At 70.5% G+C, this 56898-nt stretch carries 53 protein-coding genes (1 of these 53 running past the window's edge); 18 read left to right on the top strand and 35 right to left on the bottom strand.

Features of this window, described 5'->3' with window-relative positions:
* The 3 genes in view from DA085_RS10765 to DA085_RS10775 are tightly spaced (at most 9 nt apart) and all read right to left on the bottom strand, a layout consistent with a single transcriptional unit that may run on beyond the window.
* Nucleotides 1-1926 carry the start of a DNA polymerase III subunit alpha gene (locus tag DA085_RS10765; RefSeq protein WP_109472973.1) on the bottom strand. Its footprint begins 2052 nt before the window's first position, so only the first 1926 of its 3978 coding nucleotides appear in the window; its start codon is at nt 1924-1926; its stop codon lies beyond the left edge, outside the window.
* A 5-nt stretch (nt 1927-1931) separates the two neighbouring features.
* Nucleotides 1932-2411: an SAV_6107 family HEPN domain-containing protein gene (locus DA085_RS10770; RefSeq protein WP_237565449.1), complete on the bottom strand. Its 480-nt coding sequence runs from the start codon at nt 2409-2411 to the stop codon at nt 1932-1934.
* A 9-nt stretch (nt 2412-2420) separates the two neighbouring features.
* Complete coding sequence (locus DA085_RS10775) at nt 2421-2762, bottom strand: DUF6504 family protein (protein ID WP_109472974.1); 342 nt, start codon at nt 2760-2762, stop codon at nt 2421-2423.
* A gap of 192 nt (nt 2763-2954) precedes the next feature.
* On the opposite strand from DA085_RS10775, the gene DA085_RS10780 reads away from it, so the two are divergent.
* Both DA085_RS10780 and DA085_RS10785 read left to right on the top strand, forming a co-directional pair.
* The gene (locus tag DA085_RS10780) at nt 2955-4046 is read left to right on the top strand and encodes a polyprenyl synthetase family protein (RefSeq protein WP_109472975.1); all 1092 of its coding nucleotides are present in this window, start codon (nt 2955-2957) and stop codon (nt 4044-4046) included.
* A 61-nt stretch (nt 4047-4107) separates the two neighbouring features.
* The gene (locus DA085_RS10785; RefSeq protein ID WP_109472976.1) at nt 4108-4494 is read left to right on the top strand and encodes a DUF2784 domain-containing protein; all 387 of its coding nucleotides are present in this window, start codon (nt 4108-4110) and stop codon (nt 4492-4494) included.
* A 32-nt stretch (nt 4495-4526) separates the two neighbouring features.
* On the opposite strand, the gene DA085_RS10790 is transcribed toward DA085_RS10785, so the two are convergent.
* Nucleotides 4527-4922: a VOC family protein gene (locus tag DA085_RS10790; protein WP_109472977.1), complete on the bottom strand. Its 396-nt coding sequence runs from the start codon at nt 4920-4922 to the stop codon at nt 4527-4529.
* 64 nt (nt 4923-4986) lie between these two features.
* Nucleotides 4987-5367, bottom strand: coding sequence for an Rv2175c family DNA-binding protein (locus DA085_RS10795; RefSeq protein WP_237565450.1), 381 nt, complete (start codon nt 5365-5367; stop codon nt 4987-4989).
* Between the two features lie 180 nt (nt 5368-5547).
* Between DA085_RS10795 and DA085_RS10800 the strand changes: the two genes are divergently transcribed.
* A complete protein-coding gene (locus DA085_RS10800) occupies nt 5548-6705 on the top strand; it encodes a lytic transglycosylase (RefSeq protein ID WP_109472978.1) in 1158 nt (385 codons plus the stop codon).
* A 25-nt stretch (nt 6706-6730) separates the two neighbouring features.
* Here the strand turns inward: DA085_RS10800 and DA085_RS10805 are convergent, their stop codons facing one another.
* On the bottom strand, nt 6731-7357 hold the full coding sequence (locus tag DA085_RS10805; RefSeq protein ID WP_109472979.1) for a dihydrofolate reductase family protein: 627 nt from the start codon (nt 7355-7357) through the stop codon (nt 6731-6733).
* Between the two features lie 255 nt (nt 7358-7612).
* Between DA085_RS10805 and pknB the strand changes: the two genes are divergently transcribed.
* Nucleotides 7613-9568, top strand: coding sequence for a Stk1 family PASTA domain-containing Ser/Thr kinase (gene pknB, locus DA085_RS10810; protein WP_109472980.1), 1956 nt, complete (start codon nt 7613-7615; stop codon nt 9566-9568).
* A 180-nt stretch (nt 9569-9748) separates the two neighbouring features.
* Here pknB and DA085_RS10815 read toward each other — a convergent pair whose 3' ends face one another.
* Genes DA085_RS10815 through DA085_RS10825 form a run of 3 tightly spaced genes read right to left on the bottom strand, consistent with a single transcriptional unit; the run spans nt 9749 to nt 13276 of the window.
* A complete protein-coding gene (locus DA085_RS10815) occupies nt 9749-10819 on the bottom strand; it encodes a threonine aldolase family protein (protein ID WP_109472981.1) in 1071 nt (356 codons plus the stop codon).
* Nucleotides 10816-12177 (bottom strand): class II 3-deoxy-7-phosphoheptulonate synthase, encoded by a 1362-nt coding sequence (locus DA085_RS10820; protein ID WP_109473098.1) that lies wholly within the window; start codon nt 12175-12177, stop codon nt 10816-10818. The genes DA085_RS10815 and DA085_RS10820 overlap by 4 nt, the downstream gene beginning before the upstream one ends.
* 34 nt (nt 12178-12211) lie before the next feature.
* Nucleotides 12212-13276, bottom strand: coding sequence for a 1-acyl-sn-glycerol-3-phosphate acyltransferase (locus tag DA085_RS10825; protein WP_202619189.1), 1065 nt, complete (start codon nt 13274-13276; stop codon nt 12212-12214).
* Nucleotides 13277-13381: 105 nt separating this feature from the next.
* Between DA085_RS10825 and DA085_RS10830 the strand changes: the two genes are divergently transcribed.
* Both DA085_RS10830 and DA085_RS10835 read left to right on the top strand, forming a co-directional pair.
* The gene (locus DA085_RS10830) at nt 13382-14152 is read left to right on the top strand and encodes an alpha/beta hydrolase (RefSeq protein WP_109472982.1); all 771 of its coding nucleotides are present in this window, start codon (nt 13382-13384) and stop codon (nt 14150-14152) included.
* Nucleotides 14145-14951 (top strand): hypothetical protein, encoded by an 807-nt coding sequence (locus DA085_RS10835; RefSeq protein WP_154402172.1) that lies wholly within the window; start codon nt 14145-14147, stop codon nt 14949-14951. Before DA085_RS10830 ends, DA085_RS10835 begins: the two co-directional genes overlap by 8 nt.
* A gap of 620 nt (nt 14952-15571) precedes the next feature.
* On the opposite strand, the gene DA085_RS10840 is transcribed toward DA085_RS10835, so the two are convergent.
* From DA085_RS10840 to DA085_RS10860, 5 genes are read right to left on the bottom strand one after another with little or no spacing between them, the layout of a single operon-like run.
* Nucleotides 15572-16270: an endonuclease/exonuclease/phosphatase family protein gene (locus tag DA085_RS10840; RefSeq protein WP_154402173.1), complete on the bottom strand. Its 699-nt coding sequence runs from the start codon at nt 16268-16270 to the stop codon at nt 15572-15574.
* Nucleotides 16270-17292, bottom strand: a complete 1023-nt coding sequence (locus tag DA085_RS10845) for an ROK family glucokinase (protein ID WP_202619190.1) — start codon at nt 17290-17292, stop codon at nt 16270-16272. The genes DA085_RS10840 and DA085_RS10845 overlap by 1 nt, the downstream gene beginning before the upstream one ends.
* An 11-nt stretch (nt 17293-17303) precedes the next feature.
* On the bottom strand, nt 17304-18350 hold the full coding sequence (locus DA085_RS10850) for an ROK family glucokinase (protein WP_202619191.1): 1047 nt from the start codon (nt 18348-18350) through the stop codon (nt 17304-17306).
* Nucleotides 18350-19018, bottom strand: coding sequence for a hypothetical protein (locus DA085_RS20965; RefSeq protein WP_154402174.1), 669 nt, complete (start codon nt 19016-19018; stop codon nt 18350-18352). Before DA085_RS20965 ends, DA085_RS10850 begins: the two co-directional genes overlap by 1 nt.
* On the bottom strand, nt 19011-19478 hold the full coding sequence (locus DA085_RS10860; RefSeq protein ID WP_109472985.1) for an SRPBCC family protein: 468 nt from the start codon (nt 19476-19478) through the stop codon (nt 19011-19013). The genes DA085_RS20965 and DA085_RS10860 overlap by 8 nt, the downstream gene beginning before the upstream one ends.
* 70 nt (nt 19479-19548) lie before the next feature.
* Between DA085_RS10860 and DA085_RS10865 the strand changes: the two genes are divergently transcribed.
* A complete protein-coding gene (locus tag DA085_RS10865; RefSeq protein WP_237565451.1) occupies nt 19549-21336 on the top strand; it encodes an AMP-dependent synthetase/ligase in 1788 nt (595 codons plus the stop codon).
* 95 nt (nt 21337-21431) lie between these two features.
* On the opposite strand, the gene DA085_RS10870 is transcribed toward DA085_RS10865, so the two are convergent.
* The 3 genes from DA085_RS10870 to DA085_RS10880 all read right to left on the bottom strand — a co-directional run bounded on the left by DA085_RS10870 (nt 21432) and on the right by DA085_RS10880 (nt 26109).
* Nucleotides 21432-24689 (bottom strand): ExeM/NucH family extracellular endonuclease, encoded by a 3258-nt coding sequence (locus DA085_RS10870; protein ID WP_109472987.1) that lies wholly within the window; start codon nt 24687-24689, stop codon nt 21432-21434.
* A gap of 243 nt (nt 24690-24932) precedes the next feature.
* Nucleotides 24933-25754, bottom strand: a complete 822-nt coding sequence (locus DA085_RS10875; protein WP_154402175.1) for a hypothetical protein — start codon at nt 25752-25754, stop codon at nt 24933-24935.
* Between the two features lie 91 nt (nt 25755-25845).
* Entirely contained in the window at nt 25846-26109 is a 264-nt protein-coding gene (locus tag DA085_RS10880) for a hypothetical protein (RefSeq protein WP_109472989.1), read from the bottom strand.
* 245 nt (nt 26110-26354) lie between these two features.
* Between DA085_RS10880 and DA085_RS10885 the strand changes: the two genes are divergently transcribed.
* The 4 genes from DA085_RS10885 to DA085_RS10900 all read left to right on the top strand — a co-directional run bounded on the left by DA085_RS10885 (nt 26355) and on the right by DA085_RS10900 (nt 30140).
* Nucleotides 26355-28124 carry a DEDD exonuclease domain-containing protein gene (locus DA085_RS10885; protein ID WP_109472990.1) on the top strand — a complete coding sequence of 590 codons (1770 nt, stop codon included), beginning with the start codon at nt 26355-26357 and terminating at the stop codon, nt 28122-28124.
* A gap of 9 nt (nt 28125-28133) precedes the next feature.
* The gene (locus tag DA085_RS10890) at nt 28134-28412 is read left to right on the top strand and encodes an Lrp/AsnC family transcriptional regulator (protein WP_109472991.1); all 279 of its coding nucleotides are present in this window, start codon (nt 28134-28136) and stop codon (nt 28410-28412) included.
* A gap of 18 nt (nt 28413-28430) precedes the next feature.
* Nucleotides 28431-29135, top strand: coding sequence for a phosphotransferase enzyme family protein (locus DA085_RS10895; RefSeq protein ID WP_109472992.1), 705 nt, complete (start codon nt 28431-28433; stop codon nt 29133-29135).
* A 693-nt stretch (nt 29136-29828) separates the two neighbouring features.
* Nucleotides 29829-30140, top strand: a complete 312-nt coding sequence (locus DA085_RS10900; RefSeq protein ID WP_109472993.1) for a hypothetical protein — start codon at nt 29829-29831, stop codon at nt 30138-30140.
* Between the two features lie 264 nt (nt 30141-30404).
* Here the strand turns inward: DA085_RS10900 and trpD are convergent, their stop codons facing one another.
* On the bottom strand, nt 30405-31469 hold the full coding sequence (gene trpD, locus DA085_RS10905) for an anthranilate phosphoribosyltransferase (RefSeq protein ID WP_109472994.1): 1065 nt from the start codon (nt 31467-31469) through the stop codon (nt 30405-30407).
* Complete coding sequence (locus DA085_RS10910) at nt 31466-31876, bottom strand: response regulator transcription factor (protein ID WP_109472995.1); 411 nt, start codon at nt 31874-31876, stop codon at nt 31466-31468. Before DA085_RS10910 ends, trpD begins: the two co-directional genes overlap by 4 nt.
* A 191-nt stretch (nt 31877-32067) precedes the next feature.
* On the opposite strand from DA085_RS10910, the gene ctaE reads away from it, so the two are divergent.
* The 5 genes from ctaE (at nt 32068) to DA085_RS10935 (ending at nt 37014) form a co-directional block, all read left to right on the top strand.
* The gene (gene ctaE / locus DA085_RS10915; protein ID WP_109473102.1) at nt 32068-32721 is read left to right on the top strand and encodes an aa3-type cytochrome oxidase subunit III; all 654 of its coding nucleotides are present in this window, start codon (nt 32068-32070) and stop codon (nt 32719-32721) included.
* A 49-nt stretch (nt 32722-32770) separates the two neighbouring features.
* On the top strand, nt 32771-33580 hold the full coding sequence (qcrC, locus tag DA085_RS10920; RefSeq protein ID WP_109472996.1) for a cytochrome bc1 complex diheme cytochrome c subunit: 810 nt from the start codon (nt 32771-32773) through the stop codon (nt 33578-33580).
* 5 nt (nt 33581-33585) lie between these two features.
* A complete protein-coding gene (qcrA, locus tag DA085_RS10925) occupies nt 33586-34656 on the top strand; it encodes a cytochrome bc1 complex Rieske iron-sulfur subunit (protein ID WP_109472997.1) in 1071 nt (356 codons plus the stop codon).
* Nucleotides 34656-36407, top strand: coding sequence for a cytochrome bc1 complex cytochrome b subunit (gene qcrB, locus DA085_RS10930; RefSeq protein WP_109472998.1), 1752 nt, complete (start codon nt 34656-34658; stop codon nt 36405-36407). Before qcrA ends, qcrB begins: the two co-directional genes overlap by 1 nt.
* Before the next feature lie 265 nt (nt 36408-36672).
* Nucleotides 36673-37014 carry a metallopeptidase family protein gene (locus tag DA085_RS10935; protein WP_109473103.1) on the top strand — a complete coding sequence of 114 codons (342 nt, stop codon included), beginning with the start codon at nt 36673-36675 and terminating at the stop codon, nt 37012-37014.
* Nucleotides 37015-37243: 229 nt separating this feature from the next.
* Here DA085_RS10935 and DA085_RS10940 read toward each other — a convergent pair whose 3' ends face one another.
* The 4 genes from DA085_RS10940 to DA085_RS10955 all read right to left on the bottom strand — a co-directional run bounded on the left by DA085_RS10940 (nt 37244) and on the right by DA085_RS10955 (nt 42714).
* Entirely contained in the window at nt 37244-39184 is a 1941-nt protein-coding gene (locus DA085_RS10940; protein ID WP_109472999.1) for a primary-amine oxidase, read from the bottom strand.
* Nucleotides 39185-39239: 55 nt separating this feature from the next.
* Complete coding sequence (locus DA085_RS10945; RefSeq protein ID WP_109473000.1) at nt 39240-40646, bottom strand: APC family permease; 1407 nt, start codon at nt 40644-40646, stop codon at nt 39240-39242.
* 41 nt (nt 40647-40687) lie between these two features.
* Entirely contained in the window at nt 40688-41701 is a 1014-nt protein-coding gene (locus tag DA085_RS10950) for a phosphotriesterase family protein (protein WP_109473001.1), read from the bottom strand.
* Between the two features lie 158 nt (nt 41702-41859).
* Nucleotides 41860-42714, bottom strand: coding sequence for a TetR family transcriptional regulator C-terminal domain-containing protein (locus tag DA085_RS10955; RefSeq protein WP_109473002.1), 855 nt, complete (start codon nt 42712-42714; stop codon nt 41860-41862).
* Between the two features lie 507 nt (nt 42715-43221).
* Here DA085_RS10955 and DA085_RS10960 point away from each other — a divergent pair.
* Nucleotides 43222-43644 (top strand): HIT family protein, encoded by a 423-nt coding sequence (locus DA085_RS10960; protein ID WP_109473003.1) that lies wholly within the window; start codon nt 43222-43224, stop codon nt 43642-43644.
* Nucleotides 43645-43739: 95 nt separating this feature from the next.
* Here DA085_RS10960 and DA085_RS10965 read toward each other — a convergent pair whose 3' ends face one another.
* The 12 genes from DA085_RS10965 to DA085_RS11020 all read right to left on the bottom strand — a co-directional run bounded on the left by DA085_RS10965 (nt 43740) and on the right by DA085_RS11020 (nt 56242).
* Complete coding sequence (locus DA085_RS10965) at nt 43740-44141, bottom strand: cytochrome c oxidase subunit 4 (protein WP_109473004.1); 402 nt, start codon at nt 44139-44141, stop codon at nt 43740-43742.
* Nucleotides 44138-45937, bottom strand: a complete 1800-nt coding sequence (gene ctaD / locus DA085_RS10970; RefSeq protein WP_109473005.1) for an aa3-type cytochrome oxidase subunit I — start codon at nt 45935-45937, stop codon at nt 44138-44140. The genes DA085_RS10965 and ctaD overlap by 4 nt, the downstream gene beginning before the upstream one ends.
* Nucleotides 45937-46851 (bottom strand): aa3-type cytochrome oxidase subunit II, encoded by a 915-nt coding sequence (gene ctaC, locus DA085_RS10975; RefSeq protein WP_109473006.1) that lies wholly within the window; start codon nt 46849-46851, stop codon nt 45937-45939. The genes ctaD and ctaC overlap by 1 nt, the downstream gene beginning before the upstream one ends.
* A 154-nt stretch (nt 46852-47005) precedes the next feature.
* On the bottom strand, nt 47006-47683 hold the full coding sequence (aat, locus tag DA085_RS10980; RefSeq protein WP_109473007.1) for a leucyl/phenylalanyl-tRNA--protein transferase: 678 nt from the start codon (nt 47681-47683) through the stop codon (nt 47006-47008).
* Nucleotides 47684-47699: 16 nt separating this feature from the next.
* Entirely contained in the window at nt 47700-48674 is a 975-nt protein-coding gene (locus DA085_RS10985) for a carbohydrate kinase family protein (protein WP_109473008.1), read from the bottom strand.
* 133 nt (nt 48675-48807) lie between these two features.
* Nucleotides 48808-49182: a HesB/IscA family protein gene (locus DA085_RS10990; protein ID WP_109473009.1), complete on the bottom strand. Its 375-nt coding sequence runs from the start codon at nt 49180-49182 to the stop codon at nt 48808-48810.
* A gap of 139 nt (nt 49183-49321) precedes the next feature.
* Nucleotides 49322-50443 carry a glycerate kinase gene (locus DA085_RS10995; RefSeq protein WP_109473010.1) on the bottom strand — a complete coding sequence of 374 codons (1122 nt, stop codon included), beginning with the start codon at nt 50441-50443 and terminating at the stop codon, nt 49322-49324.
* Nucleotides 50444-50447: 4 nt separating this feature from the next.
* Nucleotides 50448-51587 carry a tryptophan--tRNA ligase gene (gene trpS / locus DA085_RS11000; protein ID WP_109473011.1) on the bottom strand — a complete coding sequence of 380 codons (1140 nt, stop codon included), beginning with the start codon at nt 51585-51587 and terminating at the stop codon, nt 50448-50450.
* Between the two features lie 207 nt (nt 51588-51794).
* A complete protein-coding gene (locus DA085_RS11005) occupies nt 51795-52754 on the bottom strand; it encodes a hypothetical protein (RefSeq protein ID WP_109473012.1) in 960 nt (319 codons plus the stop codon).
* Between the two features lie 83 nt (nt 52755-52837).
* A complete protein-coding gene (locus DA085_RS11010; protein WP_109473013.1) occupies nt 52838-53773 on the bottom strand; it encodes a DMT family transporter in 936 nt (311 codons plus the stop codon).
* The gene (locus tag DA085_RS11015; RefSeq protein ID WP_109473014.1) at nt 53770-54777 is read right to left on the bottom strand and encodes a glutathione S-transferase family protein; all 1008 of its coding nucleotides are present in this window, start codon (nt 54775-54777) and stop codon (nt 53770-53772) included. The genes DA085_RS11010 and DA085_RS11015 overlap by 4 nt, the downstream gene beginning before the upstream one ends.
* Nucleotides 54778-54853: 76 nt before the next feature.
* Nucleotides 54854-56242 carry a dipeptidase gene (locus DA085_RS11020; RefSeq protein ID WP_109473015.1) on the bottom strand — a complete coding sequence of 463 codons (1389 nt, stop codon included), beginning with the start codon at nt 56240-56242 and terminating at the stop codon, nt 54854-54856.
* A gap of 39 nt (nt 56243-56281) precedes the next feature.
* Between DA085_RS11020 and DA085_RS11025 the strand changes: the two genes are divergently transcribed.
* Nucleotides 56282-56872 (top strand): DUF3043 domain-containing protein, encoded by a 591-nt coding sequence (locus DA085_RS11025; protein WP_109473016.1) that lies wholly within the window; start codon nt 56282-56284, stop codon nt 56870-56872.
* Nucleotides 56873-56898 lie beyond the last annotated feature (26 nt).

A 56898-nucleotide genomic window follows, 5' to 3' on the forward strand; every position in this document is an offset into this window, starting at 1 on the left:
CTGGCTCATCGGGAACCCCAGCCAGCTGGCCTCCACCGGGGTCCGGTCCAGCAGGCCGGTGTTGGACAGGATCACCCCGCACGGGTGCAGCGCGATGTGCCGGGGCAGCCCGTCCAGGCTCTCGACCATCTCGAACAGCGTCTGCATCCGTGGCGCGTCGAAGCCGTGGCGCCGCAGCTCGGGCAGGTCACGGACGGCGGCGCGTGCGTCCCTGGCCCGGATGTGGGGAAACGCCTTGGCGATCACGTCGATCTCCCCCGGCGGCATGCCCATGGTCGCGGCGACGTCGCGGATGGCGTGCCGCACGCGATAGGTCTCCATCATCGACACACAGGTCACCCGCTCGGAGCCGAACCGCTCCAGGATCCGCTCATAGATCTCGGTGCGCCGGGCGGACTCCACGTCGATGTCGATGTCCGGCAGCTCGGCACGCAGCGGGGAGCAGAACCGCTCCATCAGCAGGTCGTGCCGGATCGGGTCGACACCGCTGATCCCGAGCAGGTAGTTGACCAGGCTGCCCGCCCCCGACCCGCGCGCGGCCACCCGCACCCCCATCTCCCGGATCAGGTCACAGACGGTGGAGACGGTCAGGAAGTAGGTCGGGTAACCCAGGCCCGCGATGACCCTCAGCTCGTCGTCGAGCCGGTCGTGCACCCGCCGCAGGTAGGCCTCCGGGTGGCCGGTGTAACGGTCGGTGACCGCCGCCCGGACCCGCTCGGTGAGGACCTGCTGGGCCTGGCCGGTGCCGCTCACCCCGACGACCTCGGGCTCGGGCAGGTGGACCTGCCCGATGCCCAGGTCGCTGCGTGGGCTCTGCACGCAGGCCCGGGCCAGCGCGTCGGTCGCGGCGAGCAGGTCGGCGGCCCGGACCGACGGACCGACGGCGTCGGCGACCCGCTCGGCCACCGCGCGCATCGCGCCGGTGCCCGCCAGGTGCCCGGCGGTGCTGACGCGGTCCAGGTGCCGCTCGTCCAGGGCGACCATGCGGCGGGCCGCGTCCAGGATGTCGACGACCCGCGCCTGCTCCGGCTCGGCATGGCGCACCGCGGCGGTGAGCACCGCGGGCAGCCCTGCCTCCAGCGCCAGCGACCACAACCGGGCGGCATGCTGCAGGCTCGCCGGGCTGTCCTCCGGGCCGCCGTGACAGACCACCTCGATCACCAGTGCCCCGGCCGGGAGCGCCTGCTGCCAGTCACGCAGCAGCTCACGGGCCAGGCCGACCCGACGACGCAGCAGGGCCCGACCGACATCGGAGTCGGGCCCGAGCAGCACCACGACGGGCGGGACCTGCTCGCCCCGGTCGCCCACGGGCGCGGCCGCGCGCGCCAGCAGCTCGCGGTGGGTCCGCGGGCTGCCTCGCTCACCGGCCAGGTGCGTCTGCGTGATCAACCGGCAGAGTCGGGACCAACCGGTCCCGGGCTCCAGCCCGGAGGCCTGGCCCCGGGCGAGCACGGTGACCCGCGGGTGCTGGTCGTCGACCAGCGCCCCGCCCTTGACCGGCTGTGCCCTGGTGGGGCGGCCCCACCCCTGACCACCCCCACCGAGCGCGTCGGCCCCGGTCCACCGGATCCCGGCCTGCTGCACCCGCGCGGACGGGGGCCGCGCCGGAAACCCGGGCTGCTCCCCCCGCCGCGTGGCGGGCTCCCCCTGCCAGGTGGCCCGGGCGCCCTGGTGACGCCCTGTCGTCCATCCGGTCCCCTGCCCGGGCGGCGGCTCGACGACGGCCAGGTCGACGCCGAGCACCGGGGAGATCTCGGCCCGGGCACACGCCTGCACGAACCGCACCGCCCCGTAGGCGCCGTCCCGGTCGGTCAGCGCGAGTGCCGGCTGCCCCAGCTCGACGGCACGCTCCACCAGCGCCTCGGGCGTCGAGGCGCCGTAACGCATCGAGAAGCTGGAGGCGACGTGCAGGTGGGTGAACTCCATGGGGCTCACCAGGGAGTGGTCGGCGCGAGCTCGCCGGGCAGCGGCTCGGCGAACGGCAGGTGCAGGGTGCGGCGGACCAGCTCCAGGAAGGTCTCACTCTGACGCACCAGGTCGTCGGCCTCCCTGGCGCTGACCCCGCCGGAGCCCCGCTCCAGCGCCAGCCGGCGCCGACCGCTCGCGGCGAAGAAGACCGCCCACTCGCCCAGCTCCGGCGCGAGCCGGGGCAGCACCTCCCACACGCTGCGCGGCCGGGACCGGCCAGCGGTGACGGTGCGCGCCGCGACCAGGGCCGCGGCTGCCCGGAGCGCAGCGAGGTGCGCCTCGGTGTAGCGCTGGGCCGCGCTCTGGCTCTGACAGGCCTGGACCAGCCCGGCGCGCGAGCGGTCGAGCAGGTCCAGCACCGTGCCCGCCGACGGCACCGGGGTCGGAGCATGGGCGGACCGGCCGCCGCTGCTGCCGACCCTGTGCGTGCTCATGGTGGTCATCGCTCCTCCTCAGTCGGCGACGCGCACCAGGCGCCACCGGTCGTCCTTGGTCAGGTCGTAGACCCCTGTCTGCATCAGCCGCCCGGCGCTGGCCTCCACCCGCCAGACCTCGCGCTCCAGCTCCGAGGTGCTCACCAGGAGCTCGGTGTCCTCCTGGCCTCCCGGCCTGCGCCACCAGGGCAGCCGTTGGGTCCAGTGGTCGAGCACGGCCCGCACCACGTGCAACCGCCCACGCCAGATGAACGCGGTCGGCGCGGAGGCGGCGTCCAACCCGGCCGGAAGCACCGGCTGCCACCCCGTCTGCTGCTCACCGACCCGCACCTCGACCGGGTCTGAGTACCGCCGGCTCATCACGCCTCCTCGGGCACCGCGCTTGTCGGACCGTGGTGGTTGACTGCTCCGCGAACCTCCCCTCAGGGCAGTTCGCGAGGCGATCACACCCCACAGATCGAAACTGTGTTCGATAGGACAAATGTACGACACCCCACCGACAGTGTGTCAACCCACGACCGGCCGCTGTGGACAACGCCGTAGGCTCATCCCGTGCCCACTCCCCACCCCATCGACACCCCGCGGCTGCGCGAGCGCGTGCAGACCGCGCTCGATGAGGACCTCGCCCACCAGCGTGAGGTCCTGGACGAGCTCGGCGAGCAGGTTGCCCACCTCGTCGACGAGGTCGCCGCGCTGCTGACCGGCGGCAAGCGGCTGCGGGCGGCCTTCCTGTACTGGGGCTACCGCGCCCTCGGCGGGACCGACTCCCCCGCGCTGATCCGCGCCGCGAGCTCGATGGAGCTGTTCCAGGCCGCCGCACTGCTGCACGACGACGTCATGGACGACTCCGACCTGCGTCGTGGCCGCCCGACCGCGCACCGGACCTTCGCCGCGAGCCACCACCAGCACGCCTGGGCCGGCGAGTCGGACCGGTTCGGGCACGCCGCCGCGATCCTGGCCGGCAACCTGTGCCTCACCTGGTGCGACAGCACCTTCTCCACCTCAGGCCTCCCACCTCACGAGATCGCTTCCGCCAGGGTCGAGTTCGACAACATGCGGACCCAGCTCATGGGCGGCCAGTACCTCGACGTCCTCGATGCCGCCCAGGGCTGGGAGGGCCTGAGCTACGACGAGCGCCTCGACCGCTGCCGGTCCGTGATCCGTTACAAGAGCGGGAAGTACAGCGTCGAGCAGCCACTCCTCATCGGTGCCCGCGCCGCGGGGGCCGGACCCGACACGCTCACCGGGCTGTCGGCATACGGCCTGGCCCTGGGCGAGGCCTTCCAGATCCGTGATGACGTCCTGGGCGTCTACGGCGACCCGCAGACCACCGGCAAGCCCGCCGGCGACGACCTGCGCGAGGGCAAGCGCACCGTGCTGGTCGCCCACGCCCTCGGTCTGGGCAGCGCGGAGGACACGGCCACCCTGCTGGGTCTGCTCGGTCGCCCCGACCTGGACGACGAGCAGGTGGCCGTCTGCCGAGACCTCCTCGAGCGGGTCGGTGCGGTCAGGGCGACGGAGGAGATGATCACCGCCGCCGCCCAGCAGGCGCTGGCGGCACTGGATCAGACGACCGGGCTCACCGACGAGGGGCGCAGCGCGCTCGTCGAGCTGGTCGCGATCAGCACGGCCCGCTCCACCTGAGCGCAGAGGGCTCGCTCACCTCGACCCCCTCGCCCTCACCTACGCTGGGGGCAGGAGCACCATGGGCTACCGGATCCTCGCCGACGCCGCGATGGTCGTGCACCTCGCCTTCCTGGTGTATGTCGTCGCCGGAGGCTTCCTCGCGTGGCGCTGGCCCCGGACGATCTGGCTGCACGTCGGCCTGGTCGCGTGGGGGGCCAGCACGATCCTGTTCGGGCTCGAGTGCCCGCTGACCCATGTGGAGGACTGGGCCAGGCGCTCCGCCGGCCAGGAGGGGCTACCCGCCGCCGGGTTCATCGACCACTACCTCACGGGCGTCGTCTATCCCGAGCGTGCCCTGGGCCTGGTGCGGACCCTGGTGGCAGCCAGCGTGGGCGCGTCCTGGACCGGTTACGCGCTGCGCCGTCGCCGGGCGCGGCAGGACGTGCAGCGTGAGGCCGGCCGGTAGTCCTGGTGCCGTCCGGGGGATGCCGCCCCGGCTCACACCTCCTGGTAGGAGATGAACTCCAGCAGGCTGCCGTCGGGGTCCCGGAAGTAGACGCTGGTGCCGGCACCCTGCGCCCCGAACCGCGGCACCGGCCCGGTCTCCACCTCGACGCCGTGCTGCCCGAGATGGGCGGCGGCCTCCTCGATCGGGCCGTCCCACGCGAGGCAGAGGTCACTGTTGCCGGGCCTCACCGGCAGGCGGGCGACGTTGGCGCCGAGGTCCACGCCCGGCCCGTGGACATTCAGCTGCGTGGCCCCGACCCGGAAGGCCAGGCGCCCGTCACTGGCCGTGACGACCTCCGCGCCCACGACGTCCCGGTAGAAGCGTGCGGAGACGTCCCAGTCCGAGACCGCGATGACGACGTGGTCGACCCCTCTCACCGGCACCATGGGCCGAGCCTACGTCCGGCCCCACCCGGGGAGCGCCCCTGAGGGCTCCTCCTCCCGGGAACAGCTACAGGGCCGTCTCCTGGGCGCGGCGGCGCACCTCGGTCTTGTTGCCCAGCCGCAGCGAGGCGATGGCACTCCCGCCCTCGAGCGAGTCGTCGCTCTCGTGCAGCCAGGCAATGATCTCCTCGTCGTCATACCCACCGTCGGCCAGCACCGTGAGGGTGCCGCGCAACGGCACCAACGGCCCCTCCTCGGTGAGGAACGAGGCGGGCACGTAGACCGCCCGGTTGGGCCCGCGGCGGACACCGATGATCTCCCGCTCCTGGAGCCAGGTCTTGACCTGCGCCAACGAGACGCCGGTCAGCTCCATGATGTCGGGCACGGCCAGCCAGCCGGTCAGGTCGTTGTCGTCGGAACCGAGAATTACATCGCTGTCGTTTACCACACATTCCAGTCTGTCACATGGAACGACACGCCGTAAATCTGGCGGGTTGCGCGAAACTCAGGTACTTTCACTCGGGTCACAGCACAACCATGCACAACACACAGCACAGCAACACCAGCCAACACAGCGACACCACAGGCCACACCCATTGCCCCCGGCCCCACCTGAAAGGCCTCAGAGATGAGCCCCGTTGCAGACATGCCTCCGGTCCTGCACGTCGAGACTCCCGTCGTCGATCTCGCCAACCGCGCCCCGCTGGGGTACCTGGCCACGTCGAAGAAGGACTGGCGCGACTACCGCGTGAAGTCCGGCGACACGCTCTACGACCTCGCGATCGAGTACAACACCACGGTCTCCGCGCTCGCCAAGCGCAACGAGATCACCGGCTACCTCCGCGCCGGAGAGGTGATCGAGGTGCCGCGCAAGGCCGAGAAGGAGAGCCGGTCGGCATCGAAGTCCAAGCCGTCGGCCACCGTCACGGTCCGGGCCGGAGACACGCTCTCGCACATCTCGGCGCGCCACGACGTCTCGGTGTCGGCCATCATCAAGGCCAACAACCTGCCGTCCGCGATGATCTACCCGGGCCAGCGGCTCACCGTCCCGGGCTCGGCGAAGGCCGCTGCCGACTCGTCCGAGCGCGGCTCGGACTCGAGCAGCCGCTCCGGCGGCACCGTCACGGTCCGGTCGGGCGACACCCTGTCGCACATCTCGGCCCGCCACGACGTCTCGCTCAGTGCCCTGCTCAACGCCAACCCGGGTGTCGACGCCCGCGGACTGCACGTCGGCCAGAAGATCAACCTGCCGGCCGCGGCAACCCGCTCCTCGGCATACCGGGACGGTGAGGGCGCCAAGAAGGGCGCCCCCAACACCTTCCTGCACTACACCTACAGCGACGAGGTGGCCGGCTCGGCCGCTGCCAACCGCGAGTACCTGGCCGACGCGCCCGTCCCCTCACGCGAGGAGATGAAGCAGCTGATCCGGGAGACCGCCAGGCGTCACGGCGTCGACGCGGACCTGATGCTCGCGCTGAGCTACATGGAGTCCGGCTGGAACCACCGGATGGTGTCCCCCGCCAACGCCATCGGCGCCATGCAGGTGATCCCCTCCACCGGCGACTGGGCCTCCTCCATGGTCGGCCGGGAGCTGAACCTGCTCGACCCGCACGACAACGTCACGGCCGGCGTGGTGGTCATGCGTGCGCTGCTGCGCTCGGCCGACAACGAGGACCAGGCGATCGGCGGCTACTACCAGGGGCTCGCGGGCGTGCAGAACAACGGCATGTACCCGGACACCAAGAACTACGTGAAGGTGATCCAGGAGCTGCGCGACCGGATGTGAGGGCCGGGCAGCGCCGCGCGGCCGGTCAGGGCTGGCCCGCGGCGCTACCGTCCCCCTCGTCCGCGCTCGTCCTGGGCGGACCCTCGAGACGCCGGTAGCGCAGGAGAACCTGTCCCGCAGGGAACGACCTGGCGGGCTCGAGCGGCTCGAAGCGGGCCGGCACGGTTCCGTCGGGGAAGAGCTTCTTGCCCGTCCCGAGCACCACCGGACACAGCCAGAGGTTCACCTGGTCCACCAGCGACTCACGGAACAGGGTCTGCAGCAGGTTGGCGCTGCCCCACGTGTGGATCTGGCGGTGCCGCTCCCGCAGGTCGCGGACGGTCGCCGCCACGTCTCGCAGCTGGGTGCTGGGCTCCCAGGTCAGCTCCGGCGTCCCCCGGGACGCGACGTACTTGGGGACCGCGTTGAAGCCCAGCGCGATCCCGTCCGACTGGCTCGGCCAGTAGCCGCGGAAGATGTCGTAGGTGACGCGTCCCAGCAGCAGCGCGTCGGACGCCTGCACGTCCGCCTCGATCTGGGCACCCGACTCCGCATCGCCGAAGGGGCGCTCCCAGCCGGCGTAGGGGAAGTCCCCGGCCTGCTCGGTCGGCCCACCGTTGGCCTGGATCACGCCGTCGAGCGTGGTGATGATGTTGACGTGCAGCTCGCCCATGGTGCGTTCTCCTGACAGCTGTCGGTGCGTCCCGGTGACGCCTTACCCGTGCCGACCTCTACCGGGCGCCGAAGTCATCGGTCCCCGCCGGCACCGAGGACCCTTCCCGCTGGATCAGGGGTCTCGACAGAAGTGTGACCCGGTCCGCTCCCACGCACCATCGACGCAGGTCAGCACCACCGTCTGACCGCCCGATCCCGGCCCGGGCGGCCCCACCTCCACGGTTTTCGTGCTGAGGCTCCGTATCCTCGAGGGGTGAGCACCGCGACCTCCGCCGTGATCGACCGTGTCCTCGACGGTCGATACCGTGTGGAGTCCCTGCTTGCCGAGGGCGGCATGGCGGCCGTCTACCGGGCCACCGATCTGCGGCTGGACCGGCGGGTGGCACTGAAGATCATGCACGCCCACCTGGCCCGGGACGAGGAGTTCGTCACCCGCTTCCGGCAGGAGGCCCGCACGGCGGCCCGGCTCTCCCACCCGCACGTGGTCTCGGTGTTCGACCAGGGCGAGGACGACGACCTCGTCTTCCTCGCGATGGAGCTGGTGGAGGGCCGCACCCTGCGCGAGGTGATCACCGGCCACGGCGCCCACAGCGTCCGGGACGCCGTCGCCTACCTCGACCCCGTGCTGCAGGCGCTCGCCGCGGCCCACGAGGCGGGGCTGGCCCACCGCGACGTCAAGCCGGAGAACGTGCTGATCCGGCCCGACGGCATGGTCAAGGTCGCCGACTTCGGCCTGGCCCGGGCGGTCACCGCCGCCACGTCCAGCCACAGCAACGAGCTGGTGTGGGGCACCGCGGCCTACCTGGCACCGGAGCAGGTGGAGCGCGGCCGCACCGACGAGCGCAGCGACATCTACTCGGCCGGCCTGCTCCTCTACGAGCTGCTCACCGGCGTCAAGGCCTTCCCCGGCGACAGCCCCGTGCAGGTGGCCTACGCCCACGTGCACGGCGAGGTGCCGCGGGCGGCGGACACCGTCGCCACCGTCCCCGCCGAGATCGACGCGTTCATCCAGTGGGCCGCGGCCACCGACCCCGAGCGCCGTCCCACGGACGGGGCGGCGGCGCTCACCGAGCTGCGCCACTCGGTCCGTCAGCTCTCCGAGAGCGAGCTCGACGCGCTGCCCGGGCAGCAGCCGGCCGACAACGACCTGACCCAGGCCTTCGACCACACCCGTCCGCTGCGCGCGACGGACACCCTCGCGGTCCCCCGGCAGGCACCGGAGCACTACGCCAGGACCAGCGGCAACAAGCCACGCAAGGTGCGCCAGACGCGCCCGCCGGCCCCCGCCAGTGCCGCCCCCCGCCGCCCCCGCCGACGGATGAAGGTCGCGGGCTGGCTCCTCGGCATACTCCTGGTCCTGATCGGGGCCACCGGCGCCGGTGCGGCGTGGTACTTCACCGAGGGTCCGGGCGTGCACTCCCCCGTGCCCACGCTGGTCGGGCTCACCGAGACCGAGGCCCGCGAGGCGCTCGACGCCGAGGAGCTGGACACGGTCGTGGAGCTGGAGTACTCCGAGACCGTGCCCGTCGAGGAGGTCATGGCCGCCTCCCACCCCGCCGGCACCTCGCTGCGCCACGGCACCGACGTCACCCTCACCGTGTCGCAGGGGCCGGAGCGGTATGCCGTGCCGCCCGTTGTGGGGAAGACGCTCGACCAGGCGACCCCCATGATCGAGGAGGCCAACCTGACCGTGGCCGAGCCGGAGCGGGTCTATGACGAGAAGATCCCCGAGGGCCAGGTCATGTCCGTCGCGCCGGAGGAGGGCGAGCAGCTCAAGCCCGGGTCCGAGGTGACCCTGACCGTCAGCCAGGGCCGCGAGCCGATCGAGATCGTGGACGTCACGGGACAGCCGGAGAGCGACGGCGTGAACGTGCTCTCCGAGGCCGGCTTCGAGGTCACCGTCGCCCCCGAGCGGGTGTTCAGCGACTCCGTCGAGGAGGGCCGCGTGGTCTCGCAGACCCCTGCCGAGGGCACGGGCTTCCGCGGCGACACGGTGACCCTGACGATCTCCAAGGGGCCCGAGCTGATCGAGGTGCCCTCGGTCATCGGCAAGCAGTGGGGCGAGGCCCAGCAGATCCTCACCGGGGCCGGGTTCGAGGTGTCCCGCAAGAACGTCCTGGGCGGCTACTTCGGCACGGTGCGCACGCAGAGCGTCAAGGCCGGCGAGATGGTGCCGCGCGGCACCGAGATCGTCCTGGAGATCGTCTGAGCATCCGGGACGGTGCCGCTCGGCCGGCTCTCCTCCCGCGGCCCAGCAACCTGACACGTGCCCCGGAACTACCCTGCGCGGCGCCGAATCGTGGGTAGTTGCCGTGCACGTGCCCCGGAACTACCCCGGCCGGCACTTCCGGGGTAAGAGTCGTGCACGTGCCGCCCCGGGCCAGCCGGGTCAGCCGCGGGCCGGCTCCCGGGAGGTCAGCAGCTCGGTGAGGACGGCGGCCGCATGGTCGGTCTGGGCGTCGTCCACGTCCAGGTGCCAGACGAACCGGACGTGCTCCGGGCCGGTCGCGTAGCCCAGCACCCCCCGCTCCCCCGCCGCCGCGATGAAGGCCGCTGCCGTCCACCCGGCGGGCGCGACGTGCAGGATCAGGATATTGGTGTGCACGGAGCCCGGGTCGACGACGTCAGGGACCGCAGCGGCCACCGCACGGGCGACCCGCTGGCACCGGTCGTGGTCCTCCGCCAGCCGCTCGAGCTGGTGCTCCAGCGCGTGCCGCCCGGCGGCCGCCAGGATGCCGACCTGCCGCATGCCGCCGCCGAACCTCTTCCGCCAGACCCGCGCCTCCTGCATACGCTCCGCCGAGCCGACGAGCAGGGAGCCCACCGGGGCACCCAGCCCCTTGCTCAGGCACACGGACACGGTGTCGGCGCACGCGGCATACTCCGCGAGCGGGACGCCGGTCGCGACGTGCGCGTTCCAGAGCCGCGCCCCGTCGAGGTGGACCGCCATCCCCCGCGCGCCCGCCCGGTCCCGCAGCTCACGCATGGCCTCGATCGGCTGGACCGTGCCGCCACCGAAGTTGTGGGTGTTCTCGACCACCACGCACGACGTGCCCACCTGGTAGGCACCGCCGTCGGTGACCGCGAGCGCCATCGCCGCCTCCACGTCCAGCAGTCCCGCCTCGGCGCGGTAGCTGCGGGCCGAGATGCCGCTCAGCACCGCCGCGGCCCCCATCTCGGCGCGCAGGACGTGGGCCAGGTCGTCGGTGACGAGCTCCTGGCCGGGGCCCACGTGCAGCCGGACACCGAGCTGGTTGGCCATCGAGCCGGTCGGGGTGAACAGCGCGTCCTCGTGCCCGAGGAGCTCGGCGACCTCCCGCTGCAGGGCCAGGACGGTGGGGTCCTCGCCGTAGACGTCGTCGCCGACGGGGGCCCCCGCCATCGCCCGGCGCATCGCCTCGGTCGGCCTGGTCAGCGTGTCCGAGCGCAGGTCGGCCGTGACGCCGGTCGCGGCGCTCACCGGCCGCCCTCGAGCATGGCCGCGACCTGGAAGGCCATCTCCAGGCTCTGCTGGTGGTTCAGCCGCGGGTCGCACAGCGTCTCGTAACGCAGCCCGAGGTCGTCCACGTCGAGGGCGCCGGAGCCGCCGACGCACTCGGTGACGTCGTTGCCGGTGAGCTCGACGTGGATGCCGCCGGGCCAGGTGCCCGCCGCGCGGTGCGCCTCGAAGAAGCCGGCGACCTCGTCGATGACGTCCTCGAACCGGCGGGTCTTGTGCCCGCTGGGTGAGGTGAAGGTGTTGCCGTGCATGGGGTCACAGACCCACGCGACCCGGTGGGCGACCTCGCCGACGCTCTCCAGGAGCGGGGGCAGCAGGTCGCGGATCCGGTCGGCGCCCATGCGGGTGATGAAGGTGAGCCGCCCGGGGATGCCGTGCGGGTCCAGCCTCTCCACGAGCCGGAGCACGTCGTCGCGGGTCGCGGTGGGCCCGAGCTTGACGCCGATCGGGTTGTGCACCCGGGAGACGAAGTCGATGTGGGCCCCGTCCAGGTCGCGGGTGCGCTCCCCGACCCAGATGAAGTGCCCGGAGGTGTTGTAGGCCAGGCCGGTGCGCGAGTCCCGGCGGGTGAGCGCGCGCTCGTAGTCGAGCACCAGCGCCTCGTGGCTGGAGTAGAGGTCGACCCGCCGCAGCTCCTCGGCCTCGGCGACGCCGGAGGCCTCCAGGAAGCGGACCGCCCGGTCGATCTCGCCGGCCATCTGCTCGTAGCGCGCCTGCGCCGGTCCGGACAGGAAGCCCTTGTTCCAGGTGTGGACGCTGCGCAGGTCGGCGTAGCCACCGGTGGTGAACGCCCGCACGAGGTTCAGGGTGGAGGCGCTGGCGTGGTAGACGCTGACCATCCGGGCCGGGTCGTGGGCGCGCGCCTCCGGGGTGAACTCGAAGCCGTTGACCATGTCGCCGCGGTAGGCCGGCAGGGTCACCCCGTCGCGGGTCTCGCTGTCGGAGGACCGGGGCTTGGCGAACTGTCCGGCGAGCCGGCCGACCTTGACCACGGGCATCCCCGCGCCGTAGGTCAGCACCACCGCCATCTGCAGGATCGTCTTGATCCGGTTGCGGATGTTGGGTCCCGTGACGCCGTCGAGGGTCTCGGCGCAGTCACCGCCCTGGAGCAGGAACGCCTCCCCGCGCGCCACCGCGCCGAGCTTGTCCCGGAGCAGGTCGCACTCGCCGGCGAAGACGAGCGGTGGGAACCCCTTCAGCGTCGCGACGGCACGACCCAGCGCCTCGGCGTCGCCCCAGGTGGGCTGCTGCCGGGCGGGGAGGTCGTCCCAGTCGAAGTGGTGCCCGATCGGGGGCGGTCCGGTCACGTCCGTGGTCACCACAACATCGTAGGAGCCCCGGCGCCCGGACCTCTCACCGGTGCTCGGGACCGGGCTCCTCCGGTATGCCGGACGCGGGCTCAGCGGTCGGGCTCGCCTCGCCCGCGGCCGCCTCGTCCTGGGGCTGGTCGGCCGCCTCGTCCTGCGGCTGGTCGGCAGGCTCGTCCTCCGGCGCCCCGGCGCTCTTGGCCTGCCGGGCCTTGAGCTGCTCGCCCACCTGCTCGATCTGGGTCCTGGCGGTCTCCAGCTGTCCCTCGATCTGGGTGCGGGCCGTTTCGACGCGCCCCTCGAGCTGGGTGCGGGCCGTCTCCACCCGCTCCTCCACCTGGTGGCGCACCTGCTCGGCGGTCACCTTGGTCTGGTCGACAGCCCGGTCCACCGCCACGCGGGCACCCTCGACGGCCGCCTTGGCGCGGGCGGCGATGCGCTCCTTGACGGTGGCCGCGTAGTCGTCGACGTACTCCTGGCCCGAGAGCTGCATCAGCTCGTACATGATCTCGTCGGTGATCGAGCGAAGCACGGTCCGGTCGTCCTGCATGCCCTCGTAGCGGGAGAAGTCCAGCGGCTTGCCGAACCGCAGACCGACCTGGCCGCGCTCGATGTTGGGGATGACCTGCCCGGTCGGCTGCGCCTTGTCGGTGTTGATCATCGCGACCGGGATGACCGGGACCCCGGCCTCCAGCGCCATCCGCGCCACCCCGGTCTTGCCCTTGTAGAGCTTGCCGTCGGGGCTGCGCGTGCCCTCCGGGTAGATGCCGAACAGCTCCCCGCGGTTGAGGACCTTCAGCCCGGAGGTGAGTGCCGACATACTGGCGTTGCCGCCGGACCGGTCGATCGGGATCTGACCCATGCTCTTGAAGAAGGTCTTGGTGAGCCAGCCCTTGACGCCGTGGCCGGTGAAGTACTCCATCTTGGCCGGGAAGGTCATCCGCCGGTCCACCATCAGGGGCAGGAAGATCGAGTCGGAGAAGCTCAGGTGGTTGCTGGCGAAGATCGCGCCGCCCTGCTCGGGGATGTGCTCCGCGCCCTCGACCCAGGGCTTGAAGAGGACCTTGACGACCGGGCCGATCAGGATGTGCTTCATCAGCCAGTAGAGCACCCGGCACCTCCTCCTCGCCTCACGATTCATGCTAGGTCAGCGCAGGGGTCGCCGCCCGCGGACTCGGCCGACCGCAGAGGCAGTGTGTCATGACAAGATCGGGCTGTGCAGATCCTCGAGGGTGCCGAGCCGTTCCACTCACCCGGAGCCGGTGAGCACGCCGGCACCGCGGTGCTGCTCCTGCACGGCATCACCTCCTCCCCGCAGATGGTGCGGCCCGTCGCCGAACAGCTCGCCGAGCAGGGGTATGCCGTGTCGGCGCCCCTCCTCCCCGGGCACGGGACGACCTGGCAGGACATGGCCCGCACGAGGTATGCCGACTGGCTGGCTGCCGTGGTCGAGTCCCTGGAGGCGCTGCGTGCCGGCCACGAGACCGTGGTCGGGTTCGGCGTGAGCATGGGCGGGGCGCTGCTCACGGATGTCGCCGCACGACGGCCCGAGCTGGTCGACGGGCTGGTGCTGGTGAACCCGGCCTTCGCGGCCACGGACTGGCGGCTGCGTGTCATCCCGCACGTCAAACGCTTCGTGCCAGCGGCCCAGGGCATCGCCGACGACATCCTGCGGCAGGGGCCCCCGCGGGAGCTGGCCTACCGCTGGACCCCGCTGCGGGCCTTCGACTCCTTCGTCGAGCAGTGGCCCCGGCTGGTCCGCGAGCTCCCGCGTGTCCGACAGCCGATCCTGCTCGTGCGCTCGCGGCACGACCGGGTGGTGCCGCCGGTCTCGGCGGAAACCTTCCTGGCCGCGGTCGGCAGCGACGACGTGACCGTCCGGTGGCTCGAGGAGTCGGCCCATGTGGCGCCGCTCGACCACGACGCCGACGAGCTGATTTCTGCCACGCTGGACTTCGTGGACAGAATGGTGCCTGATGGTGGCTGAGGGACCCGGTCGCGAGGACCGGCACGACGACGCCGACGACATCGACGCCCGGTTCGAGGAGATCGTCGCCGGGCTCCGTGCTGAGCAGGCGGCCTCGGCGAACCGACGCCGGGAGGCAATCCGCCGCGCGCAGGAACAGCGCGACCGGCGCCCGCCCAACCGCCCCCTGGAGGGCTTCGACAGCCCCAACCCGTGGCCCCCGCGACCGGCTGGGCGCGCCGGAGACGAGTCGCCCTCCGAGGAGTCGGCGCGCGGCCCGGCGCCGGGCGAGCCCCCGACTGGCGACCAGGCACCCGGCCGCTCGGAGCCCGGGCGCGGTGCTCGCCGCTCGGAGCCCGGGCGCGATGCTCCCGACGCGTCAGGGTCATCAGGTCCTGACCGGACGGGAGACATGCCCCCGGCCGCTCCACGACCCGACGAGCGGGCGCACCGGCTGCCGCCGGCACCGAGGGAGCCTGCCTACCGCTCGGAGCCGGCCTCCGGTCCCGAGCCGACGTCACCCCCGCCACCGGAGGGCGCCGCTGAGTCCTGGCGCGGTTGGGAGGAGTCGGGCGAGGAGGAGCACTTCATCCCACCGACCCCGTCCCTGCCCGCGGGCGACCTCCACCTGTGGGCCATCGTGCTCGGCCTGCTCGGCGGGCCGATCCTGCTCATCCTCAGCGAGGTGTTCCACGTGCTCCGCGGCGAGTGGTGGACGCCGTTGGGCATCTTCCTGTCGGTCGCCGGGGTCGTGCTCCTGTTCCTGCGGCTGCCGAAGAACCGCGACTACACGGACTCCTCCGGCGGCGCCCAGGTCTGACCGCACGGTGGCGGCGGTGGTGTCACACGCCTCCCGCACCGCGACATGCCCGTGTCGCACCCTCCCCGCACGCGGCGGCATGCCCCGTCGCACCCTCTCCGCACGCGGCGGCATGCCCCGTCGCACCCTCTCCGCACGCGGCGGCATGCCCGGAGTGGCTCGTGAGTGAGATTCACACCCCTAGGAGGGGGCGAGATCCACTCACGAGCAGGAATGGCCCCGCAGAACCACGAGGACAACGCCGGTGGAGACCGGGCACCAACGCCCTCAACGCCGGTAGGGACGGGACACCACCCCCCTCAATGCCGGTGGGGACGGGACACCACCCCCTCAATGCCGGTGGGGACGGGACACCACCCCCTCAATACCGGTGGGGAGGGGCACCACCGGCCCCGCGGCATGCCCCCTGTCGCACCCTCCCCGCACCGCGGGATGCCCGTGTCGCCCCCCCCCGGCACGCGGCGGCATGCCCGGAGTGGCTCGTGAGTGAGATTCACACCCCTGGGAGGGGGCGAGATCCACTCACGAGCAGGAATGGCCCCGCAGAACCACGAGGACAACGCCCGTGCGGACCGGACACCACCGCCCTCAACGCCGGTGGGGACCGGGCACCACCGCCCTCACTGCGCGGGAGAGGTCAGGACGTCCACCCACACCGGTAGGTGGTCGGTCGCGGCCGACAGCAGCTCCGGCTCCAGCACCACGTCCTCGTGGGGCAGCACGGTGAGCTCGGCGCTGGCGAAGATCGCGTCGATCCAGCTCCTGGGCTGCGCCGAAGGGAACGTCGGACGGTCGGGAGATGCCAGGGCGAGCCGCTCGCCCAGCAGCCGCCACGCCCCACCCTGGGAGCTCTCGTTGAGGTCGCCGCCGATGACGAACGGGCCGTCGGCCAGGGTCGGGTCAGCGGCGAGCTCCTCGAGCACGAGCGTCGCGTGCCGGATCCGCTCGTCCTCGAGCAGCGACAGGTGCAGTGAGACCACCGTGATGTCCTGGCCACCCGGCACCCGCACCTGGGCGGCGGTATAGCTGCGCGGGTTCGCACGCAGCGCCACGGGGAGCTTGCGGTCCACCGAGTCGGTCGCCGTGATGCGGCGGCTGGTCATCATCCCCGTGCCGGACAGCCGTCGGGTGCGGCCGGTCCACCTCAGCCCGCAGCGCCGGGCGAACATCGCGATCCGGAAGCCCGACAGCGGGTGCCGCGGCACCTCCTGCAGGAGAAGCACATCGGGATCGATGCGGCGCACCACCTCGGCCGCCGCGGCAGGGTCGTCCTTCAACCCCCGCAGGTTGTAGCTGGCCACCCGGATCCGTGCGCCCATCACTCTCCCGTCCTCACCTCTGTGGCCGCGCCATCCCCATGAGCCTCGACCCGCACCAGATCGGCGGCACCGACCATCCCGGCGGACGGCCCCAGCTCGGCGGCCACGATCGGCGCGATTGGCCGGTGCCCCCGCCCGGCCAGCCGACGCCCGAACATCTCCCGTGCCGGCGCGAGGAGCAGGTCGCCGGCCTCGCTCACGCCGCCACCGACCACGATCCGCCCCGGGTCGAGGGCCGCCGCGAGGTTCGCCAGCCCCAGGCCCAGCCACCGCCCCACGTCACCCATCAGCTCCAGCGCCGCGACGTCGCCGGCCCGCGCGGCCTGCGTCACGTGGTGCCCCTCGACCCGCGCCGGGTCGCCGTCGCAGTACGCCGCCAGCCCCGCGGCATACGGGCTGTCCTGCGCGAGCATCTCCCGGGCCTCGCGCTGCATGGCCCGCCCGGAGGAGTACTGCTCCCAGCAGCCACGGTTGCCGCACTCGCAGCGCTCACCATCGGGCACGACCTGCATGTGGCCGTACTCCCCCGCCAGTCCGTACCGCCCGCGCTCCACGCGCCCGTCCAGCACCAGGGCACCACCGATGCCGGTGCCCAGGGTGACCAGGAGCAGCCGCGACTCACCACGGCCGGCACCGAACCGGAACTCGGCCCAGGCGGCGGCCTTCGCGTCGTTGTCGAGGACGACCGGCAGGCCCAGCCGCTCGGCGAGACGGTCGCGGATCGGCTCGTCCCGCCAGGCCAGGTGGGGCGCGAAGACGACGGTGCGCCGGTCGGCGGAGACGAACCCGGCGGCGCCCAGCCCGACCCCCAGGACCGGACGGTCGGCCGCGGCGAGCATCTCGGCCACCGCGTCGACGATGACGTCCTCCACGACCGACGGCCGGGTGGTGCGCCCCGGGGTGTCGCGGCGTGCGTGGGCGAGCACGGCACCGGAGGCGTCGACCAGGCCGGCCACGACCTTGGTGCCGCCGACGTCGACGCCGATCGTGAGCTCGTCCCCGGGTGGGAGGTCGGGTGCCACGCCGTATGCCGTCAGTCGCCGGCGGGTGTGCCGGCGCCGCTGCCGCCGGTGGTCGGGTGGGCAGGCCCGCCGGTGGCCACGCCCGCGGCGGTCGGCACGCCTGCGCGGCGGGCGGCCAGGTCGGCGGCACCGATCATGCCCGCGTCGTTGCCGAGGAGCGCGGGGACGATCTCGGCCTGCCGGCGGTGCCCGCGCCCGGTGAGCTGGCGGCCGAACGCCACCCGGGCGGGCTGGAGCAGCAGGTCGCCTGCCTCGCTGACACCTCCGCCGATGACGATGAGCTCCGGGTCCAGCACGGCCACCAGGCTGGCCACGCCCTCGCCCAGCCAGCGGCCCAGGTCGGCGAAGAGCTCGATCGCCGCGGGGTCGCCCGCGGTCGCGGCCTGGGTCACCATGTGACCGGTGAGCCGCTCCGGGTCGCCCCCGCACAGGTCGCTCAGCGCGCCGGCGTGCGGACTGCCGCCGGCGACCAGCTCGCGTCCCTCACGCACGAGCGCGGTCCCGGAGGCGTAGGCCTCCAGGCAGCCCCGGTTGCCGCAGCCGCACCGGAGGCCCTCGGGCTGGACCCGCAGGTGGCCGATCTCGGCGGCGACCCCCTCCGACCCGCGCAACAGCTCACCGTCGCTGACGATCCCACCCCCGACGCCGGTGCCGACGGTCACCAGCAGCATGTCGTCCGCCTCCCGGGCACCACCGAAGCGGAACTCGCCCCAGGCTGCCGCGTTGGCGTCGTTCTCCAGGAAGATCGGTCGACCGACCGCCTCCTCCAGGCGTGCCTTGAGCGGCGCGTCGCGCCAGGCCAGGTTGGGCGCGAACAGGACGGTCCCGCCTGCCGCGTCGACGAACCCCGCACACGCCACGCCCACGGCCCCGACCGGCTCACCGCCACGCTCGCAGAGGTCGACCAGCTCGCGCACCAGGTCGGCGATGGCACCGGCGATGGCGTCCACGTCCTGGGCGGGGGTCACCCGCTCGCTGCGGTGGCGGAGTGTGCCGTCCTCGGCCACGGCGGAGCCCTTGATGCCCGTGCCTCCGACGTCGATCCCCAGGTTCATCATCAGCCGGTCGCCCTCTCCCGCGCCGGGGTGGAACCCGTTGGCGTGTCCTGCGTCCGGGGCGGACCCGCTGGCCTCTGCTGCGTCCGGGTCGGGCCGGTCCGGCGAGGATCCGCGGTGGGCCCGTGTCGCTCCTCGCACTCGTCCTCGTCCTCGTCGTCCCAGTCGATCAGGGCGTCGTCGGCGGGGGAACCTCTGTCGGGGCCGGGAACCTCGACGTCGTCGGTGCCGTCATCGGAGTGCGGTCCCTGCGCCGCGTCGCGCCGGGACTGGGCGAACAGCGAGAGACTCTCGGCCGCGGCGCTCAGCAGGTGAGCGATCGAGTCGATGGTGTCGGCACCGAGCGGACCGGCCGCCGCCTTCGCGCGGCACCACGGGCAGCCACGGCACACATGGTCCTCCCCGGCCACAGACTCCCCAGCCACAGACTCCCCAGCCACAGACTCCCCAGCCACAGACTCGCCGGGCCGCGGCTCCGCGGCGGCCCGCTCCCCCGCCTGCGACTCCTCCGGGAGCGACTCCTCCGGAACCGACTCCTCGGCCGCGGCCGCAGAGCGACGGGAGCGAGCGGCATACTCCGTGTCGTCGGGCACCGCGGACAGCCACCGCGCCGCCGCCTCGACCAGCTGCCGGGCCTCGCGCTCGACCTGCCCCCCGGTCTCCTCAGGCATGCTGCACCACGCGCTCGGACAGGGACCTCAACGCGGTGTCCACGATCATCTTCTCCGCCTTGCGCCTCATCGCTCCCAGCATCGGGATCTTCACGTCGACCTGCAGCTGGTAGACGACCTCGGTGCCCACGCCGTCCGGTGCGCCATCCATGTCGACGGCCGTCAGCTCGTAGGAACCGGTCATCGCCTTCAGGGAGCCGGCCCGCACCAGGTCCCACGACACCCTGCCCTCACCGCTCTCGGTGATCTGCCAGTCGTAGTCGAGCACGTAGGTGTCCTTGAGCAGGCCCGCCTCGAGGCTGAACTCCACCTCCTGGGCCCAGCCGCCGTCGTTCTCCGAGAGGACCTGCACCGAGGTGAAGTCGGCCCACTCGGGGTAGTTGTCGAAGTCGGAGATCACAGCGATCACCTGGTGCGGCGGTGCCGGGATCAGGATGCTGGACTCGGTGCGGTCGGCCATGAACGGCAGGGTATACCGGCGCGGCTACAGTGGGATTTCCCGTCGACACCCCCGTGTGCCAGGAGGCCCAGTGCAGGAGTATGAGGTCCCACCGTTGATCCCGCCCCGCGAGGAGGGCAACCTCTCGGACATCGTGCACGGCTGGGCGCAGCGGGACCCGCAGCGGCCCCTGTTGTCCCGGCAGGACGAGGGCGTATGGCGCGATGTCACCGCCGCGGACTTCTCCCGGGAGGTGCGGGAGCTGGCCAAGGGCTTCCTCGCCGCGGGCATCGAGGTCGGGGACCGGGTCGCGGTGATGAGCCGGACGCGCTACGAGTGGACGCTGACCGACTTCGCCCTGTGGACCGCGGGAGCCGTGCCGGTGCCCGTCTATGAGACCTCCTCAGCTGCGCAGACCGCGTGGATCCTGCAGGACTCCGGCGCCGTCGCCGTCGTGGTGGAGACCCCCCAGCACAGCCAGCTCGTCGCCGGCATCCGAGACGAGGTGCCGCAGCTGCGCGACGTGTGGCAGATCGACGCCGGCGGGCTCGACGAGCTGGTCACCGCCGGCGCCGAGGTTGCCGACGCGGACGTGGAGGCCCGCCGTAGCCAGCTGGACCGCTCCTCGCTCGCCACCGTCATCTACACCTCCGGCACGACGGGCCGACCCAAGGGTGCCGAGCTCACGCACAGCAACTTCCTGAGCCTGGGCGAGAACGCCATCGAGCGGTTGGAGCAGGTGGTGCGCAGCGATGGTGCCCGGACACTGCTGTTCCTGCCGCTGGCCCACGTCTTCGCCCGGCTGATCCAGGTCCTGGTCCTCCAGGCCGGCGCACAGCTCGGGCACTCCCCCGACGTGAAGAACCTGCTGCCGGACCTGGCGGCCTACCGGCCGACCTTCCTGCTGGCGGTCCCGCGCGTCTTCGAGAAGGTCTACAACGGCGCCGCCCAGAAGGCCACCGACGGAGGTCGCGGCGCGCTCTTCGCGCGGGCCGCGGACGTCGCCCAGCGCTGGAGCCGCGCCCAGGACACCGGAGGTCCGGGCCTGCTGCTGCGGGCCCAGCACCGGCTGTTCGACGCGTTGGTCTACCACAGGCTGCGGGAGGCCATGGGCGGCCGGGTCGTCTACGCGATCAGCGGCGGTGCCGCGCTCGGGGAGCGGCTCGGCCACTTCTACCGCGGCATCGGTCTGACGATCCTGGAGGGCTACGGCCTGACGGAGACGACCGCGCCCGTCTCGGTGAACACCCCGGAGCTCATCAAGATCGGCACGGTCGGCCGGCCGCTGCCGGGCGTGGGGGTGCGGGTCAAGGACGGTGAGGTCCTGGTGCGCGGCGTCAACGTGTTCCGTGGCTACCTCAACGATCCCGAGGCCACGGAGACCGCGCTCGACGAGGACGGCTGGTTCCGCACCGGTGATCTCGGCGAGCTCGACGAGCAGGGCTTCCTCACCATCACCGGACGTGCCAAGGAGATCCTGGTGACGGCCACGGGCAAGAACGTCTCCCCCGGTCCGCTCGAGGACCAGCTGCGCGCGACCCCGCTGATCTCCCAGGCCCTCGTGGTGGGTGAGGGCCGACCGTTCGTCGCCGCGCTCATCACCCTGGACCCCGAGGCCCTGCCCGGCTGGCTGGAGCGGCACGAGCTGGACGGCCTCCCGTTCGAGGAGCTGCGCCGCAACGACGTGCTGCTGGAGGCGGTCCAGCAGGCCGTCGACTCCGCCAACGAGTCGGTCAGCCGGGCGGAGTCCATCCGCAGGTTCGAGATCCTCGAGCACGACTTCACCGAGGAGAACGGCTACCTCACGCCGTCGATGAAGCTGAAGCGCAACCTCGTCACCCAGGACCTGGCCGACCAGATCGAGACGCTCTACTCCTGACCAGGGACGCCGCGCCGCGTTCCGCATGCAGCGCGAAGGGGCGCAGGTGGATCCACCTGCGCCCCTTCGTCCGTCAGCCCGCGAGCGGGTTCCGCTCAGCCGACCCCACCGCTGGTGCCACGGTTGTGCGGCACCTCGACCGTGACTGACGCGGTCGTGGTGTTGCCCGCCGCGTCGGTTGCCTCGTAGGTGATCGTGTAGACGGCGGTGCGCACCGCGCGCACCTGGAACTCGGTGTCGCTGACGACCTCGATGTCCGCGCCCTGCCCCTCAGCCGTCGCACCGACCAGGGTCACCGTCACCGGCTCGCCCGAGTCGTCGGTCGCCTCGACCGTCGTCTCCACATCCCGCCACCCGTTGTTCGGCGGCCAGATCTGCGGGCTGTCGACGGTGACGGTCAGCTCCGGCGGGGTGGTGTCCTCGGGCTCGTCGAACAGGTTGAGCCCGACCAGGACCGGGTCGTGGTCGCTGGAGCGGTAGGCGTCCGGGGCGTACAGCGCGTCCTGGGCGTCCTGCTTGAAGGACATGTCGTAGTCGATCAGGGACACCTCGTCGGCGTTGATCGTCCAGGGCACGGCTCCGGTCACCTTGCCGGCCAGTGTGTCGTTGGCCAGGGCGTGGTCCAGGTAGCCCAGCTGACCGTCGAACACGTAGGAGTAGGCGAGCTCACCGACGTGCTCGAGCAGCAGGTCGGTGTAGCCGCCCGCGACCAGGGCGTCGATCGGGTCCTCCTTGTCGTAGGCGTTCAGGTCACCGATGATCAGCGTGTTGTCCACACCGGTGCCGGTCGGGTCACCGGCCAGCCAGTCGACCATCGCCTCCGCGGCGTCGGTGCGGACGCCGTTGCAGTTGCCCTGACCGTTGGGGTCCTCCGGGTCACCGACGGCGTCGCAGGCCGACCCCTTGGACTTCAGGTGGTTCACCGCGACGGTGACCCCCTCACCGGTGGCGTTCTCCTGGAACGTCTGTGCCAGGGTCGGCCGGTTGAAGTCGTCCAGGAACCTCGGGTCGTCCTGCGAGGTCAGCGTCGCGAAGTCACCGACGGGGGTCACCGTCGACGGCTTGTAGATGAACGCCGTGGTGATCTCGTCCGTGCCGACGGTGCCGGTCGCGAGGTACGCGTACGTGCCCGCGCCGACCTCGGCGTTCAGCGCCTCGGTGAGCGTGGCCAGGGCGACGTCGTCGTTGTTCTCGATCTCGATCAGACCGACCACGTCGGCATCGAGCTGGGCCAGGGCGGCCACGATCTTGGCCTCCTGCCGGTCGAACTCCTCCGGCGTGTCCGCCCCGCGGCTGCCCAGGGTGGTGAAGTAGTTCAGCACGTTGAAGGAGGCGACCGTGAGGTCACCGCCGACCTCCGGCACCTCCGGACGCTGTGTCACGGGCGTGTAGTCCGCGCCCTGCGTCGGTTGGATGCGCCACAGGTCGAAGCGGTAGTCCAGCACCCCGGTCGCGTTGGTGACCAGGTCACCGCCGCGGAACAGGTTGTCCAGGGTGAACTCCTCCCCGTTGGGGTGGATTGCCGGGTCCGGGTTCTGGTTGCCGCGGCCGTCGTCGAGGGTGATCCGGTTCGCCAGGTTCTCGGCGAGCAGTGCCTCGGCCTCCGGCGAGCCCGGCTCGAACACGGCGGTCGGCTGGAACTGGCGCTCCGTGCCGAGGGCGATCTCGCCGAACCGGCCGTAGTTGAAGTACTCCAGGATGGTCAGGTCCTGGGGGAAGGTGACGCGCATGCCCTCGTAGGGCTCGGGGTCACCGAGCGGCAGGGTGAGCTCGACCGGAGCGGGCAGTTCGCCACCGGTGGCGCAGACCGCCACAGAGGCCGCGGTCACCTGGGTCATGCCGAAGTACTCGCTGACCGTGCCCGAGACACGGACACTGTCCCCGGCCGCCACGTCCGCACCGCCTGGGGCGTAGACGAAGATCCCGTCCGACGTCAGGGCGTCGCCGTCCCCGGCGTCCTGCACGTAGTAGCCGTCGAAGCCGCCGTTCTGGAAGTCGCCGACCACGGTGCCCTCGATGTCCACGGACTGGCCCTGGACCGGCGAGGCCGCGCCGGAGCCCTGCACGGCGCCGACCGCGGTCGCCGGGTCGCCGCAGGCACCGCCCGGCGGCGGCTCCTCGGTCTCGTACACCTCGTTCGGTAGCCCCGGCGTGTTCCACGCCTGACCCGGCGCCGGCGGCCCGTCGAAGCCCGGGAAGCCGGCCTTGTCGAAGTCGTTGCGCACCCAGTCGGCCGTCGTGTCGGTGTCGGTGCCGTCCGGGATGCGGGAGGCACCACCGGGGGTGAAGGCGGCACCGTCGTAGCCGTCGGTCAGGGCGGTCTCGGAGTAGATGAGGTCGCCGTCGTTGCCGTCGAGGACGGCAACCGAGTCCACCAGCTCGGCCCAGGCGGCGTTGTCGATCACACCGTCGAGGTCGGCATCCAGGACCGTGCCGGGGCCACCGGTGAAGCCGGAGACCAGCAGCAGCGTCAGCGTGCCGTTCTGGACGCGGTTGGCCGGCAGGTCGACCGACCAGAAGCCGGCCGCATCGGTTGTTCCGACACTGTCGACCGTGATGACCGAGCCGCGGGCGCTGGAGCTGCCGTCGCCCTCGACCTGGAGGATGGACAGGTCGGAGTAGTCGGTCTCGGGCGCGCCGTAGACCTCGTAGAACTCTGAGTCGGTGCCCGTGGTGTCGATGGAGAACTCGTTGAGGACCGGCCCGGCCGGCTCGACCGCCCCGCAGTCCACCGTGTGGCTCCCCAGACCGGTGATGTCGTTCTGCGGCAGGCCGGTCCACTCGGCGGCCGGGTCGAAGGCGTCGTCCGGGTTGACGTCACCGGAGCAGACGTCGGCGTTGCGGACCAGGGTCGCGTCCGCGGTGACCGTGGGCGGGGTCCCCCAGCTGCTGCCGGGGTCGGAGCCGCGCTGGCCGAGGGAGTCCACGACCGCGCCGTCCTGGCTGAGCACGACCGCGTCGTCACCGTTGAACTGCAGGTTGCCGGTCTGGTCCGGTGTGAACGCGAGCGCCCAGTCGGTGTGCGCGAGAACGTGCACCTCACCCGGGGCCACGGTGCCCTGCAGGGAGATGGTGTAGCCCACCGTCGTGCTGCCGTTCTGGTAGCCCTGGATGGCGTAGCCGCTCAGGTCCACCTCGGCTCCGGTGCCGTTGTAGATCTCGAGGGCCTTGTTGAAGCTGGAGCCCTCGATGTACTGACTGATGACGAGGCCGTCTGATGCCGCAGCAGCGGTTGTGCTGGCGTCCTCGGGAGCAGCCAGGGTCGGCAGGGCGGCAGCGCCATACAGTCCGGAGAGGACGAGCGAGGCCGCGCCGACAGCTGCTGTGCGCCGTCGTGTCACGCGTGTAGTCATGGATCGAACACCTTCGTTCTGGGCAGGGTGAACCCCGACTGTCCGGGATGTTCGCCGAGCCTAGAGCGCCCGACCGACGGTGGGGAAGAGCTTGCGGGAAGCGTTATGTGAACGACATGTGCCGGCCAGGTGAATCAGGCCGGGGGACGGCGCCCGAGCGGTGGCGGTAGGCCTCGTGCTCGACCGGCGGGTCGGCGAGCTGCTCGCCGGTGACCGGGTGGACCTAGCGTGGCACGTGGGCAGTCACAGCGTGCTCAACCAGTCGGCCCATCCGCGGAGCGCCTCGGACTCCGCCACGCCGAAGACTGCCGGGAAGGCCTCGTCGAGCGGGGTGCCGTCGGAGACCACGTCATAGAGCTCACGGAGCTGTTCCTCCGACCACGTCTCGGCGAGATAGGCGCAGGCGAGCCACGACAGGGCGTAGCCACGCCAGCTCGGGCCCCCGGACTCCTCCGGTCCCGCTCCCCCGTGCGTGGCCGCTCCCCCGTGCGTGGCCGCTCCCCCGTGCGTGGCCGCGCCCGGCTCGGGCCAGCCGGACGGCACGTCGCCGGCCCGCACACCGTCCAGCGCCGACCCTGCGATCGCGGCCGGGGCAAGCTCAGAGGTGCGGTGAGCGGTGTACTCGGCCAGTCCCTCCCCCAACCACGCAGGCACCGGACCATCGCCCTGCATGCTCAGGTGGGTCACCTCGTGGGTGAGCACCGCCTGTCGCCCCTCCGTCGTCAACCGGTCCCACGAGTCCGGGTGCACGACCACGTGCGCGTCGTCCCCAGTGCCCACCGTGACGGCCGGGGCCTGCTGACTCGCCGGTGCCCCACCGGTCAGCTCGGCGAACTCCTCGGCGGTGCCGGGCAGCACGACTTCGACGGGCCGGACCACCGACTCCTCCCCCCAGAGGGCCTCGACCCGCTCCAGCGCCGTGACGGTCATCGCCTCGTAGGCCTCGACGCGTTCCTGCGGGGCGGTCCCTCGCACCTCGGTCTGGGCCTCGGCGCAGGCGGCGAGCAGCAGGACGGCCACCACGGCAGCCCCTACCCTGCTGAGCCAACCCTGTGCCGTTCCCACGGCACCAGGCTAGAGCCGATGGGGCACCGACCCTGCCAACGTGCGTCACGGCATACCTCCCCAACTGGTGCCTGCCCCAGCGGGTGGCGGCTCAGCCGACGGCCGCCGACGGCACGGTGCTCTGCGCGCGGGCCGTGTGTGCCTCGGTGCGGCTGACCAGCCCCGCCCGCACGAACGCCTCCACGGCCTCGGTCTCCTCGAAGTCCAGCGGCATCATCGCCGGACGCTCGGGCATCGGCTCGGGCGCCCTGGTCGTCGGCTCCTCCAACCATGCCCTGGCCAGGACAGGCACGAAGCAGTCTCCGCAGTGCCGTCCGCGGACCGGGCACGACTCGCAGTCGATCGTCACGCTCATCGTTCTCACCTCCGTCTGGGTTCCAACTGATGTTCAAAAACGCTAGGGGCGGGGTCTGACACACCCTGTGGGAGCGGAGCGGCGGCGTGGTCGGCTCGTGCGTCACGGAGGGTGCGACACGCCCGGCGGCCGAAGCCCTGATCTCCCCCGGGACGGTGACCTGCATGCGACTGTTCAGTGGCCCGAACCTGTCGCCCACGGGATGTCTGCGCGGCTCTGTCGGTGGGCGGTCGTACGTTCGTTCCATGCAGATGGTGCAGGAGACATTCGACGACCTGGGGATCGCCCTGTCGGATGTCACGTTCGTGGTCGTCGACCTGGAGACCACTGGCGGCTCCCCCGCCGACTGCGGCATCACCGAGATCGGCGCCGTCAAGGTCCGCGGCGGGGAGGTGATCGGTGAGTTCCAGACCCTGGTGCGTCCGTCCACCGCGATCCCGGCCTTCATCACCGTCCTCACCGGCATCACCAACGCCATGGTGGCCGACGCGCCGCGCATCGAGTCCGCGCTGCCCGGCTTCCTCGAGTTCGCCCGCGGGTCGGTCCTGGTGGCCCACAACGCCGGCTTCGACATCGGTTTCCTCAAGGCTGCCGCCCACCAGACCGGACACGCGTGGCCCGGATTCGCGGTGCTCGACACCGTGCGCCTGGCCCGGCAGCTGGTGCACCGCGACGAGACGCCCAACCACAAGCTGTCCAGCCTGGCGACCCTGTTCGGCGCGACGACCACTCCAGACCACCGCGCCCTGCACGATGCCCGCGCCACCGTCGACGTGCTGCACGGCCTGATCGAGCGGGTGGGCAACCTGGGGGTCCACACCCTCGAGGAGCTGCAGAGCTACCACAGCCGGGTGACGCCGGCGCAGCGTCGCAAGCGGTTCCTGGCCGATGCGATGCCCTCCGCCCCGGGGGTCTATGTCTTCCGTGACCACCGCGGCGAGCCCCTCTATGTGGGCACTGCGGTCGACCTGCGGCGCCGCACCCGCACCTATTTCACGGCCTCGGAGACCCGCCGCCGGATGGCCGAGATGGTGGGGATCGCCGAGTCCATCACGCCGATCGTCTGCGCCACGCGGCTGGAGGCGCAGGTGCGCGAGCTGCGACTGATCGCCGAGCACAAGCCGCGCTACAACCGGCGTTCCCGCCACCCGGAGAAGGCGCTCTGGGTCAAGCTCACCGTGGAGCCCTTCCCCCGCCTGTCGATCGTCCGGCAGGTGCGCGCCGACGGGGCGCACTACGCCGGACCGTTCGGCTCCCGCAAGAGCGCCGAGGCGGCCGTGACGGCCGTGCACGAGGTCGTCCCGTTGCGGCAGTGCACCCAGGCCCTGTCCCTCACCTCCCGCAAGAGCGCCTGCGTCCTGTTCGACATGGGGCGCTGCGGCGGTCCGTGCATCGGCGAGCAGACCAGCGAGGAGTATGCCGACGTTGCCGGTCAGGCGGCGACCGCCCTGGTCGGGGATGGTCGGGGACTGCTCGCGGCGCTGCGCGCCAAGCTGGACTCCCTGGCCGAGCAGGAGCGGTTCGAGGACGCCACGACACTGCGCGACCGGATGCTGGCGCTCGTGCGGGCCACCGCCCGCGCCCAGCGGCTGGCGCCGCTGTCGTCGGCCCCGGAGATCGTGGCTGCCCGGCGCAGGGATGCCGGTGGCTGGGAGGTCGTCTGCGTGCGCTACGGGCGGCTCGCCGGCACGACGGTGACGCCCCGCGGCGCCGACCCGATGCCCTACATCGACGCGCTGCGAGCCACGGCCGAGGTGGTGACCGAGCCGACCGCCCCGGCCCCCGCAGCCCATCCGGAGGAGACTGAGCTGGTCCTCAAGTGGTTGGAGACGCCCGGCACCCGGCTGGTCACCCTGGAGGGCGAGTGGACCTGTCCGGTGGGCGGTGCCGGCGCGGCCCGTGCCGAGCTGGAGCCGATGTCGCGCCGCTGGAGCGAGTTCTCCGAGCCCTGGGGTGAGCCGCCCGCCGGGAAGCCGTTGGAGCGTCCACCGGGTGCGCTGCGCGTCACGCACTAGAGTGGGACCGTGATTTCCGCCATCGTGTTGATCAAGGCCGACGTGGCCCATATCCCCGAGGCCGCCCAGGCCATCGCCGAGATCGACGGGATCACTGAGGTCTACTCAGTGACCGGCAACGTCGACCTCATCGCGGTCGCGCGTGTGTCCAAGCACGAGGACTTCGCCGACGTCATCGCCGACCGGCTCAACAAGGTCGAGGGTGTGCAGGAGACCGAGACCCACATCGCCTTCCGCACCTACTCCTCCCAGGACCTCGAGGCCGCGTTCTCCATCGGCCTGGAGTAGCCGCACGCCACACGTCCCGTGTCTGAGCTCGTGCCGCTGACCGCCTGGAGCGGTCTGGAGGTCATGGGCCCGTTGTCCGGTGGACACCGCAACACCGTCCTGCTGGGTCGGCTGGGCGAGCACAGGGTCGTGATCCGACGCTCACGCCGGTCCGCGGAGTCTCTCGCGTGGGAGCTCGACCTCCTCGAGCACCTGCACACGGATGGTGTCGTGGTGCCGGAGACGGTCCCGACGGCCGACGGGCAGCGCCACCGGGACGGCTGGCACGTGCAGCTCCACATCGACGGTCGGGAGCCGGCGCCAGCGGATGATCAGGCCCTGCTCGCGGCGCTCCGCGACGTCCACGCCCGGACATCGGGGTGGCCACAGCGACCCGGCTCCCGGTCCGCGCGGGAGCTGCTCACCACGGAGGTGGGCGGGGACATTGACCTCTCCGCGGTGCCACCATCCCTGCGGGAGACTCTCCGCGCGGCCTGGGCGGTCGTTGATCCGCAGGCCCGGTGTGTCGTGCACGGTGACGCCGGCGGCGCCAACGCGCTCGTGCTTTCCGACGGTCGCTGCGCACTCCTCGACTGGGACGAGGCCCGCGTCGACGATCCCCTCTTCGACCTGGCCGCACCGAATGAGCCGCTGCACACGCGTGCCGCCCTGGCCTGGGAGATCGCCACCTGCTGGGTCGTCGAGCCCGACTACGCCAGGTCCCTGGTGTCTCGCCTGGAGTGAGCACCCGGCACGGGGACGTCCCGGACTCCTCGAACTCGGAAGGTAGCGTGACGCCGGGCCGAAGGGCCGCCCGGTCGCTAGGCACGACGCAGGAGACGTTGCGGGTGACCGCTCAGCGCCAGGCGCATCAGCCCGCTCGAGGCCACCCTCGCAGCCTGGGTGAACGGCAGACGGCGTGCCTGCCAGCGTGCCAGCCCGCCCCTCGCGCCGAGGGCGGACGCCAGGGAGAAGGCGTCGATGATGGCGTCGTTGGCGCCCCCGACCGAGGTTCGGCGTCATCGCGTGGGCGGCGTCCCCGATCACGACGTAGCGCCCACTCACGTAGCGCGCCATCGCCGGAGCGACCCAGACCCGCGTGGCGATGACGCGATCACCCCCGGCCCCCGCGAGCACCCGGGTCACTGCCGGTGCCGCTCGCGCGAACTGGTGACGCGCCTCCGTCAGTGCGACACCGGGGTCAATCGGCTCCGGGCCGAGGCTGCTCCGGTGGGCGGTGAACCAGTAGGCGCCACCATAGAGCGGCACGAGCCCGAAAAGTCCTCCGCTCCCCCAGTACTCACCCACCGAGTCCGACGCCGGCCGCTGCCCGGAGAGGCCGCGTAACGCGAGGTACGGTGTCGCCTTCCGTTCCGTGGCACCGGGACTGACGAGGCCACGCACCCGGCTCCGGACACCATCCGCACCGACCACGATGTGGCCGTCAAGCCGGCGGGGGTCGTCAACGAGCACGCGCTCGCGGCGCACGGTCGAGGGCACCGCAAGGTCGAGGGCGGCAAGCAGTTCCGGGCGAGGCACGATCGTCAGCGGCGCACGCCGCGGGGGCAGGAGCGGCCGCCCGGTCTGCAGGTCACGGACCGTGCCCTCCGCGAGGCGGACCGTATGCCGGTCCACCAGCTCTCCCGCGCCCAACCCTCGGAGTGCACGAGCGGCCGCCGGCCACAGGGTCAGCGCGCCACCGACCGGGGCTCGCTCGGGCTCGGCCTCGAGGACGGTCACGGCGAATAGAACGGGGTCGAGCACGGCGGCCAGGGTTAGACCGGCGATCCCGCCGCCGACGATCGTCACTCGGGTGCGCGAACTCATGGTTCACAGCGTGTCAGGTATGCCTTCGTCGCCTCACCGCGCCCCCGGTCACCCGAAGACAAGGGTTTCCACGCGCTCGGTGGACCGAGACGTCGCGTCTCCAAGCGCTCGGTGGGCGGAAATCTCGCCCCACGGCGCGCTCGGTCGAGTAGGGAAGGTCCGAGCCGGTCGGGGTCTGTCGCTCCCTCAGTGGGGGCTGGTTGCCGCGACCCAGCGGTCAATGACCGAGGAGGCGCTGCCGGAGTCGATCGACACGGCGGCCCGGGCGACTCCTCCGGCGATGAGGGCCTCGAACTCCTCCTGGGTCGTCGGTTCCTGGTGGGCGACGCTGGCAGCGGCTACCGCCAGGGCGGTGCCGGCGTTGAGCAGCACGGCGACGCGCGGCGCCCCCTCCTCGCCCTCGAACACGCGGCGCGCCACGCCCGCGTTGTGCTCGGCGTCGGCTCCGCGGAGCTCGGACACCGGGTGCGTCGTCAGCCCGACCATCTCGGGTGACAGGGTGAACTCGCGGACCTGCGCGCCGTGCACCCACCACACGCGAGAGCTGCCCGAGGTGGTCAGCTCGTCCAGGCCGTCGTCGCCGCGGAACACGGCGGCGTCCTTGCCGCGGCCGGCAAAGACCCCGGCCACGAGGGGCGCCATGCGGGCGTCCGCGACCCCGACCGCGGCATACCGCGGCTGGGCGGGGTTGGTCAGCGGCCCGAGGAAGTTGAACGCCGTCGCGATCCCCAGCTCCTTGCGCACCACCGCCGAGTGCCGGAACGAGGGGTGGAAGGTCAGCGCGAAGCAGAAGGTGATCCCGACCTCGTGGAAAATCCGGACGACCTCGTCCGGGGTCGCGTCGAGCCGGATCCCGAGCGCCTCGAGCACGTCGGCCGAGCCCGAGGAGGAGGAAGCGGCCCGGTTGCCGTGCTTGACGACCGGCACTCCCGCGCCGGCGGCCACGACAGAGGACATGGTGGAGATGTTCACTGTGTGGGCCCGGTCACCGCCGGTGCCGACGATGTCCAGGCTCGGGCCGTCCACCTCGAACCGGAGGGCGTGGGACAGCATCATGTCCGCCAGCCCCTGCATCTCGTCCGCGGTCTCCCCCTTGGCGCGCAGCGCGGCCAGGAACGCCGCCAGCCGCGCAGGAGAGGCCTCACCGAGCATGACCCGGTCCATCGCCCAGGCTGCTTCCTCGGTGGTCAGGTCGCCACCGGTGCAGAGCCTGGTCAGCAGGTCCGACCAGCTGGTGGTCGTCTCACTCACGGGCGGACGAGACCCGCGATGCCCTCGGCCAGCTCGGCCGGGCGCAGCGGGCGGGAGACCACGGCGTCGGCCTGTGACCACGCCGCGAGCCAGCCGTCACCGGGGCGTCCGATGAGCACCATGATCGGCGGGCAGTCGTGGATCTCGTTCTTGATCTGGCGGCACACGCCGAGGCCGCCGTAGGGCTGGGCCTCGCCGTCGAGGACGAGGACGTCGAACTCCTCCTCCTGGAGGGCCAGCATGACACCGTCCGCCGTGGCGCACTCGTGCCAGGACTCCACGGCCACACCCTCGGCCGGCCGGCGCCCCACCCCCATACGCACCGCGTCGCGCACGGCGCGGTCGTCGCTGAAGAGGAGGACGGAGATGCCTCTGACGGCGGAGCTGGCCTCGGTCTGGACGGTCATACCTGAATCGTACCCACCCGGCACGCAGCCCCGGGGAACCGGTCGCAGTGTCACCCCGGAGGCAGGTGCCGTCCGGCTCCGACGGGAGCTGCGGCATACCCGTTCCTGTCGGTTCTCGCACGCGGGCCACGCCCGAGGGGAGGGTCACTGTCCCTCGGCCCACCCGGTGAGCAATAATGGCGCGCGTGGCGATGACAACAGCAGCAACAGCAGGCGCACCAGGGCGTCCCCTGGAGGCGACCCAGGGTCCGGTGACCCGCCCGAGCCTCACCCAGGTCGGCACCATGGTGTGGTTGGGCAGCGAGATCATGTTCTTCGCGGGTCTCTTCGCGATGTACTTCACGATCCGCGCCGTCTCCACCGAGCTGTGGGACGAGAAGACCGCGATGCTCAACGTGCCGTTCGCGCTGACCAACACCCTGATCCTGGTGATCTCGTCGGTGTGGTGCCAGATCGGCGTGTTCAAGGCCGAGGAGAGCAAGGTCTCCCGCTCCGGCAGCCTGCTGGACGTCCGCGGGTGGGGCATGCGTGAGTGGTTCGTCCTCACCTACCTGTTCGGTGCCACGTTCGTCGCCGGCCAGATCTGGGAGTACGCCACGCTCATCAGCGAGGGCGTGATGATCAACTCCGACCCGTACGGCTCCGTGTTCTACATCACGACCGGCTTCCACGGCATCCACGTCGCCGGCGGCCTGCTCGCGTTCCTGCTCATCATCGGGCGGAGCTTCACCGCCAAGCGCTACACCTATGCCCAGAAGGTCGGTGCCCACGTCGTGTCCTACTACTGGCACTTCGTCGACGTCGTGTGGGTTGCCCTGTTCTTCGTCATCTACATCCTCCAATGAACCGCCGACCGTCCCGTCCCCTGACTGACCTACGACCGAGGAGCGCCGCGTGAGCAAGCTCGCCGCATACCGACGCAGCCCGATCGCCCTGATCGTCCTGCTCTTCCTGGGCCTTGCCTTCACCGGCACCGCCTACGCGGCCCTGCAGCCGACCGCCCCGTCTGACACCTACGCCGCATCGGGTGCCGCCGCCGACGACGTCGAGGAGGGCCGCAAGCTCTTCCTCGCCAACTGCGCCAGTTGCCACGGCACCAACGCCGAGGGCAAGACCGGCGTCAACACCGCTGGCCCCTCGCTCGTGGGCGTCGGCTCGGCAGCCGTCGACTTCCAGGTCGGCACCGGTCGTATGCCGATGGCCGCCCCCGGCGTGCAGGCGGCGGACAAGCCGACGGTGTTCACCGACAAGCAGATCGACCAGCTCGGCGCCTTCGTCGACTCCCTCGGCCCCGGCCCGTCGGTGCCCGACGCCCAGTACACCGACCTGGTCAACGCGGACATCGCCAACGGCGGCAAGATCTTCCGCACCAACTGCGCGATGTGCCACAACTCCTCCGCGCAGGGCGGCGCCCTGACGCGGGGCAAGTACGCCCCGAGCCTGATGAACGTCGAGCCCAAGCACATCTACGAGGCCATGCTCACCGGCCCGCAGTCGATGCCGGTCTTCAACGACGCCACGCTCCAGCCGCAGGAGAAGGAAGACGTCATCGCCTTCATCAAGAACATCGAGGAGGGCGGCAACGAGTACGGCGGCCACAGCCTCGGCTCGCTCGGCCCGGCCGGTGACGCCCTCTTCATCTGGACCATCGGTATCGGCCTGTTGATCGCGGCGGCGGTCTGGCTCGGACGAAAGGCTGCCTGAGCACGATGAGTGACGACCAGATCGCGGTGCACGACCCGCACGCGAAGCCGGCGACCTACGTCGAGGCTGACGCCGTCGACCGGTTCGAGAACCCGGGACTGCCCCCGCACCGTCCACGTCGCGCCGACGTGGACGAGCAGGCCGCCAAGCGCGCCGAGCGCCAGGTGGCCACCATGTTCACCCTCTCCATCCTGGGCACCCTCGGGTTCCTGGTCTGCTACTTCGTGGTGGACCCGGAGCTGCGCGGCTCGCTCCTGGTGATCGGTGAGATGAACCTGTACCACCTGATTCTCGGGTTGACCATGGCGGCCTCCCTGCTGTTCATCGGCCTGGGCGCGGTCCACTGGGCCAAGACCCTCATGCCCGACACCGAGGTGGTCGAGGAGCGGCACCTGCAGGCCTCCGACCAGGAGTCCCGCGACGAGGCGGCAGGCATCCTCTCCGACGGCTACCGCAGCGCCCAGCTGCACCGTCGTCCCGTCCTCCTGCTCACCGCCGGAGGTGCGCTGAGCCTGTTCGCGCTGCCGATGGCCCTCCAGGTCGCCGGTGGCCTGGGCCCGCTGCCCGGCGACACGCTGGAGTCGACCGTGTGGAAGCGCGGTATGCGGCTCATGATCGACCCCTCTGGCGCCCCGATCCGCCCGGAGCAGGTCACCCAGGGCTCGGTGATCCACGTGATGCCCGAGGGCTACGTGGGTGACACGCACGGTGAGGACGCACCCAGTGCACTGGAGATCATGGAGGCCAAGGCCACGGCCTCGGTGCTCCTGGTCAAGTTGAACCCGGAGGACATCCAGAGCCAGAAGCAGCTCGACTGGGGTGTCGACGGCATCGTCGCCTACTCCAAGATCTGCACCCACGTCGGTTGCCCGGTGGCGCTCTACGAGCGGCAGACGCATCACCTGCTCTGCCCGTGCCACCAGTCGACCTTCGACATGACCAACGACTGCGAGGTCATCTTCGGCCCCGCCAAGCGGCCGCTTCCCCAGCTGCCGATCATGGTGGAGAATGGATACCTCGTTGCGGCCGACGGCTTCGCCGAGCCGGTCGGCCCGAGCTACTGGGAGCGTGGCTGATGACGACCATCCCGCAGGGCGCTGAAGCGGTCCGGGACCGGACACCGACCGGGACCTCCAGCGACGACGCACGACCCAGCCTGCCGCCGCCCCTGGTGTGGGCCGACGACCGCCTCGGGGTCGCCAAGGGCATGGGCCTGTTCAAGAAGGTCTTCCCCGACCACTGGTCCTTCCTCCTGGGCGAGATCGCGATGTACTCGATGATCATCTGCCTGATCACGGGGACCTTCCTGACCTTCTGGTTCGTGCCGAGCATGGGCCACGTGATCTACGACGGCTCCTACGTGCCGCTGAAGGGTGTCGGGATGAGCGAGGCCTATGCCTCGACCCTGGACATCTCCTTCGACATCAAGGGTGGCCTGCTGATCCGCCAGCTGCACCACTGGGCGGCGCTGCTGTTCATCGTGGGCATCGCGCTGCACGTGGCACGCGTGTTCTTCACCGGGGCGTTCCGCAAGCCGCGCGAGCTCAACTGGGTGATCGGCACCGTCCTGTCGCTGTTGGCCATCATCGAGGGCTTCGCCGGCTACTCCCTGCCGGACGACCTGCTCTCCGGCACCGGCATCCGGGCAATGAACGGCTTCATGTCCTCCGCCCCGGTCATCGGCACCTACATGACGTTCTTCGTCTTCGGCGGCGAGTTCCCGGGCGAGGCGATCATCCCGCGCCTCTACATCGCCCACGTGCTGCTGCTGCCGGCGCTGCTGGTGGGGCTGTTCGCGGTCCACATCTTCCTGGTCTTCTGGCACAAGCACACGCAGTACCCCGGACCGGGCCGGACCAACACCAACGTGGTCGGTTTCCCGCTCATGCCGGTCTACACCGCCAAGGCCGGTGGCTTCTTCTTCATCGTGTTCGGCATCACCGCGCTGATCTCGGCCACAGTGACGATCAACGCGGTGTGGGCCTACGGTCCCTACGATCCCTCGCAGGTCACCGCCGGTTCACAGCCGGACTTCTACATGTGGTTCTCCGACGGTGCGCTGCGGCTGTTGCCGGGCTGGCTCGAGTTCGAGCTGTGGGGCTTCACCTGGAGCTTCAACATCTTCCTCGGGTCGTTGCTCCTGCTGCCGCTCGTGTGGATCATCCTGGGCGTCTACCCGTTCATCGAGAAGTGGGTCACCGGCGACAACCGGGAGCACCACCTGCTGGACCGTCCGCGCAACGCCCCGGTCCGCACGGCCATCGGCGCCGCCGCGATCTCGATCTACCTCGTACTCGCGATCGCCACGATCAACGACATCCTCGCGATCAAGCTGCACCTGTCGATCAACGACATCACGGTCGCCCTGCGGATCGCGTTCTTCCTGCTGCCGGTCATCGTCTTCATGGTCACCAAGCGGTTGTGTCTGTCCCTGCAGCGCGCCGACCGGGACCTGGTGCTCCACGGCACCGAGACCGGCCGCATCCAGCGCACCCCGGAGGGCCGCTTCTACGAGGTCCACGAGGACCTCGACGCCCACGACCGCTGGCACCTGGTGCAGCACGAGGCACAGCACCCGCTGTCGCTCACCGCTGGCCCGGACACGGACGAGTACGGCGTGGCGAAGCCGCGTGGCATGGCCTTCAAGGTGCGCCGTGCCCTGTCGGAGTTCTACTTCCGGGACCGCGTCGACCCGGTCACCCCCTCCGAGCTGGCCGCCGCCCACCACCACGGTGAGGCGGAGGCGCTGCCGGGTGGACACGCCGAGGCGATCGAGGAGGCACGGGCGGAGGAGACCCTGAGCCTCCGCTCGGACGACCGTCACTGAGACGGCTGCCCACAACGCACGGTCCTGATGGCCGTGGTGCCGGTCGGCACCACGGCCATCAGGCTCTCAGACGGTATGCCGGACGCTCGCCCGAGTGCACCGGTGACAGGGAGAGGACGAGCACGACGTGACGACCCCCGAGACGGGACCTGACTCGTCTGACGAGCACCGACGCGCCGATGGGCTCGATGAGAACCGGCACGCCGATGGGCCCGACGAGCACCGGCACGCCGATGAGGGGGCGCTCCCCCAGGATCCGGTGGAGATGAGCCGCGAGGAGTTCGAGGAGGCGGTCGGTGATGCGCTGGACCAGGTCCCTGTGCAGCTCATGGACCTTCTCGACAACGTGGTGTTCTTCGTCGAGGACGAGCCCCCGGCCGATGACCCGGATCTCCTCGGCGTGTACGACGGTGTGCCGCTGACCGAGCGGGACGACATGTTCGGTGGTGCCATGCCCGACCGCATCACGATCTTCCGGGGACCGACGCTGCGGATGTGCGAGGACCGCGAGGACGTGATCGACGAGGTCGCCGTCACCGTCGTGCACGAGATCGCCCACCACTTCGGCATCGATGACGAGAAGCTGCACGCCCTGGGCTGGGGCTGAGCGCGCACCACCCAGCCCGCCGATGCCCCGATCCCCCGCCGACACCGGCGTGCACCTCCTCGAGACGATCACTGCGCAGGTCGAGGTGCGCCTGCGGCCGTCCGCCTCCCCCTGTGCACGTGCATCGATCCTTCGCACCCGCCTCGGCTTGGTTCAGGCGTCAGCGAACACGACCTTTCTGGGCAGGCACGGTGTTGCCTCATATGGGTGGGGTCGGTGCGTGGTTCTCCTATGCGCATGCGCATGCGTGGGTGCCGCTCCGCTCCTCCGCACCGCTGCTCACGCAGTGGGTCACCTTCGCTGGTGGCACGTCAAGCGAGGGGTTGTGGTCGAAGAAGCCGAAGGGAGCGAGCAGGAAGCCCGCGCGCTCGACCGGCATGATGGGCCAGTCCTCGAGTCTCGGCACATGGGTGATGCCGAAGACGTGCCAGAGGGTGACGTCGGTCGAGTCGAGTGGCCGACCCTGAGCAGTCCAGGCGGGCAGACCCTTGCCCTCACCGCTCTGGAACGGATAGTCGCCCGCGGGGTAGCGCTCGTCGGCGTCGGTGGCCGTAACCCACACATCCGCATACATGAACCCGGCCCGCTTGCCGATGCTCGATGTCGGCTCCGCGACGGGGGTCACCGGATTCTTCGGGATCAACTTGTACGCGACGGGCCGCCCCATCTTGTTGAGCTTCTGCGGGTTGACGACCTTCCAGTACCTGGCGGAAGCGGGATTGATAAACCGCTGGCTCTCCCCCTCATCTCGCACCTGCACGATCTTCTCGACGAAGGATCCTCCGTAAGGATTCAGAGGGCCCCGCTCGGGAGCGACCGCGTCCACCTCGAAAACGCTGTTCTGCGTGCCGTCGAGGTCGAGGTCGAGTCTGGCGCAGAAGACATGCTGATGGTGCGGGGCGATTAGACCTGGCTGCACGGCGGTTCCGAAGATCGCCTCCTGTCCCGGGTGCTGGGCAAGGGTGAGCACTATGCCTGTGAATTTCACCTCGAACTCGATGCCACCGTCCTGGTAGAAGTACCAGTAATAGGCGTACTCGTAATTGTCGATGGTGTAGATCGAGGAGACGACGAAGCGACGGCCGCGGCGCACCTCAACGCTGCCGTCGGTGTCGGTGTGCTTCCACAAAATTCCGGTGTCCTCTTCGTGGACGCAGATGGCGTTGCCGATCGTACGCACCCCTCCGAGGTTGTCGACGTACCAGGCATCTATGTAGTGGATTTGGCCAAGGCAGTCGCAACCGAGGGTAAGTGAGTTGGTGTTAATGCCCATGAATATCTCGCCTGTATCGAAGGCGTTCTTGCGATAGGAGCCCGGACTGGGATCGGCGTAGGGGATCACGAGCTCTGCCATCGAGAGCCGGTGCGCGATCTTGCGTTCCAGTCCCCCGTCGTTGTATCTCACGTCGTGGATGAGCAAGCCCTCACGCGGGCAGAAGCCGACCCGCATCTGCCAGTTTTGCCAGCGGAGCAGGTGGCCCTCGGCGGTGAAGCCCGCCCCCTGCGGCTGCGTAATCTCGAGTGGCGCAACATGACGGTCGGGCTGCATGACCGAGGCGCGGTAGTCCCCCGCCTCCTGGGGCACCGGTATGCGTTCGTGCTCCTCGATCTCAAGCAGTTCGAGGGTGTCAAGGTCGATCACCGCGTACAGCCCGTGGATCGGATGGGCGTAGGGGTTACCCGTCGGCGTCTTACGCTCCCAGCACGGCGTGTAAACGACGCGGCGACCGGCGAAGCGATCAGGCAACAGGCCGCCGAACGGCCAGGCCTCGAGATGGATCTGGCTACCCTCGTCAAGGCCGCGCGCACGCAGTCCCTCCACGAATACCTGGCTGGAGCGCGCGAGGTCGAGTGCGGCGTCGACCTGGGCGACGAGCATCGGGGCGCTCGCTCCCGGAACCAAATTCCACGCGCACAGTTCATCTTGCGAGAGGTCAACCCGCGCCTCGTAGAGCTCCCGGCTGCCATGCCGCCAGAGCGCCGCGCGGGCCCGGCGATGGGGCGCGCCCGCGGCGAGTTCTTCCTTGCCAGGCTCGTCGAGCGCGACGCTGACGAAGAGATCCGAGGGAACCGACTCCTCGCAGGCGCGCACCAGTTCGACGGCACGCGCGAGTTCTGCCCCATTCAAGGGATCTAGCGGGTGGGGGGTGGCCCCGTACGTATCGGGCATTTCTCCAGGTCCTCCTTAGTTGCGTTGCGGTGCTCGGCGTCGCATCCGTCACTCCTCACGAACTCGACGACCCTTGCCCTTCCGGGGTGTCGCCGAAAATCGGCGCGAGCATGCGCAGGTGGGTCTCGCTACGCGGACGCAGGTAGAGCAACCAGTAGAGGAACGCCACCACGAGGATGACTCCGGTGATGAGCAGGTCGTTCGCCGTCTGCTGGGTCAGGATTAAGATGGCGAACAGTCCCGAGAAGATCGGGATGACCGGCCAGAGCGGCATTCTGTAGACGCGGCGGATGTCCCTGTGGCGCACGCGGCTGACGATCGCACTGGCCGAGATGAGCACGAACTCCACCGAGACGACGGTGCCGATGATGGTCGCCATCGCGTCCACGTCAAATGCGAGGATCAGGATGATTGAGCCGACGCCGACGAGCAGGGAGGCGACCCACGGCGTCTCCAGCTTCGGATGCACCGAGGCGAGCGGCTTACTAATGGCTTTCGGCCACACGTGATCCCGGCCTGAGCTGTACAGCACACGCGAGAAATACGGCACGAGGGCGACGACACCGTTCATGATCGACAGCGCGATGCCGAGGTTCACCACCGTGGCGAAGACCGGGCTTCCAAAGCCCTCCACCAGCAGGCTCCAAGGGTTCGCCGAGTTGGTGAACGCAGCGAGGTCGAGTGCGCCCATGAGGCCCGCCGCCACTGGGATCACGGCGGTGATCACGGCGACTGCCAGCGCGAGGAACACCGAGTTCGCCACTGCGCGGGGGTTGCCCTTGGTCTCCTCCGAAAACAACAGAGCGCCCTGGAAACCGTTGTAGGCGAAGGCTGCAACGGCGACACCGGCTATGAGCGTGCCGAACGACAGCGGGCCAGCCACCTGCGTTTCAGGGTCGAAGATGGTGGGCACGAACAGCACCCCGGGGCCACGCTGGGTGCTGATGAAACCGAGCGCCGCGATGAAAGTTACGACGGCGATCTCGAAGGTGAGTAGGACCCCGACGGCTCTAGCGGTGAACTTGACGCCGACAATTGAGATGATCACGCCGACTCCTATGACCACCGCGCCGACGATGCGCGCATCCAATGAGACGACGCTGCTCAAATAGCCAGCGATGCTCAGCGCGACCACGGCAGGAATGAGGAAGGCCTGCACAGGCCCTGTCAGCACGAGGGAGATGAAGCCGAGGGCCCGCCCCAGCGTGCGTGACACGATCGTGTAGTCGCCGCCGGCAATCGGGTAGGTGGAGCCGAGCTCCGCCCAGCTGAAGGCCATCGCGGCGCCGAGGAGGCCACCGATCATGAGCACCCAGAACGCGCCTGTGCCGGTGAGGTTCAGCAGAACAGGCGCGATTGCGAAGACGACCACAGCAGGGGTAATCGCGGCCACGCAGAGAGTGACGTTGCCGAGCACGCCGAGTTCTCGGCGCAACTCCTGCTTGTATTGGGTCTGAGTCATGGTTGTGCCCTTCGGTTAGAAGGTTGGAAGGGGGAGGGGGATCAGGGGCGGTCGAGCACGCGTCGCGGGTTCTCGACGAGCACGGTGTGCAGCACCTCGTCCGAGATGCCGTCCAGGCGCATGAGCGGGACGATGCGCCGAAGCAGGTGGTCGTAGCCGAAGCCGCCGTAACGCCTCATGTGGATCTTCGTGAAGACATCGCAGCCGAGCACGATCTGCTCGTGGAAACCCTCGTGCAGCAGTGGGATGAGCAGCCGCAGCCGCTCATCGTCACCCGGATCCTTGAAGTGGCCGTTGAAGTAGTAATCGGAGCCGAACGTGTCGTACGCAAGTGTGGCGCCGGTGGCGAGCATCTCGCGGTGATAGCCCTCATCGAGCTGCTCGTCGGTGTGCCCAAGCACGATGCGGTCGCGCGTCATGCCTTGTTCGGTCAGGAATTCGAACACGTCGACACCGCGCTGGCCGGCGGGATCGAGGTGCACCGACACCGTAGTGCCGGTTCGAAGCGAGGCTTGGGCGGCCGCCGCGAGGACCTTTCGCTCGCGTGGGGTCACCGGCGAGCTCGTGCCAATCTCGCCGAGGATGCCAGCGCGGATGTCGGTGCCGTCCATGCCCTTCGTGAGATCGTCGAAGAACAGCTGCGCGAGGTCGTCCTCCGAGATTCGCTCCACCCATTCGGGGTGAGAGTCGTTGATATAGCAGCCAGCACCCGAGATGATGTGCAGTCCGGTGCGCCGACTGACCTCGCGCAGTTTCTCCACCTCGCGCCCTAGGCCGATGTTCGAGAGGTCGACGATCGCCGATCCTCCCACCTCCGTCAGGAAGGCGAGCTCCTCGACCGCATCTTCGAGGTTGTCGAGGATCAGGTTGTTCGGGTTGGCGACGAGGTTCCAGCGATGGAACCCGTAGTTCTCGAGCCTGACGACCCCGTCTTCGGGGCCGGCTTCGGGGGACTCGGTGTGCCAGACGCGCGCGTCGATGAAGACATGCTCATGCATGCTCGTCGGCCCGAGCTGATCCCGCCCGATCGGGCCTAAAACCGTGTAGATCGGCATTGATCCTCACTTCGTGGATGGCGACAACGATGTCCGAAGGGCTCTCAGAACCACTCGCAACCGCTCCCACAGTAAGTGAAGGAGAAGAAAATGTCTACATGTTCATGTGGACAATATCTTTCTTTCCAACTTGGTCCCCACTCCATCGCTCCGCGGCGTCATGCTCGCAGCATCTCTATGGGAACGCCCAGTTGCAGGGAGAGATAGTCAGCGACAGAATCGAGCATCGCCTCGCGGGGAACGATGGTGGCACCGACCGCGAGCTGGTAGCCGAAGCCGTCGATCATTGCGAGTGCGGCGGCGGCCAGCAGCTCGTGAGGCGACTCGGAAGGCTTGAAGGCGCCCGCTGCGATCCCTTCCTCAATGATGGAGGCGAGCCCCGCGATCCATCGCCGCTGATACTCGTCCCATATGCCGATGAACTCCGGGTACTGACGGGCGTGGGCGAGGAGATCGAGCTCAAGGAGGTACTCGTCCCGCTGGCTCCCCTCAATCGGCAACACGCGCTTCAGGAAGGCCGCCAGGCGCTCAACAGGTGACAATCCACCCTCTAGTACCTGCTGCTCGAAGTTGACGGCGGCTCGCTGATTTGCGTGCAGCATCGCCCGCACGAGCGTCTCCTGGCGTGAATCGAAGTAGTACATGATCGACGATGGCGAGACGCCGGCCTCGAAGGCGATGTCGGAGATGCGGGTGGCGCAGAAGCCCCGCTTGCTGACGGTGCGCTCAGCCGCATCGAGCAGGCGCTGCAGCTCGGCCTCCGAACCTGACGGCTCGTGCTTATCCGAGAGCCCGTCGACGCCCCCCTCAAGAAACCGCTTGCGCCAGAGCGCGACCGTTGGAGCCGAGACACCCAGCGCTTCGGCAACATCCTTTGTTCGCCAGTTTTGCTCAAGCGCGAGCACGATGCGGGCCCTGGTCGCCAGCCGGGTCGAAGATGCAGGCGAATCGGCGATGCGACGCAGGTCGCTTCGCTCCCGATCGGAGAGCGCAATCCTCGGAGCCACCACCACTACCCCCTCTACCTTCGTGCACCGGTCATTCTGGCACAGTGGCGACTCGCCTCTCGGCGGTGTGGTGTCTCAGGATATCGGCGACGGTCCTGCATCAGGAGCCCGGCCTACAGGCAGGTCGATGTCCTACGCATTTCATGGCGCCGCCACGCTACGTTGGTGAGCAGAGCATGCCGAACCACTGTTCGGTGCCGTACTCCTCGAACCGCTCGACCTCGGTGAAGCCCAACCTCTCAGCGACACGGACGGAAAACAAACGTTGGCCACCTGCTCGGTCTGGACCATCAGTTCCTGGGGGTACGCCTCCCTGAACCAGTGGAGGGCAGCGGTACGGGCCTCCGTCGCATAGTTCCGTGCCCGCGTCGCTGGTAGGAACATGTAGCCCAGTTCTTCTTCGCCACCCCCTGGGCGAATGTGCCGGAGGCGACCGTCGTCGCGTCGATCGATGGTGACGTTGCCGAGCACGGAGGGTTCCACCACGAGCCACGTCGTTCGTAGAGTGATCCCATGCCCGAGACCGCACCCGCGACGGCCTGCCTGTTCTGTGATCTCCTGGACGGCCACGGGGAGCTCAGCGTCGCCGCCAGCGATGCGGTTGTCGTTGCATTCATGGACACATTCCCCGTTGCCCCGGGCCACGTGCTCGTTGTGCCCCGCCGACACGTTCCGTCGTTGGAGTACCTCACGGCGGAGGAAGGCACTGCCTTGTGGAGCATGACCCAGATCATGGCCAGGCGGATCAGGGCACAGCACGCGCCAGCAGTGAATCTCCATCTCTCCGATGGCGCTGAGGCCGAGCAGGACGTCCCGCATGTCCATATGCACGTGCTTCCTCGGCATGCCGGGGACGCCATCACCATCAGGTTGCCAGGTCAGAGCGCCACAAGGGATCAGCTCGACCGCGTTGCGACCTCCCTCGCCGCTGACTAGTCATCCGACCTTGAGTCGACCCGGTGCAGGACGGGCAACACGACGGCCGCCACACCCACGAGGATGCGACGGCCGTGCGTTGGTGCGGCAGCGCCTCAGACGGCGTGCTCACCCCGGAAGTACTCGAAGACCCAGCCGACCGTGGAGATGGCCAGGAACGGGGCCGCGATCAGCACCATCCACCATCCGATAGCCACCCCGAGGAAGACTGCTGCGCCGGAGAGGCCCAGCCACAGCGGCCACCAGGAGTGGGGGCTGAAGTGGCCGTAGGGACCGGCCTGGTCGGCGATCTCGCCGTCCTCGTTGTCGTCCGGACGCAGGTCGAGCTTGCGCCCCGTCTTGCCGAGGTACCACGCGATCATCGCGCACATGATGGCGGTCAGCAGCAGTCCCACGGCTCCGACGGGCTCGGTGAAGCCGGTGAAGTAGGTGTAGACGGCCGCGACGATCACGAAGAACGCCAGCAGCCAGTAGAAAAGCTTTGTCTCAACCCTCATCGGGCGTCTCCCTCCGTGTCGTGTCCTCCGTGGCCCTTGGAACCGCCCGTGACGGTCCCCTGCCGACCGGCCGAGTCAGTGTCCGGACCGCCCAGCAGCGTCTCCAGGACGCCCTTGTCCGGCTCGGCGGACTCCATGGTGGCGACGTCCGCGTGGTGCAGGTCGAACGCCGGGCGCTCGGAGCGGATGCGCGGGAGCGAGTTGAAGTTGTGCCGCGGCGGCGGGCACGAGGTGGCCCACTCCAGCGAGGCGCCCCAGCCCCACGGGTCGTCGACGGTGACCTTCTCGGTCTTGAAGCTCTTCCACACCGCATACAGGAAGGGCAGCATCGAGGCGCCCAGCAGGAAGGCCGAGACCGTGGACAGCTGGTTCATCCAGGTGAACCCGTCCTCCGGCATGTAGTCCGGGTAGCGGCGGGGCATGCCCATGGCGCCGAGCCAGTGCTGGATCAGGAAGGTGCCGTGGAAGCCGACGAACAGCATCCAGAAGTGCAGCTTGCCCAGCGCCTCGTCCAGCATGTGGCCGGTGAACTTCGGCCACCAGAAGTAGAAGCCCGCGAACATCGCGAACACCACGGTGCCGAAGACCACGTAGTGGAAGTGCGCCACGACGAAGTAGGAGTCGGTGACGTGGAAGTCGAGCACCGGGCTGGCCAGGATGACGCCGGTCAGACCACCGAACAGGAAGGTCACCAGGAAGCCGATGGACCAGAGCATCGGCGTCTCGAAGGTCAGGTGACCGCCCCACATCGTGCCGACCCAGTTGAAGAACTTCACACCTGTGGGAACCGCGATGAGCATGGTCATGATCGCGAAGAACTCCAGCAGCACCGCGCCGGTGGCGTACATGTGGTGCGCCCAGACGCTGACCGACAGGGCCGCGATCGCGACGGTGGCGAAGACCAGCGTCTTGTAGCCGAAGATCGGCTTGCGGCTGAAGGCCGGGATGATCTCTGAGATCAGGCCGAAGAACGGCAGCGCGATGATGTAGACCTCGGGGTGGCCGAAGAACCAGAACAGGTGCTGCCACAGCATGGCTCCGCCGTGCTCCGGGTCGTAGATGTGCGCACCGACGATGCGGTCCGCTGCCATGCCGAAGAACGCCGCGGCCAGGACCGGGAAGACCATCAGGACCAGGATCGAGGTGATCAGCACGGTCCAGGTGAAGATCGGCATCCGGAACATGGTCATGCCGGGAGCACGCATGCAGACGATCGTGGTGACGAAGTTGACGGCACCCAGGATGGTGCCGAAGCCGGCCAGGGCCAGACCCATCACCCACAGGTCACCACCGAGTCCGGGGCTGTGGGTGGGACCGGCCAGCGGCTGGTAGGCGAACCACCCGAACGACGCCGCGCCACCGGGGGTGATGAACCCACCGACGGTGATCAGGCCGCCGAACAGGAACAGCCAGTAGGCGAACATGTTCAGCCGCGGGAACGCGACGTCCGGTGCACCGATCTGCAGCGGCATCAGCGCGTTCGCGAAGCCCGCGAACAGCGGGGTCGCGAACAGCAGCAGCATGATCGTGCCGTGCATGGTGAACATCTGGTTGAACTGCTCGGGGTTGTCCACGACCTGCATGCCGGGGGCCCACAGCTCGGCGCGGATGATCAGCGCGAGCAGACCACCGAGCATGAAGAAGGCCACGGTCGTGACGAAGTACAGGTTGCCGATCACCTTGTGGTCGGTCGTGGTGATCCACTTGACGAGGATCCTGCCCAGGCTCTCGTTGGGCCTCCCGGGCTCCCGGGCGGGGACGATCTCGCCAGAGGGCCGCGTCGTGGTGATGGCCATCAGTTCTCCTCCTCCTCGACCGAGGCGTCATAGTCCTCGAGGAGCGCCGGCGGCAGCTTGGCCGGCTCGCCCTCGTGGAGACCGTAGAGGTTGTATTCGTTGCCGACGAGGCCGTCGCCGCCGGTGGCCTTGAGGTCCTCGATGAAGGCGTCGTACTCCTCCTGGGACACGACCTGGACCTGGAACAGCATCTCCGAGTGGTAGGCGCCGCACAGCTCGGCGCACTTGCCCTGGAAGGTGCCCTCCTCGGTGGTCACGGCCTGGAACGTGTTGACCCGGCCGGGCATCATGTCGAGCTTGGTCAGGAACTGCGGCACCCAGAAGGAGTGGATGACATCGCGCGAGGTCAGGACGAACTCGATGCGGCTGTCCACGGGCAGGACGAGGGTGGGCAGCGTCTCGGGAAGCCCCGGCTCGCCCTTGCCCAGGTCAGAGGCCTGCGTGCCGATGATGTGCGCCTCGGCCTCGACGTAGTTGAAGTCCCAGGACCACTTCTTGCCGATGGCGTTGACGGTCACGTCGGGCTCCGCGGAGGTGTCCACCATCTCGTGCTGCAGCTCGACGGTCTTGCCGAACAGCACGGCGACCATCAGGATCGGCACGATCGTGTAGAGGATCTCCAGCGGGATGTTGTAACGGATCTGCTCAGGCAGACCCTTCTCGTCCTTCTTGCGGCGGTAGGCCACGATGCACCACAGGGTCAGCCCCCACACCAGCACACCGATGGCCAGCGCGGCGATCCACGTCCAGTTCCAGAAGTTGATGACCTTCGGCCCGATCTCGGTCACCGGCTCGGGGAGGTAGCCGCGCCGGAACTCGGCGCCGCACCCGCTCAGGACCAGGACGAGGGCAGCCAGTAGACCGAGTCCGCCGATCCTTCTGCGGCGACGGGCTGGGGCAGTCTGCCGTTGCAATGCGCACCTCACTATCGAGCCATGGTTTTCCACGCCAGAGCCTACCCCCTCGTGCGCACGGCCGAGGGGCAGGGTGGACCCGGATGTCGGAGTCCGCGCGCGTTGCCCCTGAGCACGGTGGTGCGCCTGTGCCCGGGAGGGCCGTGGCCGCCTCTCAGACGGGCCGGCCACCGAAGGCGGGTGGCAGTGGCTCGCCGAGCACCTCGGCCAACAACCGGGTGTATGCCGTGCGGCTCACCTCCGTGACGCCCAGCGTCGCCAGGTGCTCGGTCCGCCACTGCACGTCGATGAGCGCCTTCGTCGGGGACACCAGCGAGACGAGGTGCACGAGCGCAGCCTTGGAGGCGTCCGTCGCCCGGTGGAACATGGACTCCCCCGCGAACAACCCACCGACCGCCACGCCGTAGAGGCCCCCGACCAGCTCACCGTCGCGCCAGGTCTCCACGGAGTGGGCCCAGCCGAGGCGGTGCAGCTCGGTGTAGGCGCGGGCGATGGCCGGCGTGATCCAGCGGCCCGGCCGGTCGGGGGCGGCACAGGCGGCCAGGACCTCCTCGAAGGCCGAGTCGACCCGGAACTCGAAACCGGCGCAGGAGCGCCGCAGCGAGCGGCTGACCCGCAGGTCCTCGGGGAACAGCACACCGCGCGGGTCGGGCGACCACCAGCCCAGGACACCACCGCCGTGCACCCCCAGGCCCATCGGGAAGATGCCGGACCGGTAGGCCGCCAGCAGCGTGCCCGGCTCGAGGTCGGCCCCGACTCCGACCAGGTCCTCCCCCGGCTGGGCCTGCCCGAGATCCAGGTTCCACTGCGTGGGGGCCGGCTCGATCGGCATACAGCTCGGGTCTCCCTCAGGCCAGGTGCGCAGCGACCTCGGCGCCGGCCTGCGCACCGTAGGCCTCGGAGAAGCGGTCGAGGAAGCCGGGCGCGTCGAAGGTGTACTCCTGGGTGCCCACCGTCTCCAGGACGTAGCTGGCCAGCGTCGACCCCAGCTGACCACAGCGCTCCGGCGACAGCTCCCACGCCAGGCCGGCGAGGAAGCCTGCGCGGAACGCGTCGCCGACACCGGTGGGGTCCACGCGCTTCACGGCCGCCGCGATCGGCACGTGCACCGGGTCCTCGCCACGGCGCAGGATCGTGGCCCCGTCCCGACCCCGCGTGATGATCCGGGTGCCGACGCGGTCCAGGATCTCCTCGGCCGACCAGCCGGTCTTCTGCTCGGTCATCGCGGCCTCGTACTCGTTGGTGAACAGGTACGTCGCCCCGTCGACCAGGGTGCGGATCGAGGCACCGTCCATGAACGCCAGCTGCTGGCTGGGGTCGGCGGCGAACGGGATGCCCCTGGTGCGGCACTCGGCAGAGTGACGCAGCATCGCCTCCGGGTCGTCGGGGCTGATCATCACCAGGTCCACGCCACCGACGGCCGTGACGATCGGCCCCAGCTCGAGGTTGCGGGCCTCGCTCATGGCCCCGGCGTAGAACGAGGCGATCTGGGCCATGTCCTCGTCGGTGGTGCAGACGAACCGGGCGGTGTGCCGCACCTCCGAGACGAGGATGTGCTCACAGTTGACACCGTGCCGCTCCAGCCAGGAGCGGTAGGCCGCGAAGTCCTCCCCGACGGCCCCGACCAGCACCGGCCGGTGCCCGAGACGGGCCATGCCGAAGCTGATGTTGGCGCCGATCCCGCCACGCCGCAGCTGCAGGTCGTCCACCAGGAACGACACCGAGATCTTGGCGAGCTGGTCGGGCACCAGGGAGTCGGCGAAGCGCCCCTGGTAGGTCATCAGGTGGTCGGTCGCGATGGACCCGCAGACGGCGATTCTCACGGCCGCAACCTATCGCGACGGCCTGTGGCCCACCCAACCCCAGCGCGGACACCGCGGCCTCCGGTCCCTGCCCGGACGCGGAACGGCCGGTCCCCCGTGTGGGGAACCGGCCGCTGTCTCGCGCTCGAGCGGATCAGCCGAAGGAGTCGCCGCAGGCGCAGGAGCTGCCGGCGTTGGGGTTGTCGATGGTGAAGCCCTGCTTCTCGATGGTGTCGGCGAAGTCGATGGTGGCGCCGTCCAGGTAGGGCGCGCTCATCCGGTCCACGACGACCGCGACGCCGTCGAAGTCGGAGCTCAGGTCACCGTCGAGGGTCCGCTCGTCGAAGTACAGCTGGTAGATGAGGCCGGAGCAGCCGCCCGGCTGGACGCCGATCCGCAGGCGCAGGTCATCGCGCCCCTCCTGGGCGAGCAGTGACTTCACCTTCTCCGCGGCCACAGCCGTCAGGACGACGCCGTGCTCCGCCGTGGTCTCGGTGCTGGTCTGGGTCTGGGTGTCCTGCACGCTCATCAGTCCGTCCTGTCCTCTCGGGAAACGCTTGTCGGGCGCAACAACCGGTCTGGCGGGGTTGTTCCCTGCTTCCAGGGTACGACCGATCGGCCGAAAGAACACCACCGCCCCGCGGGCGCCGGGTCAGGCTTCGTCCGTGTCACGGCCTGGGCGACCACGTGCGGGCGACCCTTTGGGCAAGGGCAGCAAGGTCCTCGCCCTCCCGCGGCTCGTAGGCACCGGAGACCCCCAGCGACATCCCCTCGCGGCGCCCCACCTCGATCCGCTCGGCCAGCACGATGCTCGGCGAGCCCACCTCCAGCGCCGCGTGGGCCACCTCGGCGATGACGCCGTCGTGCACCGTGCGGTAGTCGTAGGCCTCACCACCGGTGACCACCAGTGCCCCGGGCAGCACGTCGGCGAGGCCGATCTCGTCCAGCACGAAGGTGGCCCCGACGACGGGCCGGGCCCCGAGCAGGACCGCGGCGTAGCCGACGCCACCGCCGACGCCGGCGCCCTCGGTCCGCTCGGGTCGGATCGGTGTGCCGCTGAGCAGGTCGGTGCGGGACGGGAGGATCCGGTTGACCTGCTCGGTGAGGCGCCCGAGGCGCTCCTCCAGCCGCTGGGTGACCTGTGCCGGGACACCGTGCTCGGTGCCGAGGGCGGCGCTGGCGCCGTGGAACCCGGTGAGCGGCACGGGCGTGGCGTGCGCCAGCAGGAGTGTGGTCCCCCGCAACCGCTCCCGCACCGCAGGCAGCCCGGACAGGTCCTCCCCGGCGCCGAGCGCCTGCAGCAAACCCAGGCCGCCGTCGTGACTGGCGAGGTCGCCGCAGCCGAGCACGATCCGGCCGGCCCCCGCATCCAGGGCCGCCTCGATCAGCTCCCCGACCCCGCGGCTGGTGAGTCCGGACAGCTCCCGCGCGGCCCGCTCCCCCGACTCGTCCTGAGCGCGGTGGTCGCCCGGACCAAGGACCGCCTCCAGCACGTCGGCGCCCAGGTGCCGACCGGCGGCCTGTCCCGCCTCGACGTAGGCGCTGCCCTCGTGCAGCAGCAGCTGGGCGGGGACCTCCTGACCGGTCGGACCGGTCACCACCACCGGGGTCGGGTGCGCGTCGAGGGCGTGCGCCAGGACCTCGACGAAGCCGGAGCCACCGTCGGAGACCGGCGCCACGACGACCTGGTCCCCCGGCGCGGTGCGGGCCCACCCCTCGGCCAGGCTCACCGCAGCCGACAGGGGGCCGGGCGCGGCGGCATACTGCCCGGTGGCCAGGACGACACGCATGGTCTCAGTAGGTCATCTGCATGGCGGCGCGGACCTCGTCCAGCGTCGCCTCGGCGATCTCCGTGGCACGCGCGTTGCCGCGGGCCAGGACCTGCTGCAGGTAACCCTGGTCCTCGGCCAGCTCGGCCCGACGTGCCCGGATCGGGGCGAAGTGCTCGTTGACGGCCTCGGTGACGACCTTCTTGAGCGCACCGCCGCCGCCGTCGCCGATCTCGGCGGCGACGTCCTGCGGCGTGCGGCCGCTGGCCAGGGCCGCGAGCAGCACCAGGTTGGAGACCTCCGGGCGGTTCACCGGGTCGTAGGTGATGTTCCGGTCGGCATCGGTCACGGCCTTCTTCAGCACCTTGGCCGTGGTGTCGGCGTCCATCCCCAGCTCGATCGTGTTGCCCCTGGACTTGGACATCTTGGTGCCGTCGGTGCCCAGCAGGCTCGCCGCCTCCGACAGCAGCGGCTCCGGCGGCGGGAACACCGGCTGGCTGGCATCGACCCGGCCGTAGCGCTCGTCGAACCGGCGGGCGACCACCCTGGCCTGCTCCAGGTGCGGGACCTGGTCCTTGCCGACGGGGACCAGGTTGGCCTTGCAGAACAGGATGTCCGCCGCCTGGTGCACGGGGTAGGTCAGCAGCAGCCCGGACATGGGCCGGCCGCCGGTCGCCTCGAACTCCGCCTTGACCGTCGGGTTGCGGCGCAGCTCGGAGTCGGTGACCAGCGACAGGAAGGGCAGCATCAGCTGGTTCAGCGCCGGGATGCTGGAGTGCGTGAAGATCGTGGTCGCCTCAGGGTCCAGCCCCACCGCGAGGTAGTCGGCCAGCAGCGAGTAGACCCGCTCCCGGATGGGACCCACGCCGTCGCGGTCGGCGATGACCTGGTAGTCAGCGACCAGGATGAACGTCTCGACCCCCCGCTGCTGCAGCAGCACCCGGTTGCGCAGCGTGCCGAAGTAGTGGCCCAGGTGCAGGTTGCCGGTCGGGCGGTCCCCGGTGAGGACCCGGAAGCGGCTGGCGTCCTGGTCGATCTCCGCCTCGATCTGCGCCGAGCGCGCGATCGTGCGGGCCAGGGAGGCGTCGGAGGTCGAGGCGGCCAGGATGTCGCCGACGACGGCGTCCTCGTCCTGGTATGCGGTCGGGTCGGTCTCGGTGGTCATCGTTGCCTTTCCGCCGCCCCGAGGACGGGCCCGGACATGGGTCAAGGCCGCCCGCTGGACGGCCTTGGAGTGTGCAGGAGTGCGTCAGGGCCGTCGGGTCGACGGCCACCAGGAGCGCACAGGTGTCATGCCACTCACTCTACCTATTGTGGCAGCCGTCCCGTGCGTCGCCTTCGCGTCGCGGTCTCGAACGCGCCCTCTCCATCGCTAGTCCGCGGGCTCCAGCGGTTGCAGGGCGCTGTGGATCACGATCTCGTCAGGCGACAGCCAGGGCGCGACGAGTTCGTGGATCCGGTCGACCGTCGTCTCGTCCGCGAGGAGCACCTGCACGTCCAGCACGCCGGAAACGGCAGCGTAGCCGGCGGACAGCAGCCGCAGCTCCTGGAACTCTGCGCTCACGGCATCCTGCGCCGCGCGGGCGTCGGCCTCGGTGGGCACGTCCCGCTGCACGACGCAGAGCGGACCCGAATAAACCTCTCGGAACTGTCGCCGGGCCTCCTCCGCGTCCGTGGTCACGACCACGTTCATCACTCCGCCGCCCGAGCCCCACAGGGCTGCATAGCCGTCCGTGCCCTGGGCGAGCTGCTGGAGCGCATTCTCCTGCTCGACGCCGTCGGGACCGGACGTGTCGGCCACCGGGTCGGAGTCACGGACGTCGGCGGTGGGGTCCTCGCACAGCTGCGGGAAGGAGTCATCGACTGCCTCGGGCTGCGGGTAGCCCTCGGGTGGGTCGGCTCGCACCGGTCTGGTCAGGGTGATCGTCCCGTCGGGAGAGCCGGACGGGTCGTAGTGGCCGGTCACGTAGTAACCCTCGTTGGTCCAGGTGACCCCGCCGGCCGTCTCGGCCTCCACTTCGTCCCAGGAGAACTCCCCCTCGAGCACCGGCCCCCCGCACTGTGGCGGGTAGGACTCCGCGACCGCGCCGAGGCACAGCTCGACCGGTCCCGACTCCTCGGCGTGCATGAGGATGCCGAGCCCGACCACCTCAGCCTCCGGGTCGACAATGACCTGTGGCGCGGTCGGCGGGCCGACGGTGTCCTGAGGCGGACCGCCCGGGCCAGACGACCCGTCAGGCGGGCTCCCCGGAGAGGAGGGTCCGGACTCGGTGCCGCAGGCCGCCAGCACCAGTGTCAGGGTGGTCACAACCACCAGAGTCAACCGCTTCATGGCGCACCTTGCCTCGTTGCTTCCATGAGGTGGGACGCGCGGCCGACCCCGACGGTTCCGACCGCCCACCAACGGGCGGACCTCTAGTCCCGCACGGCGAGCGCGGCGGGCTGCTGCACCACCCCGGGGCGACGGGCCCGTGCCTCGTGCAGCACGAGGGCGGTCACTGCCACCACGACGATGACGATCCCGAGCCAGCGGCTCCAGGTCAGCGTGGTGTCGAGCAGGGTGACGCCGACGAGCACCGAGGTCACCGGGAACATCAGCTCGGCGAGTGTGGCGCGCGAGGCCGCAGTGCGCCGCAGGCCGACGTAGTAGAGGCCCAGCGCCAGCGCACCCGGCACCAGCGCGAGGAGCAGCAGCAACGGCACCTGTCCCACAGGCATCGTCCAGCCCGCCCCGGACACGGCCACGATCACGGCCGCAGCGGGCAGGCCGAAGCCGAAGCGCAGGGCCAGCGTGTCCCGGGGCCCGAGGTGCCCGTCGACCAGGCGCCCCAGCACGGTGCCGGCGCCCCACAGGGTCGCCGCGCCCAGTGCGAGCAGCGCCGCGGAGGCGTCCCCGATCCGGACCGACAGCGGGTCGGCGAAGGTCATCAGCCAGGCACCGCCCAGGGCCGGGACAGCGAACCACCAGAACCGGGGTCGCAGCCGCTCCCCCAGGATCACCGCGGCCAGCAGGATGGCGATCAGGGGCTGGAGCTTCTGCAGGATCTGCGGGGTGATCGGGTCGCCCAGGCGGAAGGCCGCGGTGAACAGCGTCGTGGCCAGTGCCGACGAGCCGGCGCCGATGACGACCGCGCCCACGCGCACCCGACCCGGCGCCGTCGACCACCGCCGCAGTGCGGGCAGCAGCCACGGGGACAGTACGAGCACCAGGACCACGTGCTCCCACATGACGATCGTGGCGGCATCGAGCACCTGCGCCAGCGGCTCCCGCATCAGTGCCGACGTGCCCCAGAAGCAGGCGGCGAGCGCGACCACCCAGGTCAGGTCCCGGGAGGTGCCGGCCGCGGTCATGCGCCGGTGAGGGGCGGGACGTCCTCGCCCTCGGCCACGGGGCCGGGCGGGGTGCCCTCACCGAACGGCGACCCGCCCAGCGCCTCGCGCTCGTGGGCCGTGAGCCACCCCGAGGGGTCCGGCCCCTTGGGGACGATGCCGGTCGGGTTGATGTCCAGGTGCACCTCGTAGTAGTGCGCCTTGATGTGCTCGAAGTTGACCGTGTCGCCGAAACCGGGCGTCTGGAACAGGTCGCGCGCATAGGCCCACAGCACCGGCATCTCGCTCAGCTTGGAACGGTTGCACTTGAAGTGGCCGTGGTAGACGGCGTCGAAGCGCACCAGCGTGGTGAACAGGCGGATGTCGGCCTCGGTGATCGTGTCCCCGACCAGGTAGCGCTGACCGGCCAGGCGCTCGCTCAGCCAGTCGAGGCGGGCGAACAGCCGGTCGTAGGCCTGCTCGTAGGACTCCTGCCGGCCCGCGAAACCGCACCGGTAGACACCGTTGTTGACGTCCTCGTAGACGAGCTGGGCGACCTCGTCGATCTCCGCGCGCAGCGCCTCCGGGTAGAGGTCAGGCGCCCCTTCACGGTGGAACTGTGTCCACTCGGTGGAGAAGTCGAGCGTGATCTGCGCGAAGTCGTTGGTGACGACCTGACCGGTCGTGGTGTCCACGATCGCGGGCACGGTCACGCCCGGCTTGTAGCCGTCGGGCCGGGCCTCGTAGGCGTCCTTCAGGCGCGGGATGCCCAGCACCGGGTCGACGCCGCCGGGGTCCAGGTCGAAGGTCCAGCTGTCGGCGTCGTGGGTCGGGCCGGCGACCGCCATGGACAGGACCGGCTCGAGCCCGAGCAGCCGGCGCACGATCGTCGTCCGGTGCGCCCACGGGCACGCCCGGCTCACCGCCAGGCGGTAGCGCCCCGGCTCGACCGGGAACCCGTCGCGACCGTCCGCGGTGATCCGCGTCGGGATGTAGCGGGTGTCGCGCTGGTAGGACTCCTCGACGTACTTGCCCTGGTCAGCCATCTGTCTCCTCCTGGGTATGGCGCGTGGTCGGGTGATCGCGTGTGTCCCCCACCGAGGGGGCGGGACACCGCCGGGCTCAGCCGGCGGACGGCATACGGCCCAGCTTCTCCAGCAGGAGGGCCTCGGCGAGGCAGACCCGCTCGAACTCGGCCAGGTGCAGGCTCTCGTTGGCGGCGTGGGCGCGGGTGTCCGGGTCCTCGACGCCGGTCACCAGGATCGCGGCGTCCGGGAACCGCTCGGCGAAGCTGGCGACGAACGGGATGGACCCGCCGACGCCGATGTCGACGGGCTCGGTGCCGTCCCAGGCGTCGCGGAAGGCGCTGCGTGCCGCGTCGTAGACGGGACCCTGCGCCTCGGCGGCGAACCCGGGGCCCTCGTCGTCCAGGGTCACGGTGACCTGACAGCCCCAAGGGGCGTGCTCCTCGAGGTGCTTCCTGAGCAGGTCGTAGGCGGTGCGCGGGTCCTCGGCCGGGTGGATGCGCATCGACAGCTTGGCCCGCCCGACCGGCGTGAGCAGGTTGGCCGCCTTGGCGACGCTGGGCGCATCGATGCCGATGACCGTCATCGACGGCTTGGTCCACATCCGCGACAGGAACGAGCCGGTGCCGATCGGGCTGACGCCCTCGCTGAGACCGGACTCGGCGCGCAGCTTGCCCTCCGGGTAGTCCAGGTCGGCGGCCTCCGAGGACTGCAGCCCGGCCACGGCGACGTCACCGGCCTCGTCGTGCAGCGTGGCCAGCAGCCGCGCCAGCGCGGTCAGGCCGTCGGGGACCGCGCCGCCGAACATGCCGGAGTGCACACCGTGGTCGAGGGCACGGACCTCGACGACCACCCGGACCAGGCCGCGCAGGGTCGTGGTGAGGGCGGGGACACCGATCTCCCAGTTCTGGCTGTCGGCCAGCACGATCGCGTCCGCCTGCAGGCTCTCGCCGTGCTTCTCCAGGATGGCCGGGAGGCTCTCGGAGGCGATCTCCTCCTCCCCCTCGACGAACACGGTGACGCCGACCGGCGGCCTGCCGCCGTGGGCGCGCAGGGCCGCGACGTGGGCCAGCACGCCGGCCTTGTCGTCGGCGACACCTCGGGCGTAGAGCCGCCCGTCGATCTCCGTCGGCTCGAACATCGGCGTGTTCCAGTCGGCCTCGTCGCCCGGGGGCTGCACGTCGTGGTGGGCGTAGAGGAGGACGGTCGGTGACCCCTCCGGCCCCGGCAGGTGACCGATGACCGCGGGGCGGCCGCCCTCCCGGACGATCCGGACGTCCAGGCCCTCGGCGAGGAGCAGGTCGGCCACGGCCTGCGCGGATTCGTCCACGTGGCGCTGGTCGAAGGAGTCCAGCGACACCGACGGGATGCGGGTCAGGGCCTCCAGGTCGCTGCGGATCCCGGGCATCAGCTCCTTGACCCGGGCCGCCAGCTCGGCGGTGCGCTCGTCGGGACCGGTCTCGGTGGTGGGGTTCGCGGAAGTCACGTGGCCGACGATAGCCGCCCCACGACATACAGTGGAGGGGTGTTGTCCCGCAAGAAGCCCACCGCAGAGCCCGAGCCCGCTCCCGCCGTCGAGGAGCGCCCCGGCGCGAAGAACCGCCCGACCCCCAAGCGCAGGGACCAGGAGGCGGCCAACCGGCGTCCTCTCGTCGGCAACGCCAAGGCGGTCAGCGCCGACCAGAAGGCCCGCCAGCGGGCGGAGCGCGAGGAGGCCCGGCAGGGCATGCTGCGCGGCGAGGAGAAGTACCTGCCGCCGCGCGACCGCGGACCCGTCAAGCGGCTGCTGCGCGACATGGTCGACACGCGGTGGAACGTCGGTGAGTTCCTGCTGCCGCTGATGCTCATCGTGCTCGCGGTGATGCTCCTGGGCGGGCAGAACCCGCGGGCGCAGATCCTGATCCTGCCGCTGGTCTACGGCGTGATGGCGGTCGGCATCCTGGACGCCTGGCTGCTGGGTCGGCGCGCGAAGAAGCGGGTCACCGAGGAGTTCGGGGAGGGCCAGACCCGCGGCGTGGCCTGGTACGTCGCGCTCCGCTCGCTGCAGATGCGGATGTCCCGCGTGCCCCGGCCGCAGCTCAAGCGCGGTGACCCGGTGGTCGTGCACCGCCGCTGAGGGACCGGTATGCGGCGGGGTCGGGT

This window comes from Ornithinimicrobium cavernae (genome assembly GCF_003121625.1).
Classification (GTDB): domain Bacteria; phylum Actinomycetota; class Actinomycetes; order Actinomycetales; family Dermatophilaceae; genus Ornithinicoccus; species Ornithinicoccus cavernae.

What these genes read in the sequence shown, in the direction of transcription:
- DA085_RS10770 (WP_237565449.1), bottom strand. Translation starts at nt 2,411, where the DNA reads ATGACCACCATGAGCACGCACAGGGTCGGCAGCAGCGGCGGCCGGTCC.
- DA085_RS10775 (WP_109472974.1), bottom strand. Translation starts at nt 2,762, where the DNA reads ATGAGCCGGCGGTACTCAGACCCGGTCGAGGTGCGGGTCGGTGAGCAG.
- DA085_RS10785 (WP_109472976.1), top strand. Translation starts at nt 4,108, where the DNA reads ATGGGCTACCGGATCCTCGCCGACGCCGCGATGGTCGTGCACCTCGCC.
- DA085_RS10790 (WP_109472977.1), bottom strand. Translation starts at nt 4,922, where the DNA reads ATGGTGCCGGTGAGAGGGGTCGACCACGTCGTCATCGCGGTCTCGGAC.
- DA085_RS10800 (WP_109472978.1), top strand. Translation starts at nt 5,548, where the DNA reads ATGAGCCCCGTTGCAGACATGCCTCCGGTCCTGCACGTCGAGACTCCC.
- DA085_RS10805 (WP_109472979.1), bottom strand. Translation starts at nt 7,357, where the DNA reads ATGGGCGAGCTGCACGTCAACATCATCACCACGCTCGACGGCGTGATC.
- DA085_RS10840 (WP_154402173.1), bottom strand. Translation starts at nt 16,270, where the DNA reads ATGGGCGCACGGATCCGGGTGGCCAGCTACAACCTGCGGGGGTTGAAG.
- DA085_RS10850 (WP_202619191.1), bottom strand. Translation starts at nt 18,350, where the DNA reads ATGATGAACCTGGGGATCGACGTCGGAGGCACGGGCATCAAGGGCTCC.
- DA085_RS20965 (WP_154402174.1), bottom strand. Translation starts at nt 19,018, where the DNA reads ATGCCTGAGGAGACCGGGGGGCAGGTCGAGCGCGAGGCCCGGCAGCTG.
- DA085_RS10860 (WP_109472985.1), bottom strand. Translation starts at nt 19,478, where the DNA reads ATGGCCGACCGCACCGAGTCCAGCATCCTGATCCCGGCACCGCCGCAC.
- DA085_RS10870 (WP_109472987.1), bottom strand. Translation starts at nt 24,689, where the DNA reads ATGACTACACGCGTGACACGACGGCGCACAGCAGCTGTCGGCGCGGCC.
- DA085_RS10880 (WP_109472989.1), bottom strand. Translation starts at nt 26,109, where the DNA reads ATGAGCGTGACGATCGACTGCGAGTCGTGCCCGGTCCGCGGACGGCAC.
- DA085_RS10885 (WP_109472990.1), top strand. Translation starts at nt 26,355, where the DNA reads ATGCAGATGGTGCAGGAGACATTCGACGACCTGGGGATCGCCCTGTCG.
- DA085_RS10910 (WP_109472995.1), bottom strand. Translation starts at nt 31,876, where the DNA reads ATGACCGTCCAGACCGAGGCCAGCTCCGCCGTCAGAGGCATCTCCGTC.
- ctaE (WP_109473102.1), top strand. Translation starts at nt 32,068, where the DNA reads ATGACAACAGCAGCAACAGCAGGCGCACCAGGGCGTCCCCTGGAGGCG.
- qcrA (WP_109472997.1), top strand. Translation starts at nt 33,586, where the DNA reads ATGAGTGACGACCAGATCGCGGTGCACGACCCGCACGCGAAGCCGGCG.
- qcrB (WP_109472998.1), top strand. Translation starts at nt 34,656, where the DNA reads ATGACGACCATCCCGCAGGGCGCTGAAGCGGTCCGGGACCGGACACCG.
- DA085_RS10935 (WP_109473103.1), top strand. Translation starts at nt 36,673, where the DNA reads ATGAGCCGCGAGGAGTTCGAGGAGGCGGTCGGTGATGCGCTGGACCAG.
- DA085_RS10940 (WP_109472999.1), bottom strand. Translation starts at nt 39,184, where the DNA reads ATGCCCGATACGTACGGGGCCACCCCCCACCCGCTAGATCCCTTGAAT.
- DA085_RS10945 (WP_109473000.1), bottom strand. Translation starts at nt 40,646, where the DNA reads ATGACTCAGACCCAATACAAGCAGGAGTTGCGCCGAGAACTCGGCGTG.
- DA085_RS10950 (WP_109473001.1), bottom strand. Translation starts at nt 41,701, where the DNA reads ATGCCGATCTACACGGTTTTAGGCCCGATCGGGCGGGATCAGCTCGGG.
- DA085_RS10960 (WP_109473003.1), top strand. Translation starts at nt 43,222, where the DNA reads ATGCCCGAGACCGCACCCGCGACGGCCTGCCTGTTCTGTGATCTCCTG.
- DA085_RS10965 (WP_109473004.1), bottom strand. Translation starts at nt 44,141, where the DNA reads ATGAGGGTTGAGACAAAGCTTTTCTACTGGCTGCTGGCGTTCTTCGTG.
- ctaD (WP_109473005.1), bottom strand. Translation starts at nt 45,937, where the DNA reads ATGGCCATCACCACGACGCGGCCCTCTGGCGAGATCGTCCCCGCCCGG.
- aat (WP_109473007.1), bottom strand. Translation starts at nt 47,683, where the DNA reads ATGCCGATCGAGCCGGCCCCCACGCAGTGGAACCTGGATCTCGGGCAG.
- DA085_RS10990 (WP_109473009.1), bottom strand. Translation starts at nt 49,182, where the DNA reads ATGAGCGTGCAGGACACCCAGACCCAGACCAGCACCGAGACCACGGCG.
- DA085_RS10995 (WP_109473010.1), bottom strand. Translation starts at nt 50,443, where the DNA reads ATGCGTGTCGTCCTGGCCACCGGGCAGTATGCCGCCGCGCCCGGCCCC.
- trpS (WP_109473011.1), bottom strand. Translation starts at nt 51,587, where the DNA reads ATGACCACCGAGACCGACCCGACCGCATACCAGGACGAGGACGCCGTC.
- DA085_RS11005 (WP_109473012.1), bottom strand. Translation starts at nt 52,754, where the DNA reads ATGAAGCGGTTGACTCTGGTGGTTGTGACCACCCTGACACTGGTGCTG.
- DA085_RS11010 (WP_109473013.1), bottom strand. Translation starts at nt 53,773, where the DNA reads ATGACCGCGGCCGGCACCTCCCGGGACCTGACCTGGGTGGTCGCGCTC.
- DA085_RS11015 (WP_109473014.1), bottom strand. Translation starts at nt 54,777, where the DNA reads ATGGCTGACCAGGGCAAGTACGTCGAGGAGTCCTACCAGCGCGACACC.